This window comes from Aeromicrobium camelliae (assembly GCF_003850045.1).
GTDB classification, from domain to species: domain Bacteria; phylum Actinomycetota; class Actinomycetes; order Propionibacteriales; family Nocardioidaceae; genus Aeromicrobium; species Aeromicrobium camelliae.
Genome location: NZ_RQJX01000011.1, coordinates 57408 through 102069, shown reverse-complemented (window position 1 = coordinate 102069; position 44662 = coordinate 57408). Strand labels below are relative to the sequence as shown.

General features: G+C 69.3%; 53 protein-coding genes and 1 riboswitch (1 of these 54 running past the window's edge). Of the genes, 41 read left to right on the top strand and 12 right to left on the bottom strand.

What is annotated here, in order from left to right; translation table 11 throughout:
- Positions 1 to 256, bottom strand: a 256-nt coding sequence (locus tag EHW97_RS09540) for a manganese catalase family protein (protein ID WP_208001971.1), incomplete at its 3' end; no start/stop codon positions are given.
- Between the two features lie 149 nt (positions 257 to 405).
- On the opposite strand from EHW97_RS09540, the gene EHW97_RS09535 reads away from it, so the two are divergent.
- From EHW97_RS09535 to EHW97_RS09510, 6 genes are all read left to right on the top strand, one after another.
- Complete coding sequence (locus EHW97_RS09535) at positions 406 to 588, top strand: hypothetical protein (RefSeq protein ID WP_124236936.1); 183 nt, start codon at positions 406 to 408, stop codon at positions 586 to 588.
- Positions 589 to 825: 237 nt separating this feature from the next.
- Positions 826 to 1818 carry a BMP family ABC transporter substrate-binding protein gene (locus EHW97_RS09530; RefSeq protein WP_124236935.1) on the top strand — a complete coding sequence of 331 codons (993 nt, stop codon included), beginning with the start codon at positions 826 to 828 and terminating at the stop codon, positions 1816 to 1818.
- Positions 1818 to 3413 carry an ABC transporter ATP-binding protein gene (locus tag EHW97_RS09525; RefSeq protein ID WP_124236934.1) on the top strand — a complete coding sequence of 532 codons (1596 nt, stop codon included), beginning with the start codon at positions 1818 to 1820 and terminating at the stop codon, positions 3411 to 3413. The genes EHW97_RS09530 and EHW97_RS09525 overlap by 1 nt, the downstream gene beginning before the upstream one ends.
- Positions 3406 to 4458: an ABC transporter permease gene (locus tag EHW97_RS09520; protein ID WP_124236933.1), complete on the top strand. Its 1053-nt coding sequence runs from the start codon at positions 3406 to 3408 to the stop codon at positions 4456 to 4458. The genes EHW97_RS09525 and EHW97_RS09520 overlap by 8 nt, the downstream gene beginning before the upstream one ends.
- Positions 4455 to 5387, top strand: coding sequence for an ABC transporter permease (locus EHW97_RS09515; RefSeq protein WP_124236932.1), 933 nt, complete (start codon positions 4455 to 4457; stop codon positions 5385 to 5387). The genes EHW97_RS09520 and EHW97_RS09515 overlap by 4 nt, the downstream gene beginning before the upstream one ends.
- A gap of 87 nt (positions 5388 to 5474) precedes the next feature.
- Entirely contained in the window at positions 5475 to 5822 is a 348-nt protein-coding gene (locus EHW97_RS09510; RefSeq protein WP_124236931.1) for a DUF1622 domain-containing protein, read from the top strand.
- A gap of 12 nt (positions 5823 to 5834) precedes the next feature.
- Here the strand turns inward: EHW97_RS09510 and EHW97_RS09505 are convergent, their stop codons facing one another.
- Complete coding sequence (locus tag EHW97_RS09505; RefSeq protein WP_124236930.1) at positions 5835 to 6611, bottom strand: sulfite exporter TauE/SafE family protein; 777 nt, start codon at positions 6609 to 6611, stop codon at positions 5835 to 5837.
- A 116-nt stretch (positions 6612 to 6727) separates the two neighbouring features.
- On the opposite strand from EHW97_RS09505, the gene putP reads away from it, so the two are divergent.
- Positions 6728 to 8227 (top strand): sodium/proline symporter PutP, encoded by a 1500-nt coding sequence (gene putP / locus EHW97_RS09500; RefSeq protein WP_124236929.1) that lies wholly within the window; start codon positions 6728 to 6730, stop codon positions 8225 to 8227.
- 21 nt (positions 8228 to 8248) lie between these two features.
- On the opposite strand, the gene EHW97_RS09495 is transcribed toward putP, so the two are convergent.
- Positions 8249 to 8617, bottom strand: a complete 369-nt coding sequence (locus EHW97_RS09495; protein ID WP_124236928.1) for an RNA-binding S4 domain-containing protein — start codon at positions 8615 to 8617, stop codon at positions 8249 to 8251.
- Between the two features lie 32 nt (positions 8618 to 8649).
- Here EHW97_RS09495 and EHW97_RS09490 point away from each other — a divergent pair, with 32 nt between their 5' ends.
- Positions 8650 to 8877: an RNA-binding S4 domain-containing protein gene (locus EHW97_RS09490; RefSeq protein ID WP_124236927.1), complete on the top strand. Its 228-nt coding sequence runs from the start codon at positions 8650 to 8652 to the stop codon at positions 8875 to 8877.
- A gap of 99 nt (positions 8878 to 8976) precedes the next feature.
- Here EHW97_RS09490 and EHW97_RS09485 read toward each other — a convergent pair whose 3' ends face one another.
- Positions 8977 to 9399, bottom strand: coding sequence for a hypothetical protein (locus tag EHW97_RS09485; RefSeq protein WP_124236926.1), 423 nt, complete (start codon positions 9397 to 9399; stop codon positions 8977 to 8979).
- 264 nt (positions 9400 to 9663) lie between these two features.
- On the opposite strand from EHW97_RS09485, the gene EHW97_RS09480 reads away from it, so the two are divergent.
- From EHW97_RS09480 to EHW97_RS09430, 11 genes are all read left to right on the top strand, one after another.
- Positions 9664 to 10521 carry a pseudouridine synthase gene (locus EHW97_RS09480; RefSeq protein WP_378079896.1) on the top strand — a complete coding sequence of 286 codons (858 nt, stop codon included), beginning with the start codon at positions 9664 to 9666 and terminating at the stop codon, positions 10519 to 10521.
- A 116-nt stretch (positions 10522 to 10637) separates the two neighbouring features.
- Positions 10638 to 11060: a YciI family protein gene (locus EHW97_RS09475; RefSeq protein WP_124236924.1), complete on the top strand. Its 423-nt coding sequence runs from the start codon at positions 10638 to 10640 to the stop codon at positions 11058 to 11060.
- Positions 11057 to 12286 (top strand): RNA polymerase sigma factor, encoded by a 1230-nt coding sequence (locus tag EHW97_RS09470; RefSeq protein ID WP_124236923.1) that lies wholly within the window; start codon positions 11057 to 11059, stop codon positions 12284 to 12286. Before EHW97_RS09475 ends, EHW97_RS09470 begins: the two co-directional genes overlap by 4 nt.
- Positions 12287 to 12324: 38 nt before the next feature.
- Positions 12325 to 12954 carry a class I SAM-dependent methyltransferase gene (locus EHW97_RS09465; protein ID WP_124236922.1) on the top strand — a complete coding sequence of 210 codons (630 nt, stop codon included), beginning with the start codon at positions 12325 to 12327 and terminating at the stop codon, positions 12952 to 12954.
- Between the two features lie 5 nt (positions 12955 to 12959).
- Positions 12960 to 13796, top strand: coding sequence for a DUF72 domain-containing protein (locus EHW97_RS09460; RefSeq protein WP_243696376.1), 837 nt, complete (start codon positions 12960 to 12962; stop codon positions 13794 to 13796).
- Between the two features lie 45 nt (positions 13797 to 13841).
- Entirely contained in the window at positions 13842 to 14954 is a 1113-nt protein-coding gene (locus tag EHW97_RS09455) for a baeRF2 domain-containing protein (RefSeq protein ID WP_124236920.1), read from the top strand.
- Positions 14951 to 15283, top strand: a complete 333-nt coding sequence (locus EHW97_RS09450; RefSeq protein WP_124236919.1) for a DUF8129 domain-containing protein — start codon at positions 14951 to 14953, stop codon at positions 15281 to 15283. The genes EHW97_RS09455 and EHW97_RS09450 overlap by 4 nt, the downstream gene beginning before the upstream one ends.
- A gap of 121 nt (positions 15284 to 15404) precedes the next feature.
- A complete protein-coding gene (locus EHW97_RS09445) occupies positions 15405 to 15716 on the top strand; it encodes an MTH1187 family thiamine-binding protein (protein WP_124236918.1) in 312 nt (103 codons plus the stop codon).
- The gene (locus EHW97_RS09440) at positions 15713 to 16483 is read left to right on the top strand and encodes an inositol monophosphatase family protein (protein WP_243696375.1); all 771 of its coding nucleotides are present in this window, start codon (positions 15713 to 15715) and stop codon (positions 16481 to 16483) included. Before EHW97_RS09445 ends, EHW97_RS09440 begins: the two co-directional genes overlap by 4 nt.
- A 131-nt stretch (positions 16484 to 16614) precedes the next feature.
- Entirely contained in the window at positions 16615 to 18453 is a 1839-nt protein-coding gene (locus EHW97_RS09435) for a phosphoenolpyruvate carboxykinase (GTP) (RefSeq protein WP_124236917.1), read from the top strand.
- Positions 18454 to 18522: 69 nt separating this feature from the next.
- A complete protein-coding gene (locus EHW97_RS09430; RefSeq protein ID WP_208001970.1) occupies positions 18523 to 18933 on the top strand; it encodes an NUDIX hydrolase in 411 nt (136 codons plus the stop codon).
- 180 nt (positions 18934 to 19113) lie between these two features.
- Here EHW97_RS09430 and rocD read toward each other — a convergent pair whose 3' ends face one another.
- Positions 19114 to 20331 (bottom strand): ornithine--oxo-acid transaminase, encoded by a 1218-nt coding sequence (rocD, locus tag EHW97_RS09425; protein ID WP_124236916.1) that lies wholly within the window; start codon positions 20329 to 20331, stop codon positions 19114 to 19116.
- 87 nt (positions 20332 to 20418) lie between these two features.
- Between rocD and EHW97_RS09420 the strand changes: the two genes are divergently transcribed.
- Positions 20419 to 20955 (top strand): copper resistance CopC family protein, encoded by a 537-nt coding sequence (locus EHW97_RS09420; protein ID WP_124236915.1) that lies wholly within the window; start codon positions 20419 to 20421, stop codon positions 20953 to 20955.
- Positions 20952 to 22889: a bifunctional copper resistance protein CopD/cytochrome c oxidase assembly protein gene (locus tag EHW97_RS09415; protein WP_124236914.1), complete on the top strand. Its 1938-nt coding sequence runs from the start codon at positions 20952 to 20954 to the stop codon at positions 22887 to 22889. Before EHW97_RS09420 ends, EHW97_RS09415 begins: the two co-directional genes overlap by 4 nt.
- 25 nt (positions 22890 to 22914) lie before the next feature.
- On the opposite strand, the gene EHW97_RS09410 is transcribed toward EHW97_RS09415, so the two are convergent.
- A complete protein-coding gene (locus tag EHW97_RS09410) occupies positions 22915 to 23532 on the bottom strand; it encodes a superoxide dismutase (protein WP_124236913.1) in 618 nt (205 codons plus the stop codon).
- A 157-nt stretch (positions 23533 to 23689) separates the two neighbouring features.
- On the opposite strand from EHW97_RS09410, the gene clsA reads away from it, so the two are divergent.
- From clsA to gcvP, 10 genes are all read left to right on the top strand, one after another.
- Complete coding sequence (gene clsA, locus EHW97_RS09405) at positions 23690 to 24298, top strand: cardiolipin synthase ClsA (protein ID WP_124236912.1); 609 nt, start codon at positions 23690 to 23692, stop codon at positions 24296 to 24298.
- Positions 24295 to 25080, top strand: a complete 786-nt coding sequence (locus EHW97_RS09400; RefSeq protein ID WP_166367465.1) for a DUF881 domain-containing protein — start codon at positions 24295 to 24297, stop codon at positions 25078 to 25080. Before clsA ends, EHW97_RS09400 begins: the two co-directional genes overlap by 4 nt.
- The gene (locus tag EHW97_RS09395; RefSeq protein ID WP_124236910.1) at positions 25077 to 25409 is read left to right on the top strand and encodes a small basic family protein; all 333 of its coding nucleotides are present in this window, start codon (positions 25077 to 25079) and stop codon (positions 25407 to 25409) included. The genes EHW97_RS09400 and EHW97_RS09395 overlap by 4 nt, the downstream gene beginning before the upstream one ends.
- Complete coding sequence (locus tag EHW97_RS09390; RefSeq protein ID WP_124236909.1) at positions 25402 to 26094, top strand: DUF881 domain-containing protein; 693 nt, start codon at positions 25402 to 25404, stop codon at positions 26092 to 26094. Before EHW97_RS09395 ends, EHW97_RS09390 begins: the two co-directional genes overlap by 8 nt.
- Positions 26095 to 26114: 20 nt before the next feature.
- A complete protein-coding gene (gene gcvH / locus EHW97_RS09385) occupies positions 26115 to 26489 on the top strand; it encodes a glycine cleavage system protein GcvH (protein WP_124236908.1) in 375 nt (124 codons plus the stop codon).
- Positions 26490 to 26599: 110 nt separating this feature from the next.
- On the top strand, positions 26600 to 27025 hold the full coding sequence (locus EHW97_RS09380; protein ID WP_124236907.1) for an FHA domain-containing protein: 426 nt from the start codon (positions 26600 to 26602) through the stop codon (positions 27023 to 27025).
- Positions 27022 to 27747, top strand: coding sequence for a transcriptional regulator FtsR (gene ftsR / locus EHW97_RS09375; protein ID WP_124236906.1), 726 nt, complete (start codon positions 27022 to 27024; stop codon positions 27745 to 27747). Before EHW97_RS09380 ends, ftsR begins: the two co-directional genes overlap by 4 nt.
- Before the next feature lie 2 nt (positions 27748 to 27749).
- The gene (locus EHW97_RS09370; protein ID WP_124236905.1) at positions 27750 to 28214 is read left to right on the top strand and encodes a bifunctional nuclease family protein; all 465 of its coding nucleotides are present in this window, start codon (positions 27750 to 27752) and stop codon (positions 28212 to 28214) included.
- 129 nt (positions 28215 to 28343) lie between these two features.
- The gene (locus EHW97_RS09365; RefSeq protein ID WP_124236904.1) at positions 28344 to 28919 is read left to right on the top strand and encodes a MerR family transcriptional regulator; all 576 of its coding nucleotides are present in this window, start codon (positions 28344 to 28346) and stop codon (positions 28917 to 28919) included.
- 13 nt (positions 28920 to 28932) lie between these two features.
- Positions 28933 to 29025: riboswitch (glycine riboswitch) on the top strand.
- Between the two features lie 61 nt (positions 29026 to 29086).
- Positions 29087 to 31921 (top strand): aminomethyl-transferring glycine dehydrogenase, encoded by a 2835-nt coding sequence (gene gcvP, locus EHW97_RS09360; protein WP_279432309.1) that lies wholly within the window; start codon positions 29087 to 29089, stop codon positions 31919 to 31921.
- Here gcvP and EHW97_RS09355 read toward each other — a convergent pair.
- Positions 31911 to 32660, bottom strand: a complete 750-nt coding sequence (locus EHW97_RS09355; RefSeq protein ID WP_124236902.1) for an alpha/beta fold hydrolase — start codon at positions 32658 to 32660, stop codon at positions 31911 to 31913. The two genes, gcvP and EHW97_RS09355, sit on opposite strands and share 11 nt — an antisense overlap.
- Positions 32661 to 32764: 104 nt before the next feature.
- On the opposite strand from EHW97_RS09355, the gene EHW97_RS09350 reads away from it, so the two are divergent.
- The 3 genes from EHW97_RS09350 (at position 32765) to EHW97_RS09340 (ending at position 33986) form a co-directional block, all read left to right on the top strand.
- Positions 32765 to 33130, top strand: coding sequence for a hypothetical protein (locus EHW97_RS09350; protein ID WP_124236901.1), 366 nt, complete (start codon positions 32765 to 32767; stop codon positions 33128 to 33130).
- Entirely contained in the window at positions 33123 to 33518 is a 396-nt protein-coding gene (locus EHW97_RS09345; protein WP_124236900.1) for a hypothetical protein, read from the top strand. Before EHW97_RS09350 ends, EHW97_RS09345 begins: the two co-directional genes overlap by 8 nt.
- Before the next feature lie 162 nt (positions 33519 to 33680).
- Positions 33681 to 33986, top strand: a complete 306-nt coding sequence (locus EHW97_RS09340; RefSeq protein WP_124236899.1) for an SRPBCC family protein — start codon at positions 33681 to 33683, stop codon at positions 33984 to 33986.
- Positions 33987 to 34206: 220 nt separating this feature from the next.
- Here EHW97_RS09340 and cobA read toward each other — a convergent pair whose 3' ends face one another.
- Genes cobA through EHW97_RS09320 form a run of 4 tightly spaced genes read right to left on the bottom strand, consistent with a single transcriptional unit; the run spans position 34207 to position 38396 of the window.
- Positions 34207 to 35394 carry a uroporphyrinogen-III C-methyltransferase gene (gene cobA, locus EHW97_RS09335; RefSeq protein ID WP_124236898.1) on the bottom strand — a complete coding sequence of 396 codons (1188 nt, stop codon included), beginning with the start codon at positions 35392 to 35394 and terminating at the stop codon, positions 34207 to 34209.
- A 3-nt stretch (positions 35395 to 35397) separates the two neighbouring features.
- On the bottom strand, positions 35398 to 36675 hold the full coding sequence (locus EHW97_RS09330; RefSeq protein WP_124236897.1) for a sulfate adenylyltransferase subunit 1: 1278 nt from the start codon (positions 36673 to 36675) through the stop codon (positions 35398 to 35400).
- Positions 36675 to 37586, bottom strand: a complete 912-nt coding sequence (gene cysD, locus EHW97_RS09325) for a sulfate adenylyltransferase subunit CysD (RefSeq protein WP_124236896.1) — start codon at positions 37584 to 37586, stop codon at positions 36675 to 36677. The genes EHW97_RS09330 and cysD overlap by 1 nt, the downstream gene beginning before the upstream one ends.
- Positions 37587 to 37598: 12 nt before the next feature.
- Positions 37599 to 38396 (bottom strand): phosphoadenylyl-sulfate reductase, encoded by a 798-nt coding sequence (locus EHW97_RS09320; protein ID WP_124236895.1) that lies wholly within the window; start codon positions 38394 to 38396, stop codon positions 37599 to 37601.
- 140 nt (positions 38397 to 38536) lie between these two features.
- Here EHW97_RS09320 and EHW97_RS15325 point away from each other — a divergent pair, with 140 nt between their 5' ends.
- Genes EHW97_RS15325 through EHW97_RS09300 form a run of 5 tightly spaced genes read left to right on the top strand, consistent with a single transcriptional unit; the run spans position 38537 to position 42254 of the window.
- Positions 38537 to 38683 (top strand): GPGG-motif small membrane protein, encoded by a 147-nt coding sequence (locus tag EHW97_RS15325; RefSeq protein ID WP_166367464.1) that lies wholly within the window; start codon positions 38537 to 38539, stop codon positions 38681 to 38683.
- Positions 38684 to 38722: 39 nt separating this feature from the next.
- Positions 38723 to 39346, top strand: a complete 624-nt coding sequence (locus EHW97_RS09315; RefSeq protein WP_124236894.1) for an L-threonylcarbamoyladenylate synthase — start codon at positions 38723 to 38725, stop codon at positions 39344 to 39346.
- A gap of 43 nt (positions 39347 to 39389) precedes the next feature.
- Positions 39390 to 39803, top strand: a complete 414-nt coding sequence (locus tag EHW97_RS09310; RefSeq protein ID WP_124236893.1) for a MarR family winged helix-turn-helix transcriptional regulator — start codon at positions 39390 to 39392, stop codon at positions 39801 to 39803.
- A complete protein-coding gene (locus EHW97_RS09305; RefSeq protein ID WP_124236892.1) occupies positions 39800 to 41041 on the top strand; it encodes an MFS transporter in 1242 nt (413 codons plus the stop codon). The genes EHW97_RS09310 and EHW97_RS09305 overlap by 4 nt, the downstream gene beginning before the upstream one ends.
- A 34-nt stretch (positions 41042 to 41075) precedes the next feature.
- Positions 41076 to 42254 carry an amidohydrolase gene (locus tag EHW97_RS09300; RefSeq protein ID WP_124236891.1) on the top strand — a complete coding sequence of 393 codons (1179 nt, stop codon included), beginning with the start codon at positions 41076 to 41078 and terminating at the stop codon, positions 42252 to 42254.
- 20 nt (positions 42255 to 42274) lie between these two features.
- Here EHW97_RS09300 and EHW97_RS09295 read toward each other — a convergent pair whose 3' ends face one another.
- On the bottom strand, positions 42275 to 42757 hold the full coding sequence (locus EHW97_RS09295; protein ID WP_124236890.1) for a universal stress protein: 483 nt from the start codon (positions 42755 to 42757) through the stop codon (positions 42275 to 42277).
- 173 nt (positions 42758 to 42930) lie between these two features.
- On the opposite strand from EHW97_RS09295, the gene EHW97_RS09290 reads away from it, so the two are divergent.
- Positions 42931 to 44007 carry a BMP family lipoprotein gene (locus tag EHW97_RS09290; RefSeq protein WP_243696374.1) on the top strand — a complete coding sequence of 359 codons (1077 nt, stop codon included), beginning with the start codon at positions 42931 to 42933 and terminating at the stop codon, positions 44005 to 44007.
- 84 nt (positions 44008 to 44091) lie between these two features.
- Positions 44092 to 44662: the 5' portion of an ABC transporter ATP-binding protein gene (locus EHW97_RS09285; protein ID WP_124236888.1), read on the top strand. 923 nt of this gene lie beyond the right edge of the window; the window shows 571 of its 1494 coding nt (coding positions 1-571); the start codon lies at positions 44092 to 44094; the stop codon falls past the right edge of the window.

The window sequence follows — 44662 nt, the reverse complement described above, 5'->3', positions numbered from 1 at the left end:
CCACCGACGACGACGCCAGCAACGACTCGGCCGATTGACCCCCATCGAATTCGAAACCATCATGAGCCACGTCGCCCCTCAGACGGCATGACCCACTGTCACAAAATCCTGCAGCAGCCCCCTGGTACAGGTACTGCATCGCCACCGTCATCTCGCCCCACTTGCCGCCGAGCACCTCTTGGAAGCGCCGCGCGAACGCGGGATCGGGCGCCTGCACCTTGACGTCGAACTGGGAGGCTTTCTGGTGAGTGAACATCTGGATCCTCTTCCGTGTCGGGTGTGCGAGGGTCCTCGGTGCCGAGGACCTGCCTCGTGCTTGTTGGGACGCCTGTACCCGATCGGGCGAGCAGCTAATCACCTGGTGTCGGCCGATTCAGGAGGGCCGGATGCGGGTAGTGATCAGTCATGACTTCTGCACCGCATGAGCGTGACGACGACACCACCGACACCACCGACGACGGCCGTCAGCCCGCCAATCAGGGCCCGGTGCCGCCGGAGCCCGAGGAGATGCCCGACACCGGTGAGGGGACGCTCGCCCCGGAGATGGGTGACGAGGACATCGAGGAAGAGCGAGGCCGACACGCCTGAGGTCGATCGACCGCGCTGCTCGAAGCGGCAGGGGATCTCCGGATTCCTGCCCGGGAAACCCGGCTGAAACGCTCGGAAGCACACCAGAAACCGCCCGTCGTGAGACGGGCGGTTTTCTCTATCTCGCGTCCGGAAACCTTGGCAGACGTTGACACTGTAAGCGAGGTCACACCTCTTCTATGGTCAGGGAAACCCGCTGCCGTCCTGGCGGCGGAACGACCTGGGTGAGGAGAGACCATGGGTCTGAGACGCTGCCTGGCCGCCGTCACGGCGTTGCTCACAGCGTGTGTCCTGGCGAGTTGCGGCGCGATCGAGGAGGGCGACCACGAGGTGTCGATCGCCGGAGTCTTCTCCGGGCCGACGACCGATGCCGACTACAACGCCCTCGGGGCGAAGGCGCTGCTCGACATGGAGAGCGACGAGGTCAAGGTCGCCTACTCCGAGAGCGTCGAGGTCCCCGACGTGGAGCGAGTGATCGAGGAGTACGTCTCCGACGGCTACGACATCGTGTGGACGCACGGCTCGCAGTTCTACGCGGCGACGGCCAAGGTCGCCGCGCGTCACCCCGACGTCACGTTCATCGGGGAGTTCGACGGCAAGCCGAAGGACCAGCCGGAGAACGTGTGGGTCATCGACCGGAACTTCCACACCGTCTTCTACCCCCTGGGCACGCTCGCCGCGCACCTCTCTCAGACCGGGCGCGTCGCCTATCTCGGAGGTCTGTCGCTCCCGTTCTCCTACTCGGAGGTCCACGCACTGGAACAGGCGATCGCCGACAGCGGCGAGGACGTCCAGCTCAGCCGGGTCTGGACCGGCGACTTCAACGACACCGTCCGAGCCCAGCAGGCAGCGGCACAACTGATGTCCGACGGCAATGACATCGTCATCACATCGCTCAACCTCGGCGTCGTCGGCGCCTTCCAGGCGGTCAAGCAGGAGGACGTCGGCGACGCGTGGATCACGGTGAAGTACACCGACAAGTCGGCCAACGGACCCGAGCACTACGCCGCCTCGGTGATCTACGACTTCTCCGAGCCGCTCCAGAAGATCGTCGACCAGATCCAGGCCGGTGAGCGCAGCGGCTACTTCGCCCTGACGTTCGGCGACGGTACGAGCGTCGACGTCGGTGACGAGGTCCCCGCGGAGGCCAAAGCTGCGGTCGACGACGCCGTGCAGCGGATCGAGAGCGGCGAACTCACGGTCGAGCTCGACCAGTCGGAGGTGAAGTGATGACCGAGGCACCACGTCTGCAGATGACGGGGATCGTCAAGACCTTCGGGCCCGTACGGGCGCTGAACTCCGTCGACTTCGAGGTCGCGCCCCGGGAGGTGCACGGACTGCTCGGCGGTAACGGCGCCGGCAAGACGACGTTGATGAACGTCCTCTACGGGCTGTACCGCGCCGACGCCGGAACGATCGAGCTCGACGGAGCGCCGGTGACGGTCGCGTCGCCCGGTGACGCGATCGCCGCTCGCATCGGCATGGTGCACCAGACGTTCTTGCAGATCGAGCCCTACACCGTGCTCGAGAACATCGTCCTGGGCACGAAGGCCGCACGCGGCGAACGCTTCGACGGGCCGAAGGCACGCGCGGAGATCACCGAGCTGAGCGAGCGTTTCGGCCTCGAAGTCGACCTCGACGCAGTCGTCGAGGATCTGCCGGTCGGCGTGCGCCAGCGCGTCGAGATCCTCAAGGCGCTGTACCGGCGCTCGCGCGTGCTCATCCTCGACGAGCCGACGACCAACCTGGCTCCGCAAGAGGTCGACGCGCTGTTCGCCTCGATCCGCGCGATGGTCGACGAGGACCTGAGCGTCATCCTCATCACGCACAAGATCCGCGAGACGCTCGGCGTCTGCGACCGCATGACGGTGATGCGCGAGGGTCAGCGCGTGGCGACCGTGACGCGGGCAGAGGCCACGGCGGAGTCGCTCGCCGCCACCATGATCGGCGAGACGCCGGTGACCGATCCGACCGACGGGGAGGAGGTGGCCGCCGCGGTCGTCGCGACCGGCCTGGCCTCGGCGGACGAGGTCGCGGCGGCGGACGCGGGCGCCGTGAGCACCGCCCCCGTCGCCGTGCGCGTGACAGGCCTGCGCGTCGACAACGACCAGCGGGTGGAGCAGCTGCACGGACTGGACCTGGAACTGCGCGAAGGTGAGGTCCTCGGCATCGCCGGTGTCTCGGGCAACGGCCAGGTCGAGCTCGCGGAGGCAGTCTCCGGCGTGCGGCCGATCACCGGCGGTTCGGTGCGGCTGGGCGATCGCGAACTCGCCGGGGCAGCGACGTCCGCCTGGCTCGGCGCCGGTGTCGTGTATGTGCCGGAGGACCGGCACCGCGACGGCATCCTCCCGACCAGTTCGATCACCGAGAACCTGCTGCTCGGGTCGCAGCGCAGTACCCGCGTGAAGTCGCGCGGGCTCATCGATTGGAAGGCCGCGCGCCAGCGCGCGGTCGACACCATCAGTGACTTCTCGATTCGGGCGAACGGCCCGGGAGCGCTGGCGGGTGACCTCTCGGGCGGCAACATCCAGCGCGTCATCCTGGCGCGCGCGTTCGCTCACCACCCGCGCTTCCTCGTCCTGCACAACCCGACCCGCGGCCTCGACCTGAAGTCCACCGAGTTCGTCTACGAACAGGTCGACGCCGCCACGCGTGAGGGGGCGTGCGTGCTGCTGCTCTCCGAGGACCTCGACGAGGTCATCACCCTGTCTGACCGCGTGGCGGCGCTGTACTCCGGACGGCTCATCGGCGAATGGACGCGCGGACAGACCGATCACTACGCGATCGGCCGCGCCATGATCGGATTGGAGGCCCAGGATGTCTGAGGTCGCTGCACCGCCGTCGACCACCACGGCCCGAGTGAACCGCGCCGCCTGGTACGCCGGCTCCGTGCTCGCCGCGTTCCTCGTCGGCGGCATCGTCATCGTGCTGCTCGGGCTGAACCCGGTCGTGGCGTTCGAGTCGGTCATCACGACGTCGTTCTCGACCGGCTTCGGCTTCGTCGAGACGTTGCACAAATGGGTGCCGATCGTGCTCTGCGCCTACGCCTTCACGATCCCGCTCGCGTCGGGCAAGTTCAACATCGGCGCCGAGGGACAGTTGCTGGTCGGGGCCACCGCCGGCGTCGCCCTCGGCATCACGGGCTCGGACCTTCCGCCGCTGCTGCTCGTACCGGCCGTGCTCATCGCCGGCGTGCTCGGCGGTGCGGTGTGGTCGGGGATCGCCGCGTTCCTCATGGTGCGGTTCGGCGTGAACGAGATCCTCAGCACCGTGCTGTTGAACTTCGTGGCGTTCGAGCTCATCGACTACGTCGCCTCGTACGTCTGGCCCGACCGCGGTGCCGGACACCCGGCCACGATCCCGGTCGGCGAGAACGCGATGCTGCCCGGCTTCGGGGAGCCGGCCGTCCACGCCGGCGTCCTCATCACGCTGCTGCTCAGCGTGGCGATCGGCCTGGCGATGCGCAGCACCGCCGCCGGCTTCGAGTTGCGGGCGACGGGCGCCAACCCCCGCGCCGCATCGGTGCACGGCATCCGGACGTCGCGGCTGACCGCGGGCGGCATGCTCGTGGGTGGCGCGGTCGCCGGGCTCGGCGGCGCGATCGAGGTCGCCGGAGTCCACGGGAACATGCTCGAGGGGATGCAGTCGAACTTCCTCATCCTCGGCATCATCGTCGGCCTCATGGCCCGCGGGAACGCCGTCGCGGTGCCCTTCGTGGCCTTCGGCATCGCGGTCCTCGAGGTGGGAGCGAGCGCGATGCAGCGCAGCGCTCAAGTGCCGATCGAGGTCGTGCTGATCGTCGAGGCGCTCATCCTTCTCTTCCTCATGCTCAGCGACGTGCTGCGCAGCAAGCTTGGGAGTCGCTCATGAACGAGGTCGTGGGCTTTCTGGCCCTGGTCATTCCGGCGATGGTGCCGTTCGTACTCGCCGCTCAGGGCACGATCCTGAGCGGGCGGGCTGGAGTCTTCAACGTCTCCCAGGAAGGCGTCATGGTGCTCGGCGCGTCTGTCGGGTTCCTCGCCAGCTTCACCCTCGGCGGCAACACGATCGGTCTGCTGGTCGCCGCGGCGGCGGGCGGGCTCGTGGGACTCATCCTGGCGCTGGCGACCACGGCGCTGCGGATGGACCAGTTCGTGGTCGGCCTCGCGCTGTACTTCGCCACCCTGGGACTCGCGTCCCTGCTCTACCGGGTGATCGTCGGCGTGACCCTCGAGCCGCCGCTGATCGAACTGCTCGAGACGTACCCCATCCCGTTGCTGTCCGACATCCCGATCGTGGGTGAGGTGCTGTTCGATCAGGACCTCGTCGTCTACTTCGCGTTCGCGCTGTCCTTCGGTCTCTGGTGGTTCATGTACCGGACCTCGGCCGGGCTGCGGTTCCGGTCGGTCGGTGAGAATCCCAAGGCGGCCGACAGCCTCGGCGTCAACGTGTTCCGCACCCGTGTGTGGGCGACCGTCGCCGGGAGCGCGCTCGTCGCGATGGGCGGCGCGTACCTGCCCATGGTCTACACGGGCACGTTCACCGAGGGCATGGTCGCGGGGCGCGGCTGGCTCGTCATCGCGTTGGCGTTCCTCGGCGGCTGGCGACCGCACTACGTGGTGGCCGGAGCGGCGTTCTTTGCCGGCATGGACGTGCTCGCGCTGCGCGCCCAGGTCGCCGACATCGCGATCCCGCACCAGTTCGTCATGATGCTGCCGTACGTCGCCACGCTCATCGTGATGATCTTCGCGTTCCGGTGGGCCCGACAGCCCGGGTTCCTCGGCAACAACTACGACCGGGAGAGCCGACTGAGCGGCTGACCGGTCCGCCTGGCGATTGGTCATGGCTCCATCGGGGTACGTCACGGAAGGCAGGGAGACCGCCGACCGCGAAGGAGACGTACCCCGATGGAGTTTCAGGACCTGGTGGAGACGATCGGCCGGACAGTCGATCTGGCGGGCGTCGCCGCCGTCGTCGGAGGCGTCATCCTCGCCACCGGGATCGCGATCTCGCGCCTCGCCCGTCGCGAGGAGGGCACGTATCGCCGGTTCCGGCGGTTCCTCGGCCGCTCGATCCTGCTCGGCCTCGAACTGCTCGTCGCGGCGGACATCATCCGCACCGTCGCCGTCACGCCGACCCTGGAGAGCGTCGCCGTGCTGGCGGGCATCGTGCTCATCCGGACGTTCCTGAGCTGGTCGCTCGAACTGGAGATCACCGGTCGCTGGCCGTGGCAGAAGGCTGAGGCCGTCGACTGAGGCTCTGCGCCGTCAGGAGAAGAACACCATGTTGACCACGGCCGCCGTGCCGACCGCCACGATGATCGCCCGCAGTGCCGCGGGGGAGAGGCGTCGGCCGAAGCGGGCCCCGAGCACGCCTCCGGCGGCGGACCCCAAAGCGATCAGCGCGACGACGATCCAGTCGATGGAGTCCCACGCCACGACGACGAACACCACGGCCGCGATGCCGTTGACTCCGGTGACCAGCAGGTTCTTCATGGCGTTGATGGACTGCAGCGACTCCGCGGTGAGGATGCCGAGCATGCCGACCAGCAAGATGCCCTGCGCCGCGCCGAAGTAGCCACCGTAGATCCCGACCGCGAACGTGGCCGCCGTGACCGCCGCGGTCCGACGTGCTGTCGCGTTCGTCGAGAGCTCACCAGCGTGGCGACGCGCCGCCCGCCGTTGCACGGCCGGGCCGGCCACCACCATGATGAGGCCCAGCACGACCAGCGCGGGGACGATCGCGGTGAAGGCCTCCGCGGGCAGGGCCAGCAGCAGCACCGCGCCGGTGAGGCCGCCCGCGATCGACGCGGGCAGCAGCCGACGCAGCAGCGGGGGATTGGCGCCGAGTTCGCGGCGGTAACCGAAGGTGCCTGAGAGATTGCCGCCGAGCAGCCCGATGCTGTTCGAGACGTTGGCCGCGAGCGGCGGATATCCCAGCAACAGCAGCACCGGGAACGTGACCAGCGTCCCCGAGCCGACGATGACGTTGATCATGCCCGCCCAGACGCCGGCCCCGGCGATCGCGATCCACTCGGTCCACATACGTCCCCCTGACCCGCCGACCCTACCGGCCCTTCGTGGCAAGCCACCGCTTGGCCGTCACCACCCGGTGTGGGATTCTGTCGAGGTTTGTCCTGGAGTCGAGGAAAGGCGATCCCTTGTCCGACCAGACCTACCAGCTCGCGGCGCTGGCCATCTACTTCGCCGCGATGCTGGCCATCGGTTTCTACGCGTACCGGCGCACCGACAGCCACGAGGACTACATGCTCGCGGGCCGCGACCTGCCACCCTGGGCCGCCGCGCTCAGCGCCGGCGCCTCGGACATGTCCGGCTGGCTCATGATGGGCCTCCCCGGCGCGATCTACGTCGCCGGCCTCATCGAGGCGTGGATCGCCATCGGTCTGAGCATCGGCGCATACCTGAACTGGCGCTTCGTCGCTCCGCGCCTGCGCGCCTACACCGAGGTCTCACGCAACTCCATCACCATCCCGAGCTTCCTGGAGAACCGCCTGCGGGACACGTCCCGGCTGCTGCGGGTCGCCTCGGGCGTCATCATCCTCGTGTTCTTCACGTTCTACGTGTCCTCGGGCATGGTCGCCGGCGGCGTCTTCTTCGAGAGCTCCTTCGATTCGGACTACCTGCTCGGCATGGCGCTCGTCGCCGGAGTCACCCTGCTCTACACGCTCTTCGGCGGTTTCCTGGGCGCGTCGCTCACCGACGTCGTCCAGGGCCTCATGATGATGATCGCGCTGCTGATCGTCCCGGTGATGGCGATCGTCGCGGTCGGCGGACCGGTCGAGGCGTTCGACGCGGTGCGCGATCTCGAACCGGGCCACCTGTCGCTCTTCGGCGGCACGGCCCTCACCGCCACGGCCGTCGTCGGCATCATCTCCGCGCTCGGGTGGGGCCTGGGCTACTTCGGGCAGCCGCACATCATCGTGCGCTTCATGGCGCTGCGCGACCCGTCCTCGGCGACCGCGGCACGTCGCATCGGGATGGGGTGGATGATCCTGTCGCTCCTGGGCGCCGTCGTGGGCGGCCTCGTGGGCGTCGCGTACTTCGCGCAGGCCGAGACCGAGGTCGGTGACCCGGAGACGGTCATGCTGACGATGTCGCAGATCCTGCTGCACCCGATCGTGGCGGGCTTCGTGCTCGCGGCGGTGCTCGCCGCCGTGATGAGCACCGTGTCGAGCCAGCTCATCGTGTGTTCCTCGGCGCTCGTCGAGGACCTCTACAAGGTCGTGGCGAAGTCCGACCCGTCGTCGCGCACGCTCGTGACCCTCGGTCGGGCATGCGTGCTGGCCGTCGCGGTCATCGCCGCGCTCCTCGCGCTCAACCCCGACGGCACGATCCTCAGCCTCGTCGGCTTCGCGTGGGCCGGCTTCGGCGCGTCGTTCGGCCCGGTCATCCTGCTCAGCCTGTTCTGGCGCAAGCTCACCAACTGGGGCGCGCTCACCGGCATGGTCGCGGGTGCGGTCACCGTGTTCGCGTGGGACGCCTGGGGCACCGACCTGTACGAGATCGTGCCCGGCTTCCTGGTCAACCTCGTGGTGGCCGTGGTCGTCAGCCGGCTCACGTACCAGCGTGACGAGGAGATCGAGCAGGAGTTCGACGCCACGGTCAAGCTCGTCCAGGTGCGCGAGGCGACGGCGTCTTGACCTGCGACGCCCTCGGCCGGCTCAGTAGCCGCGGAGCCGGCCGAGGGCGCGGCGGTCCTTCTTCGTCGGCCTGCCCGCGCCACGATCGCGTTGCGGCATCGCGATGCGGTACTCACGCGGCGGGGGCGGCGGCGAATGATCCTCGTAGCACTCGCGGGCGACGGCCGCCCCGACGCGGCGGTTCAGCAGCTTGGTCACGACGGCCACGCGTTCGCCGGACGGTGCGGTGACCTCGATCTTGTCGCCGACGTGCACGGGTTGGGCGGGCTTGGCGCGACGCCCGTTGACATGCACCTTGCCGCCCTTGCAGGCGGTCGCGGCGGCGTTGCGGCTGGGAAAGAGCCGTACGGCCCACACCCAGACGTCCACGCGCACACTGCTCGCCTCCACACGTCGAGGCTACCGCTGGCACAGTGGGTTTCATGCCTGACATCGAAGACGTCGCCATCAGCTCCGACGTCATCCGCCTCGGCCAGCTGTTGAAGTTCGTCGGGGTCGCGGAGTCCGGTGCGCACGCCGCTTCGCTCATCGCCGCGGGCGACGTCCGAGTGAACGACGAGGTCGAGTTGCGACGGGGGCGCCAGCTCGTCCGCGGCGATGTCATCGCCGTCGCGGTCCCGTCCGGAACCGCCACCTTCCGCATCTCCTGACCCGGGGCGGTGACTTAGCGTCCATTCCTCCCGCCGGGCGGTGGGTATGCGTCCGTTCGGCGAGGTCGAACGGACGCTAAGTCACCGCCCCGCGGCAGGTCAGGACAGCCGGTCGCGCCAGGCAGCGAGGTCGTTGACGACGAACGCGGCCGCGTCGCCCATGCCGTTGTCGTCCCACGTCACCACGAGCAGCTCGCGGTTCGACGTGCGGCCCATGAAGTGGCGAGCGGTGGTGACCGAGGTGATCGCAGACCGGTCGACGCGCACCTCGCGTTCCGGCATGAGCTGGACGAAGACGAGCGCGTCGGGCCCGAGGCCGAGCATCCCCGGCCCGGGTCGTTGATCGCGGCGGTCCGCGGCCCATCCGAACAACGTGGCCGGGCCCGACTCCCGGGCGTCGACCGCACTGAGGCGCGACCGCAGCCGTCGGCGCATCCGCAGCACTCGGGCGACCCCGACGAGGATGGCGAGCGCCACGAGGGCGCCCAGCACGGCGAGCACGATCAGCACGATGTCGAGCATGCAGACATCCTTTCGCACCGCCTGACGCCATCCCGCGAGTGGCGCAACATGGGGCCGTTCGGCGGGCGAAACGCCCCATTCTGCGCCACTCGGTCATCACTTTGCGCCACTCGCGGAGGACGGCGGGCCGGGGCGGGGGCGCAGGGGCTCGCGTACGATGCCGGGGTGCCGCCGCGTTCTCCGCTTCCGCCGCGTCACGGGCTCGGTGCCGCGTGGGTCCGCACGCCCGATCGCGACAAGAACCGCGTCGCTCCCTGGCCGACGATGGGGGCGTGGCTGCGTGAGAAACTCCCGGCGCAGGTCGACGTGACGGCCATGCTCGCCGGGCGGCGGTTCGTGTACGACAGCGGCCGCCCGGTGCGCGAGGACGATGCCTACCTTCCGCACACGTTCGTATGGTTCCATCGCGAGTTGCGCGAGGAGCCCGAGGTGCCGGGCGCGATTCACGTCGTGCACCGCGACGACCGCATCGTGGTGGTCGACAAGCCGCCGTTCCTGTCCTCCATTCCGCGCGGCCGGCACGTGCGCCAGAGCGTCGTGGTCCGCCTGCGTGAGGAACTCGGACTGCCCGAACTGTCGCCGGTGCATCGTCTGGACCGGGTCACTTCAGGACTGTTGATGCTCGCGGTCGAGCGGCGGTGGCGTGGGCCGTACCAGTCGCTGTTCCACGCCCGGCAGGTGAGCAAGGTGTACCGCGCGCTCGCCCCGGTGCGTGAGGACCTCGCATTGCCGGTGACGGTGCGCAATCACGTGCGCAAGGAGCGAGGCCGCTGGCAGGCGGAGGTGGTCGAGGGCGCACCGGTCAATGCTGAGACCGTGGTCGAGCTCGAGTCGCGACAGGGGCGTCACGGGGTCTACCGGCTCACTCCGTCGACCGGCCGGACGCACCAGTTGCGGCTCCACCTGCACGGTCTCGGCATCCCGATCGTGGGAGATCCCTTGTACCCGGAGGTTCTGGACGTCGCCATCGACGACTTCACGACGCCGCTGCAACTCCTCGCCAGTGAGCTGGCGTTCGACGATCCGATCGACGGTACTCGCCGGCACTTCCGTGCCCTCCGGTCGTTGCCGCTAGCGGCAGAATCCGGCGCCGTTAACCCTGGCCGATCCGTCGGCTCGTGACATAGGTTCGGCCCACCGGGAAAAAAGTTCTGGCCCGGTGTCGATCTCGGGCCTCACCGTTCGACGTCCAGATACGAGGACGCAGTGGGCGGCCTCCCACCCGAAGGGACAACACCATGAAGCACATGCTGATCATGCGGGCCACCGATGCCGCGGTCGACGCCAGCCAGGAGGTCGACTTCGAGGAGATCATCAACGCCATGGGCCGCTACAACGAGTCGATGATCAACGCCGGTGTTCTTCTGGCCGGCGAGGGTCTGAGCGATGCCTCCGAGGGAGCGGTGGTCGACTTCTCCGGCGACCAGCCGATCGTCACGGACGGCCCGTACGGCGAGACCCACGAGCTCTTCAACGGCTTCTGGATCCTCCAGGTCGCGAGCAAGGAAGAGGCTGTCGAGTGGGCCTCGCGGGCGCCGCTGGGCCCGGGCACCAAGATCGAGGTGCGCCGCGTGACCGACGAGAGCGACTTCGAGGACTTCGCCGACAACGAGTACCTGGAGAAGGAGAAGGGCTGGCGCGAGCAGCTCGGCACGCAGTGAGCACCGACGTCCGACGCTCGGTCGACGCGATCTGGCGGATCGAGGGTGCGCGCGTCGTGGCGACCCTCGCCCGCATGGTCGGCGACGTCGGCCTTGCCGAGGATCTCGCGCAGGACGCGGTGGCCGATGCCTTGGCCCAGTGGCCCGAGTCGGGTGTCCCGCAGAACGCGGGCGCCTGGCTCACGGCCGTGGCCAAGCACAAGGCGATCGACGGATGGCGGCGCCGCGAACGCCTCGACGAGCGGTACCGCGCCATCGCGCACGACCTCGAGACCGTCGCCGACGACGCGTGGGAGCCCATCGCCGACGACGTGCTCAAGCTGGTCTTCGCCGCCTGCCATCCGGTCCTGAGCCGGGAAGCGCAGGTGGCGTTGACCTTGCGGGTGGTCGGCGGACTGACCAGCGAGGAGATCGCGCGGATGTTCCTCGTGCCCGTGCCGACCATGCAGCAGCGGTTGGTCCGGGCGAAGAAGACGCTGACGGCCGCGCGCGTACCGTTCGAGATTCCCGAGCCGCGCGAGTGGCCTGAGCGGATGAGCGGGGTGCTGAGCGTCATCTATCTCGTGTTCACCGAGGGGTACGCCGCCACGTCCGGCGATCAGTGGGTGCGCCGCGACCTCGCCGCGGAGGCGCTCCGTCTCGGCCGCATCGTCGCCGCGCTGGCCCCGCGGGAGCCCGAAAGCCACGCCTTGGTGGCACTCATGGAGTTGCAGGCGTCCCGGTTCCCGGCTCGTGTCGACGCGCAGGGGCATCCCGTGCTGCTCGACGACCAGGATCGGACCCAGTGGGACCGTTCCCAGATCACCCGCGGGCTCGACGCCCTCCGGCGGGCCGATGCGCTCGGCCGCGGCCGGGGACCGTACGCGCTGCAGGCAGCGATCGCCGCCTGTCACGCCACCGCTGCGAGCGTCGAGTCCACGGACTGGGACGAGGTCGTGACGCTGTACGAAGCACTGGACCGGCTCTCGCGCAACCCCATCGTGACGCTCAACCGCGCTGTGGCCGTGTCGATGGCCTCGGGCCCGTCCGCCGCCCTCGCAATAGTCGACGAGATCGCCGGGGACGACAGGTTGGCCAGGTCCCATCTGGTGCCGAGCGTCCGCGGCGAGTTGCTCGCCCAACTCGGACGCCGCGACCAGGCGCGCGACGAGCTACGCCGGGCGGCGGAGCTGGCGACGAACGAGCGCCAACGTGCCGTGCTGCTCGAGAAGCTCGACCGGCTGTGAGCCCCGCGCGAGCCGCGGACTGCTGGCAGACTGAGGTCATGAACGAACCCGGCGACGCGCGCGAGTTCTGGGAGTCCCGCTATCGCGAGCAGGACCGAGCGTGGTCGGGCCGCCCCAACCAGGCGCTCGTCGACGTCGTCGAGGACATGCTGCCCGGCCGCGCCCTCGACTTGGGCTGCGGAGAGGGCGGCGACAGCATCTGGCTCGCCGCCCAGGGCTGGACCGTCACCGCCGTCGACGTCTCCGCAACCGCTCTCGACCGGGCCCGCCGCGCGGCCGTCGAGGCGGGGCTCGGCGACAGCATCAGCTGGCGTGAGCATGACCTGGCCAGCTGGGTACCGGACGGCGAGTTCGACCTGGTGTCCGCGTGCTTCCTGCAATCGCCCCTGGAGTTCCCGCGATACGAGGTGTTGCGGGCCGCCGCCGCGCACCTCGCCCCGAACGGCCACCTGCTCGTCGTTGCGCACGCAAGCACGCCTCCGTGGGCACGTCATCGCGACGGACACGGACCCCAGCTTCTGAGCGCCGAGGAGGACGTCGCCGCGTTGGGCCTCTCGGTCGACCACTGGGAGGTCGTCGTGGCCGAAGACCGCCACCGGACCGTGACCGGACCCGAGGGGCAACAGGCCGACATCCTCGACTCCGTCGTCCTGGTGCGCCGACGCTGATGCACGTGCGGATCGGCGTCTCCGGGTGGAGTTATCGATCCTGGCACGGCGACTACTACCCGTCGTCCGTGCGGCAGAAGGACGAGCTCGCCTACCTCTCTTCGCGGCTGTGCACGGCCGAGGTCAACGCGAGCTTCTACCGGCTGCAGCGACCGACGACCTACCAGCGATGGTACGACACCGTCGGGCCCGGCTTCCGCTTCGCCGTCAAGGGTGGGCGCTACCTCACGCACTTGCGCCGGATGCGCGAGCCGCGCGAGCCGCTCGCCAACTTCCTCGCGTCGGGGGTGCTCGCCCTGCGCGACCGGCTCGGTCCGCTGCTGTGGCAACTGCCCGCTGACTTCGACCTCACGTCGCCGGAGCTCCCGGCCTTCCTCGAGCTGCTGCCGCGGACCTACGCCGAGGCGCGCGCGATCGCTCGGGACCACGGACAGACGCTGGCAGCTCCCGATCGGCACTGGCTCGGCGACGACGAGCACGACGCGCTGCGGCTGCAGCACGCGCTGGAGGTGCGGTCCGACGTCGGCCTCGACGACCTCCTGCCCCTGCTCGCCGAGCACGACGTCGCCTTGGTCACGTCCGACGGCGCCGGAACGTGGCCCATGTTCGCCACACCCACGGCGTCCTTCGCCTACGTCCGCCTGCACGGACCCGAGATCCTCTATCACGGCGGATACGGCGACGACCTGCTCGAGGAATGGGCCGAGCGCATCGTCGCGTGGGGCCGTGACACGTGGGTCTACTTCGACAACGACGCCGACCGGCGAGCCCCGCACGATGCGGAGCGGCTGATGGCGATGCTGCGTGCTCGGTCGGAATGCGTGGTGCCCGGAGCCGTGTGAGGCTGGAATCTCCGAGAACCTCACGACTCAGGAGGTATCGACTCCGTGAAAACCGATGGACTTGCTCCGCTGTTCGAGGACCCCGGGCCGTTCGCGACGGCCTACGTGGACGTCAGTCGCGACGTGGAGAATCCCAGCAGCGTGGCGGACTTGAGCGTACGTGCGGCGACGGACCGATTGAGCGACGAGGGCGCGCCCGAGGGGGTGCAGCAGTCGATCACCGAGCGGCTCGCGCAGCCGACCGGATTGCCCGCTCCGACGAGCCGTTGCGTCGTCGCCACCGAGAACGGCGGCATCCTGCTCGACGAGGTGACGCGCACCGACCGGACCGCGCCTCATGGCTCGTGGGGCGCTTTGCCGGATCTGCTGCCGTGGATCGCCGACGCTGATGCCACCGTGCCATTCGTCTTGGCGCTGGTCGATCACGAGGGCGGTGACGTTTCCGTGCATCGATCGGGCGTGCACCGTGCGCCCGAGACCACCGAAGCCGGCGGTGAGACCGCCTACGAGAACAAGGTGGCCGGTGGCGGCTGGGCGCATCTGCGGTGGCAGCACTCCACTGAGAACGTCTGGGAGCGCAACGCACAGGACGTGGCCAAGGAGATCCGTCAGTACGTTTCCGGCGAGGGCATCGACCTCGTGCTGCTGGCCGGTGAAGGAGACAGCCGTGCGCAGGTGCGAGACGCGCTCAGCGACATCCAGGGCGTCACCATCACCGAACTCGAGGCCGGCGGACGCAACGCCGACGGCGGGGATGCCGCGCTCGCCGCGGCCGTGGAGCGGGCCCTCGACGAGGTGCTCGGCACCCGCGCCGTCGACCGCAACGAGGAACTCGCCGAACGGCTCGGCCGCGACGACGCCGTCGCGACGGGCCTGAACGACGTCCTCAACGCCTTCGTGACCGGACAGGTCGAACGGCTCCTGGTAGACCCCGACGGTGTTGCCGATCTTGAAGTCGAACCGAGCCACTACCCGGGCCTCGCGTTCGGTGCCATCACCGAGGTGCCCGAGCGACTGCCCGCCGGGCCGGTCCTCGTCGCCGCCGCGACCTTGACTGGCGCGGCGATCGAGGTCGTGCCGCGCGCGATGCAGTTCGATGCCCCGGTCAGTGCGCTGCTGCGCTGGAACGCCCCGCCTGCGGAAGGAGTCAACCCGTGAGCCACGATGCACCGTTGCCCGATTACGACCAACTGACGACATCAGCGATCCAGTCACAGATCCGCACGCTCGAGTCCGGACCGCTGGAGGAGCTGCTGGGCTATGAGCGCGAGCACGCCAACCGTCCGCTCGCGATCCAGACCATCGAGCACCGGCTCGAGGCGTTGCGGTCGGGAGAGTCGCCCAGCGGCGGTCACGCCGCCGGCGCCGCTCCGGGCAGTGGGGGCGGCGTGGACGTGCCCCAGCAGACCGACGGCCACACCGACGCCCCGCCGATCAATCCGCCGTCGCACGGCGATCCGACGAATCCGGCCCAGCCACGCGACTGAGGACCGGTGTGACAGCGGCCGGTGGAATGCGCGAGCAGCGCGTCCCACCGGCCGTGTCACGGTCACGTGACGTTCCTCCGCCGTCCGCTGCCGCGTCGGCCGAACGTGATGAGATGGAGCCATGATCGCCGCCTTCAGCATCTCGCCCCTGACTCCCGACGACTCCGGCAGCGTCTCCGCGGCCGTCGCCGAGGCCGTGCGCATCGTCCGCGACTCCGGACTTCCGCACGAGACGAACGCGATGTTCACCAACATCGAGGGCGAATGGGACGAGGTCATGGACGTGGTCAAGCGGTGCGTCGACGCGCTGACGGCGTCGTATCCCCGGGTGAGCCTGGTGCTGAAGGCCGACATCCGGCCCGGCTACACGGGGCAGCTGAGCGCGAAGGTCGACCGGGTCAACCGCCTGGTGGCGGGGGAGGGCGACGCGTGAACCAGGACGACGTCGACCTTGCCGGACGCCTCGTACGCGAAGCGGCCGAACTCGCCGCACGGATGCGCGCGGACACCCAGCTGACGATCGCACAGAAGACGTCGATCTCGGACATCGTGACGTCCGCGGACACCGCCGCGGAGCGCCACATCGTCGAAACCTTGGCCGCGGAACGACCCGACGACGGCATCCTCGGCGAAGAAGGAGCCCGGCACGAGGGGACGAGCGGCCGCCGCTGGATCATCGATCCGGTCGACGGCACGTACAACTTCGCCTCCGGTTCCGACTACTGGTGCTCCGCGCTCGCACTCGTCGACGGACGTGAACTGGTGCTCGGCGCGGTGGCTCATGCGCGCAGCGGCGACGTCTTCGTCGGCGGCCCCCGCCACCCCTCGACCTGCAACGGCGCGCCCCTCGGACCGATCCCGGATCTGCCGCTCGCCGGCATCAGCGCCGCCACGTATCTCCACCCGCCGCGCATGCGTGAGGCGGTCGTCGCGGAGCCGTTCCGGCGCGCCGCGCAGCTCCCGGCGACCATCCGGATGCTCGGATCGGGTTCGATGGACCTCGTCGGCGTGGCGACCGGCCTGCTGGGCTGCTGGTTCCAGCACACGGTGGCTGATTGGGACTGGTTGCCCGGCGCGGCGATCGTCGCCGGCGTCGGCGGCGCGACCCGCCAACTGGACGTCGACGGCGTGACGTGGTCCGTCGCGGGACCGCCCACCGCCGTCGAGGAGTTGGCGTCCGCACTGACGGCAGAGGGCTGAGTCCCCGGTCACACGGCCCGCCACGTCCGGACCCGCATGGTCAGGTAGTGTGCCCACCAATGGAACGCCGATCACAGTCCGTACTGGAGGGGCTGCGGCGGCGCGTTCGTACGAGAGGACAGAACAGACCGATGGTGGATGTGGACAAGGTCCTGGACGAGGCCGGCCTGACGAACCCCCACGTGCGCGAGTACGTCAAGGAGTGGGCCGCGATCACGACCCCCGACCGGATCGAGGTCGTCAGCGCGGCCGACGATGCCCGGTTGATTCAGGAGTCGCTCGACGCGGGCGAGATCGAGCCCGCCGGCGAGGGTCTGTACTACTCGCGCTCCTACTACAAGGACACCGCGCGCTCCGAGGAGCGCACGATCGTGGCGACGAACAAACCCTCCGACAAGGGCGCCTACAACAACTGGCGCCCCGCCGACGAGATGAAGCCGATCATGCTCGAGCGCATGAAGGGCGCGTCCGCGGGCAAGACGATGTACGTGGTGCCCTACCTCATGGCACCTCCCGGCTCGCCACTCGAGGCGTACGCGGCCGGTGTCGAGCTGACCGACCACCGCACGGTCGTGCTCCACATGATCCGCATGGCGCGCGTCGGCATCGACCTCATCGACAACCTCGCCGACCCCGACAGCTTCGTGCGGGCCGTGCACGTCACCGGTGACCTGCCCAACCTGGGCCAGGGCACGCCAGAGGACGAGCGCTACTTCGTGACGGTCGCTGACGAGCGCACCATCTTGCACTACGGCTCCTCTTACGGCGGCAACGCGCTGCTCGGCAAGATCGCCCACGGCCTGCGCCAGGCCTCGTACGACGGCTGGGCCTCGGGCAAGTTCCTCGCCGAGCAGTTCATGCTGCTGGGCATCACGGACAAGCAGACCGGCAAGAAGTACCACATCTGCGGCGGTTTCCCGAGTGCCTCGGGCAAGACCAACCTCGCCATGACGCTCGCGCCGGACGCTCTCGGCGACCGGTACTACGTCGAGTTCTACGGCGACGACATCGCGTGGCTGTGGGTCGGCGAGGACGGCAAGCTCTACGGCATGAACCCGGAGAACGGCGTCTTCGGCGTGGCCAAGGACACCAACGAGCTGACCAACCCCACCGCGCTCGACTCCATCCAGCCCGGCACGCAGGCGCTGTTCACCAACGTCGCCTACAACGAGAAGACCCACGAGGTGTGGTGGGAGGGCAAGACCAAGAACCCGCCTGCAGACCTCGACGGCTGGCGCGACTGGAAGGGCAGCCTCATCGCCGAGCGCACGCCCGAGGACCAGAACGAGCCGTGGGCGCACCCGAACAGCCGCTTCACGACGGCGCTGTCCAACGTCCCCAACGTCGCGAGCGACTACGACGACCCGAAGGGCGTGCCGATCGACGGCATCATCTTCGGCGGTCGTACCCGTGACCGCGAGCCGCTGATCCGCGCGATCGACGACATCGCCGAGGGTGTCTACGACGGCCTCACCCTGGGCGCCGAGGCGACCTTCGCCGCCGAAGGTGTCGAGGGCCAGCTCCGGTACGACCCCATGTCGATGCGTCCGTTCATGTCGTACGCCGAGGGTGCCTACGCCGCGCACTGGCTGAAGATCATCGGTCAGGCGACCGAGAAGCCGGTCTTCGCGCACGTCAACTGGTTCCAGCGCGACGCCGAGGACGGTCACTTCCTGTGGCCCGGCTACCGCGAGAACCTGCGTCCGCTGCTGTGGCTCATGCAGTACAAGAACGGCGAGGTCACCGGCCGCAAGACGCCGGTCGGCGTCCTTCCGACCGAGGAGGAGCTCGACCTCTCCGGGCTCGATCTCCCGCAGGAGGACCTCGACCGCATCCTGACGATCGACGTCGAGCGTTGGCGTCAGGAGATGGGCTTCCGCGAGGAGCACCTCAAGCAGTTCGACGGTCTGCCCGAGGAGATCTGGGAGGCTCACCGCCGGGTCGCCAAAGCGCTCGAGGACGAGGCCTGATCCACCAGTTCCGAAGGGGCGGTTCCTGCGACAGCAGGGGCCGCCCCTTCGTCGTCCTAGGATGATCCGGTGAGTTCCTCGCCGGTCGTCCACGTCGCCGCCGCGATCATTCTCGATGCCAAGGGCCGCGCGCTCATGGTGCGCAAGCACGGGACGCGGACCTTCATGCAGCCCGGAGGCAAGCCCGAGCCGGGGGAGCGGGCTGTCGACACGATCCGTCGTGAGCTGGCCGAGGAACTCGAACTCGACCTGGCCGAGGAGGACGTCGAGTATCTCGGTGCGTTCGAGTCCGCCGCCGCCAACGAGCCTGGCCATCGGGTACGTGCCGATGCGTTCCGCGTGCGCGTCATCGACCCGGCCGTGACGTGCGCCGCCGAGATCGCCGAGCTGCGCTGGATCGGCCCCGCCGACCTCGACACCGTTCCGATCGCGCCCCTGAGCACCGAATTCCTCCTCCCCATGGCCTGGAACCCCGCGTAACCAGGTGGTCGAGTAGCGGCCAGGGACGAGCGAGCATGGAGCCCTGGCAATGAGGGCGTAGCCGCCACGGAGCGCGACCAGTCGACGGGACGTGGTCTCGCTGCATCGCGGCTACGCCCCTCCTGCGATGGCTCCATGGCCTGCGCTGAGCGACCTCCTACTCGACCACCTATGGGGTTTTCAGGCGGTGAGAGCGTCGGCGAGGGCGTCGACGGCTTGGTCGATCTCGTCGCGTTCGATCACCAACGGGGGAGCGATGCGCAGTGTGCGCTCGTGCGTCTCCTTGCACAGCACCCCACGGTCACGCAGGAACATCGAGACCTCCCGGCCGGTCTTGGCGAGCGGATCGATGTCGACGCCCGCCCACAGCCCGCGCCCTCGCACGGCCGCGACTCCCTTGCCCTCGAGCTCGGCCAACCGACCGTGCAGATGCTCACCGAGCTCGGTCGCTCGCGCCTGAAACTCGCCGGTCTCCAGCAGGCCGACGACCGCACGGCCCACCGCGCACGCGACCGGGTATCCGCCGAAGGTCGAGCCGTGCTGGCCGGGTTTCAACACCCCGAGCACGTCCGCCCGCCCCACGACCGCGGAGACGGGGACGATCCCACCGCCCAGCGCCTTGCCGAGTGTGTAGAGGTCGGCGCGCACGTCCTCGTGGTCGAGCGCGAACAGCTTGCCCGTACGCGCGAGCCCCGACTGGATCTCGTCGGCGATCATCAGCACGTTGTGCTCGTCGCACAGATCGCGTACGGAGCGCCAGAACCCGGCCGGCGGCACGATCACGCCGGCCTCGCCCTGAATCGGTTCCATGAGCACGGCCGCGGTGTTCGGACCGATAGCCGCCTCGACCGCGTCGGCGTCGCCGTAGGGCACCGTGATGAAGCCGGGCGTGAACGGGCCGTAGTTGTCGTGAGCGACAGGGTCGTCGGAGAAGGACACGATCGTCGTGGTCCGGCCGTGGAAGTTGTTGGTCGCGACGATGATCTCCGCGGCGTCGGTCTGCACGCCCTTGACCTCGTACGCCCACTTGCGCGCGACCTTGATCGCCGACTCGACGGCCTCGGCACCGGTGTTCATCGTCAGGACCATCTCGGTGCCGGTGACGTGCGCGAGTTCCTCGCAGAACAGCCCGAACTGGTCGTTGTGGAAGGCTCGCGAGGTCAGCGTCAGCCGATCCAGTTGCTCGTGGGCGGCGCGGACGAGGGCCGGATGCCGATGCCCGAAGTTGAGCGCCGAGTACCCCGAGAGGAAGTCGAGATAGCGGCGGCCGTCGACGTCGGTCACCCACGCGCCCTCGCCGCGAGCGATGACGACCGGCAGCGGGTGGTAGTTGTGCGCGCCCCACCGTTCGTCGCGGGCGATGTACTCGGCGGTCTCCTGCAGCTCTCCCTGATCCATGCGCCCACGGTAAGCAGAGCGACGGCTGAGGCCAAGGGCTTCGCAGGTATTCTCGAGACGTCCCCGTCACCGTCCTTGGGAGTCGTCATGTCCGCGGCCTGCCGCCGGTTCCTGTCCGTCCTCGCGCTCGCATCGGCGATGGTGTTGATGCTTGCTCCGGGCGCGAACGCCCACGCGGCGCTCGTCGGCGTGGACCCCGAGGAGGGTGCGCAGCTCGACGCCATGCCCGAGCAGGTCACGTTCACGTTCAGTGAGGACATGCGCGAGCCGGCGTTCGCCAGTGTCGTCGTCGACGGGCGACCCGTTTCGCTGCCGGCCGGCGATCCCACCATCGACGGAGCCGACGTCATCGTCGATCTGGCCGGCGTCACGACGGAAGGACGGGACTGGACCGTGTCCTACCGCGTCGTCTCCGCCGACGGTCATACCGTCGAGGGCAGCACCAACTTCACGATCCCGTCCGCCGACGTCAACGACGAACCGATCGCGTCCGCGGAGGATGAGGGGAGCGGCAGCATCTGGTCCTCCCCGTGGCTCTGGGTCGCCGCGGTGGTGGTGCTGGCCGTCCTGGCACTGCTGCTCGTCCGCGGCCGGCGGGCGCCGTCGTCCAACGATGCGGCATGAGGGCACCGGCCCGTCTGGCCGCGGCCGGACTGCTCATCGGACTCGCCGTGGTGGTCGCGGCGATGACCTTGGCCGGCACCACGCCGCAGGCAGCCCCTCCCGGCATCCCTGACCCTGGACCCTTGGTGGGGTGGGCGCTGCCGATCGCCCGGTTGTTGACCGATCTCGGCGCGGTGGCCACGGTCGGGTTCCTGCTCGTCGCCGTCCTCCTCCTGCCGTCGGGAGCGCAGCTGCAGGGATTGTCGGTCCAGGCGGTCCGCGTCGCCTCCTGGACGGCGATCGGGTGGGCGGCCGCGGGTCTGGTGCTCCTCGTGCTGAACGTGTCGGACATCTTCGCGCGGCCGGTCACGGGGTTGAACATCGACCTCCTCGGTTCCTTCATCATCGACTTCGCGCCCGGCCGGGCGTTCGCGTTGCAGGTGCTCGGCGCCCTCATCGTGGCCGTGGTCTGTCGGTGGACGCTCGCCCCCCGTCCGCTTGCGGTGACGCTCGGCATCGCGCTCGCCACCGTCGTGCCCGTGGCGTTCGCCGGCCACGCGGCCAACGCGGGATCGCACACCCTCGCCGTATTCAGCCTCATGCTGCACCTCGTCGGCATCGTCGTCTGGGTGGGCGGGCTGCTCGCGCTCGCGTGGGTCGCGCTGCGTGGCAGCAAGCGGCTTCCCGAGGCGATCGCGCGGTACTCGCCGATCGCGCTCTGGGCGTTCGTCACCGTCGGCGCCTCCGGACTCATCAACGCCGCCCTCCGCCTGGGGAGCTGGTCGCAGATCACGAGCCCGTACGGGTTGCTCGTGGTCGCCAAGACCGCCGCGCTCGTGGCGCTCGGAGTCTTCGGTGTGTTGCAGCGCCGCCGGATCGTCAGGGAGGACAAGGGCTTCGCCCGGCTCGTCGTGACCGAACTGTTCGTCATGGTCTCGGCGATGGCGCTCGCCGTCGTGCTGGCCCGTACGCCCACGCCGGTCGGCGAGGACGTCCTCCAGACGCCCGCTGAACGCCTGCTGGGCGCGCCGATGCCCGAGGCGCCGAGCGTGGCGCGGGTGTTCCTGGGCTGGAGCGCCAACGGCTTCGGACTCGCCTTCACCGTCTTCGCGATCGCGCTCTACGTCACCGGCGTCGTGATGCTGCACCGGCGCGGCGACCACTGGCCCGTCGGCCGCACGGTCTCGTGGCTGGTCGGCGTCGTGGTCGTCGCCTGGGCCACGATCGGGGGCATCGGCCAGTACTCCCACGTCATGTTCAGCATGCACATGATCTCGCACATGATGCTGTCGATGATCGCGCCGATCTTCCTCGTCCTGGGCGCACCCATCACGCTCGCGCTGCGGACCCTGCCCGGTGCCCGCCGGCCGGGGGAGAACTCACCGCGCGCGCTGCTCATGGCTGCCGTGCACTCGCGGCTCGCGCGGTTCTTCACCCACCCGGTCGTCGCGGCGATCATCTTCATGGGCAGCCTCTACGCGCTGTACTTCAGCAACCTCTTCGAGGTGCTGATGCGGACCCACTCCGGCCACGTGTTCATGGAGGCGCACTTCCTGCTGGCGGGTGTCTTGTTCTACTACGTCGTGATCGGCGTCGATCCGTCGCCGCGCACGGTGCCGCCGCTCGTGCGGTTCGGTCTGCTGATGATCTCGATCCCGTTCCACGCGTTCTTCTCGGTCGCGGTCATGAGCGCGGACTACGTCATCGCCGAGCGGTTCTACACCGTGCTCGACCGTCCGTACGCGACCGACCTGCTCGCCGATCAGTACCTCGGCGGCGGGATCGCCTGGGCGACCGGCGAGGTGCCGCTCGTGCTGGTGATGGCCGCGATCTTCGTGCAGTGGTTCCGCTCCGACGCGCGCGAAGCCAAGCGTCTGGACCGGAAGGCCGACCGGGACCACGACGCGGAGCTGGAAAAGTACAACGCCTACCTCCAGTCCTTGGACCGGAAGTAGGCGTTGTACGTCGCTGCTCAGCGGCTCAGAAGAGCACCTGACCACCTGAGGTGGCGGCCGTGAAGCGCTCCTGCGCGTCCGCCCAGTTGGCGATGTTCCAGAACGCCTTGACGTAGTCGGCCTTGACGTTCATGTAGTCGAGGTAGAAGGCGTGCTCCCACATGTCCAGCTGCGAGATCGGGATCAGCGTTGCGGGGATGTTGTTCTGCTGATCGTAGAGCTGGACGATGACGAGGCGCTGGCCCAGCGTGTCCCACGCGGTGATGGCCCAGCCGGAGCCCTGGATGCCGAGCGCGGTGGCCTCGAACTGCGCACGGTAGGCGTCGAACGACCCGAAGTTGTCGTCGATGGCCGCGGCCAGCTCGCCGGTCGGCTTGTCGCCGCCCTCGGGCGAGAGGTTCTTCCAGAAGATCGAGTGGTTGATGTGCCCGCCGAGGTTGAACGAGAGGTTCTTCTCCAGCAGGTTGACCGTCTCGAAGGAGCCGGCCGCACGGGCCTCCTCGAGCTTCTCCAGGGCGGTGTTCAGACCGTTGACGTAGGTCTGGTGGTGCTTCGTGTGGTGCAGCTCCATGATCTTGCCCGAGATGTGCGGATCGAGCGCGCCGTAGTCGTACGGCAACTCGGGCAGGGTGTATTCAGCCACGCGTCCTCCTTGAGTGTGGTGGGCCGCTCGGCCCACGGCTGCGACGTAGAGGTGTCTGTCTTCAGTCTGTCAGTCCTGATCACCCACGCAAGACCGGGTCGACCTTCGAGACGTCGTGCGCCAGGCGCAGCCTGTCATGGCCTAGGCTGGTACGGAGATGAGCGAGCGAGGAGGGCGGGTGCCAGAACCGAGGACGGAGCGGTTGTTGACCGTCCCGAACATCTTGAGCCTCGTGCGCATCGCGCTCGTGCCGCTGTTCCTGTGGCTCGTGCTCGGGCCGCAGCTCGATGTCGCCGCGCTCGCGGTCCTCGTGGTCTCGGGGGTGACCGACTATCTCGACGGCAAGATCGCCCGCTCGCTCGGGCAGACCTCCAAGCTCGGCGCGATCCTCGACCCGGTCGCCGACCGTCTGTACATCCTCGCCGTCGTCATCGGCCTCGGCCTGCGCGACATCATCCCGTGGTGGCTGGCGATCATCCTGCCGCTGCGCGACGTCTTCCTCTTCTCGCTCGTCCCGTTCCTGCGCACCCGGGGCTTCAGCGCGCTGCCGGTCCACTTCCTCGGCAAGGCGGCGACGGCGGGCCTGCTGTACGCCTTCCCGCTGCTGCTGCTGGGAGACGGCACCGGCGTCGTCGCTGACCTGGCGAACGTCTTCGGATGGGCCTTCACGATCTGGGGCGTCGGTCTCTACTGGTGGGCTGGCGTCCTGTACGCCTTCCAGTTGCGGCATCTGCTCGCGACGATGCCGCCGGTGCGGTCGACATGACCACACCGCCCTCGGGCGGGCGTCCCGCCGAAGCGCTGCTCGACCAGCTGTGGCAGACCGCGCTCGACGACGACTACTACGCGGTGCGGGAGCGTTCCCCGCGCCGCTCCGCCCGTGTTCTCAGCGGGGTCACGCTGCTGGCTTTCGGTCTGCTCGTCTCCACCGCCGCCGTCCAGACCCGCACCGACGCTCCGGCGGGTGATCTCGAGCGTGCCGCCCTCATCGACGACATCGAAGCGCGCGAGGAGCTGGTCGAGAGCCAGCGCGACCGCGTCCAGGAGCTCACCACCGAGGTCGAAGAGCTACGTGAGGCGGCCGCGGGCGCCGTCGTGGACGACGCCGGCGCCGCGGTCGTCGCCGCCGACGAGCCGGCGGCCGGGCCGGGAATCGTCATCACGGCGCGATCAGGTGATCGTGGTGCGGCGGCGGAGATCTCGGACCTCGATCTGCAGCTGCTGGTCAACGGGCTGTGGTACGCCGGGGCCGAAGCGGTGGCGATCAACGGGCAGCGGATCGGCAGCATGACAGCCATCCGCTGGGCCGGCGAGGCGGTCACCGTGAACTACCGGACGCTCAACGAGCCCTACGAGATCACGGCCATCGGGCCGCCGGAGCTCGAGGAGAACTGGACGGCCAACCCGTCCGGTCGTCACTGGCAGCATCGTTCCGACGCCAGCGGGGTGAGCTGGGATATCGTCGCGGACGACGAGCTCACCGTCCCTGCCGTGCCCCGTGCGCGTCTGAGTCTGACCCACGCCACTTCGACGGAGGAGGCGCCGTGATCCCGATCATCGGCTTGGTCGTCGGCATCGTCGCCGGCTTCATCCTTCAGCCCACGGTTCCCGCGCCCCTGGAACCGTACGTCCCGATTGCCATCATCGCGGCGCTCGACGCCGTCGTGGGCGCGGTCCGCGCGCTGGGGGAGAAGCGTTTCGACGACCGGGTGTTCGTGATCTCGTTCGTCTCCAACGTCTTGATCGCTGCCGCGATGGTGTACCTCGGCGATCAGCTCGGCGTCGGCTCGCAGCTGTCGACCGGCGTCATCGTGGTCCTCGGGATCCGGATCTTCTCCAACGCCGCCGCCATCCGTCGGCAGGTCTTCCATGCGTGAGCGACGCCGCGTGGGCCGACCGCTGCAGCTCCTCGCGGGAGTGCTGGTGGCGGCGTTGGCCTTCGCGATCGTCGCGCAGTGGCGTCAGGACGAACGCGAGGACTTCTCCGGCGTGCGCGGTGCCGAGCTCGGCGAGCTGCTCAAGTCGCTCGACGCCTCGAACCAGCGGCTGGCGCGGCAGATCGAGGAACTGAGCGCCACGCGCGACGAGCTGCGCGACTCCTCGGCGAACTCCGAGCAAGCGGAGGAGGCGGCGCGCAAGCGCGCTGCGGAGCTCGCCATTCTCGCGGGGACGTCGCCGGCCGCGGGGCCCGGTATCGCGGTCGAGCTCTCCGGGCCCGAGGACGCGGTGACCGCGGCGATCCTGCTCGACTCCGTCGAGGAGCTGCGGGACGCCGGAGCCGAGGTCATCGCGATCAACGGCACCGCGCGGGTCGTGGCGCAGACCTACTTCCTCGACGACCGGGACGGGGTGCGGGTCGGCGGGAGTCTGCTCGAACCGCCGTACGTCATCGAGGCGATCGGCGATCCGCACACCATGGCCGAAGCGGTCCGTTTCCGCGGCGGGTTGGCCGACCGGGTGGAGGATCGCGGCGGTACGGTGACTGTCGAGCAACGTGATCGGGTGGCCATCACCGCTCTCGCCGATATCCCCGAGCCGCAGTACGCTCGTCCCGCATCCTGAGCCCTTGACGAGGAGACGCCGTGATCCCTGAGGACCTGTATTACAGCCGTGAGCACGAATGGGTGCGCCTGGACGGTGACGTCGCCGTCATCGGGATCACCGACTTCGCGCAGGATCAGCTCGGCGACATCGTCTTCGTCGATCTGCCTGACTCCGGCGAGGCCGTCCAGGCCGGCGCGGTGGTGGGGGAGCTGGAGTCCACCAAGTCGGTCTCCGACGTGTTCTCGCCGGTCGATGGGGAGGTCGTCGAACGCAACGACGCCCTCGAGACGACTCCCGAGGTCATCAACTCGGACCCGTACGGCGAGGGATGGCTGTTGAAGGTCAAGGTCTCCGGCGACGCCACCGAGGGCCTCCTCGACGCCGCCGCCTACGGCGCGCACACCTCCGGTTGACCATGCGGTGAACTCCTGACGGAAGGGTCTGCCGAACGTCAGGCGTCAATGCTAGGTTGGAACCACCAACCTGAACGTGACCTTGAGACCTTTGGAGGAGTTGGTGATCGATGTCCACGCCGGGTGGAACTGAGGACACGAACATGTTCCCGGCGATCGACGCCGACACCGAGGAGATGTCCGCGACCGATCTGTCGGCCGTGGAGAGTCTCCCCGAAGGCAGCGCCATGCTGCTGGTGCAGCGCGGCCCCGACGCCGGATCGCGGTTCCTGCTGGACGCCGACCACATCTCCGTGGGCCGGCACCCGTCCAGCGACATCTTCCTCGACGACATCAGCGTCTCGCGGCGCCATGCCACCTTCACGCGGCGCGATCGCGGCTTCGTGGTGTCGGACCTGGGCAGCCTCAACGGCACGTACGTCAACCGCGACCGTATCGACGGGGACATCCTGCTCAGCGGCGGTGACGAGGTCCAGATCGGCAAGTATCGCTTGATCTACTTCCCGGGCGCGTCCGCCCAGGACGGGTCGCAGTGAGCCAAGCGCTCCCGGAGCCGAGCGCGCGTCTGGGGATCGGCAAGGTCCTCGACGAACTGCGCCCGGACTTCCCCGAGTTGACGCTCAGCAAGCTGCGTTACCTCGAGCAGGAGGGGCTCGTCGAGCCCGAACGCACCCCGTCGGGGTATCGCAAGTACTCCTACGACGACGTCGAGCGGCTCCGTTTCGTGCTGCGCATGCAGAAGGAGCGGTTCTGGCCCCTGGGCCACATCCGCCAAGTGCTCGACGAGATCGACCGCGGCGTGTTGCCGGACCTGGCCGACGACGACGTCGCCTGGTTCGTCCCCGAGGTCACGGTCAGCTCCAGTGACGGCATGCCCACCGCGGCGACGTTCTCCGAGGGCCAAGGCGCCACCCGGCTGTCGCGCGAGGAACTGCTCGAGGCCGCCGACATCGACGCAGCCACGCTCGACGCGATCGAGGAGTTCCAGCTCATCCGCCGCCGTCCGCAGCAGCGGTACTACAGCCGTGACGACCTCCTCGTGGCCGCGCTGGTCGGCAAGATGGCCGGCCTCGGCATCGAGCCGCGCCACTTGCGCGGCTTCCGCGCGGCGGCCGACCGTGAGGTCTCCCTGCTCGAGCAAGCGGTCCCGTCGGCCTCACGTGCCAACCCCAACGCCGCAGCGACCCTGGCCGAACTCGCTGCCACCCTGGTCCGGCTGCACACCGTGCTGGTGCGCAACGAACTCCGGGGGAGTTAACCGTGCGCGAGCTGGAGGTCATCGGGGTCCGGGTCGAGATGCCGAGCAACCAGCCGCTCGTGCTGCTGCACGAGGTCGAGGGCGTACGGTATCTCCCCATCTGGATCGGCGCCGTGGAGGCATCGGCGATCGCGCAGGCGCAGCAGAACATCATGACGCCCCGGCCGCTCACTCATGAGCTGCTCACCTCGGTCATCGCCGAACTCGGCGACGAGATCGAGGAGATCCGCATCGTCGACGTCAGCGAGGGGGTCTTCTACGCCGAGATCGTCTTCGCCTCCGGAGCTGTGGTGGAGTCGCGCCCGAGCGATGCGATCGCGCTGGCGCTCCGGGTCGCCGCGCGCATCGTCTGCGCGGAGGACGTCCTCGACGAGGCCGGGATCGCCTCCACCCAGGACGAAGAGGCCGAGGTCGAGCGGTTCCGTGAGTTCCTCGAGTCGGTCGATCCCGAGGACTTCGAACCCTGAGTCGCGCGACACGCCGCGTCGGTTCTTGGTGAACCCTCAGGTTCAGCTTTACCTTGAGGGAGCACGCGAAGCACACGAGTGTCGTTTCGCGAGGTAGACTTCCCCCTACGGCACGCAGGAAGGCGCACGATGATCGATCCGACCACGGGAGACGACACGGCGGAGGCCCGTTCGCGCGCGGGTGACCAGGGCCTGTTGTTCACCGACGATCTGGCGCCCCTGCCCGAAGACACCGGCTTCCGCGGCCCGACGGCCTGCAACGCCGCCGGCATCACCTACCGCCAGCTCGACTACTGGGCCCGCACCGGGCTCGTCGTCCCGACGATCCGCTCGGCGACGGGGTCCGGCACGGCGCGGTTGTACTCCTTCAAGGACATCCTGCTGCTCAAGATCATCAAGCGTCTGCTGGACGCCGGGGTGTCGCTGCAGCAGATCCGCACGGCGATCGATCATCTGCGCGAGCGCGGCACCGACGACCTCACCCAGGTCACGCTGATGAGCGACGGCGCGAGCGTCTACGAGTGCCGCTCCGCTGACGAGGTCATCGACCTGCTCCAGGGCGGCCAGGGCGTCTTCGGCATCGCCATCGGCGGTGTCTGGAGGGAGATCGAGGGTACGCTGCACGAGCTGCCGACCGAACGGGCCGAGAGCCAGCCGCAGGTCGCCGACGAACTGGCAGCGCGCCGCGCACGCCGTACCAGTTAGACTCGCACTGCTGCTGACACGTGTGGGAGAGTCCGCGCCGAGGGCGCGGCGCCGAAGGGGCAATTCCTCCCCGGAACCTCTCAGGCACCCGGACCACACGATCGAGGCATCTCTGAAGCGCTGCGACAGAGGGGGAGGGGTTGTGACCGTCGACCCTGGAGCCTCCTGTGACCACGCCCTTCGCCGCCCGCCACATCGGCCCTCGCCCTAGCGACCAGTCCGCGATGCTCGAGCGGCTCGGTTACGACTCGCTCGACGCGCTCATGGATGCGGCCGTTCCCGGACGCATCCGCCACAACGAAGCTCTCGCCCTTCCTGATGCACTGGACGAGAGGTCCGCGATCGCCCGGCTCCGCGAACTGGCCTCGCGCAACCGTCCCGGCATCGCGATGATCGGACTCGGTTATCACCCGACGCTCACGCCCGCGGTCATTCGCCGCAACGTGCTGGAAGACCCTGCCTGGTACACGGCGTACACCCCGTACCAGCCGGAGATCTCCCAAGGCCGACTCGAGGCTCTGCTGAACTTCCAGACGATGGTCGCCGACCTCACGGGCCTGCCGACAGCGAACGCCTCGCTGCTGGACGAGGGCACGGCGGCCGGCGAAGCGCTCACGCTGATCCGTCGCGCATCGCGCGGCAAGGACCTGCGCCCGATCGCCGTCGATGCCCGGCTCGCCCCGCAGACGCTGGCGGTGCTCCGGACCCGGGCCGAGGCGGTCGGCATCGAACTCCACGACGTCGACCTCGGGGCGACGGGGCTGGATGCGGACGTCGCCGGCGTCGTCATCGCGTACCCGGCGGCGGACGGTGCCGTCACCGACCCGACGTCCGTCATCGAAGCGGTCCACGCCGGTGGTGGCCTCGCCGTCGTCGTGTCCGATCCGCTGGCGCTCGTCGCGCTGGCCTCGCCGGGCAGCATGGGTGCCGACATCGTCGTCGGATCGACGCAGCGTTTCGGCGTCCCGATGTTCTACGGCGGTCCGCATGCCGCCTACATGGCCGTGCGCGATGGTCTTGAGCGGCACCTGCCGGGGCGCCTCGTAGGCGTCTCCGTCGACGCGGCGGGCGTGCCGGCGTACCGACTGGCGTTGCAGACTCGTGAGCAGCACATTCGGCGTGAGAAGGCGACGTCGAACATCTGCACCGCGCAGGTGCTGCTCGCCGTCGTGGCCGGCATGTACGCGGTGTACCACGGCGCCGAGGGTCTTCGACAGATCGCGCTGACCGTGCACCAGCACGCGGCCACGCTCGCTGACGCCCTGCGCGACGGCGGCGTGGACATCGTGCACGAGGAGTTCTTCGACACCGTCGTGGCGCGGGTGCCGGGCCGGGCCCGCAGCGTCGTGACTGCCGCGCGCACGTCGGGCATCCACCTGTGGCAGGTCGACGGCGACCACGTGCAGGTCGCCTGCTCCGAGGCCACGACGCTGGAGCACCTGGAGCTCGTGCTGCGGGCGTTCGGCGTGGCCGCGCCGACGCTCCTCACCGGGCGCGCCCACCTGCCCGAGCCGCTCCTGCGCCGTGACGAGATCCTGACCCACCCGGTGTTCTCGGAGCACCGCAGCGAGACGCAGTTGCTGCGCTACCTGCGCAAGCTCAGCGACCGCGACTACGCGCTCGACCGCGGCATGATCCCGCTCGGCTCATGCACCATGAAGCTCAACGCCACGACCGAGATGGAACCGATCAGCTGGCCCGAGTTCGCTGAGCTCCATCCGTTCGTCCCGGCCGAGGACGCCGCCGGCATGACCGAGCTGATCGAGACGCTCGAGGGCTGGCTCGCCGAGGTGACCGGATACGCCGCCGTCTCGGTGCAGCCGAACGCCGGCTCGCAGGGCGAGTTCGCCGGGCTTCTGGCGATCCGCGCGTACCACCGCAGTCGCGGTGACGACGCACGCGACATCTGCCTCATCCCGTCATCGGCCCACGGCACCAACGCGGCGTCGGCGGTCATGGCCGGGATGCGTGTCGTGATCGTCGCTGCCGGCGAGTCCGGCGAGGTCGACCTGGACGATCTGCGCGCCAAATGCGAGCAGCACCGCGACGAACTCGCGGCCATCATGGTCACCTACCCCTCGACGCACGGTGTGTACGAGGAGGGCATCGCCGAGCTGTGCGATATCGTCCACGAGGCCGGCGGCCAGGTGTACGTCGACGGTGCGAACCTCAACGCGCTTTTGGGACACGCCCGCCCGGGTGCCTTCGGCGGCGACGTCTCGCATCTCAACCTCCACAAGACGTTCTGCATCCCTCACGGCGGCGGCGGACCCGGGGTCGGTCCGGTCGCCGTCGCCGAGCACCTCGCACCGTTCCTGCCCAGTCACCCGCTGCACCCGCGGTCCGACCGGCGCGAGGGCGTGGGAGCGATCAGCGCTGCACCGTACGGCTCGGCCGGCATCCTGCCGATCCCGTTCGCCTACATCTCGATGATGGGTGGCCAGGGGCTCACCGACGCCACGTCGGTGGCGGTGCTCTCGGCCAACTACGTCGCTGCACGCTTGCGCGACGCGTTCCCGGTGCTCTACGCAGGCGAGCACGGACTCGTCGCGCACGAGTGCATCCTCGATGTCCGTGAGCTGACCAAGCGCACCGGCGTCTCCGTCGAGGACGTCGCCAAGCGGCTCATCGACTACGGGTTCCATGCGCCGACGATGAGTTTCCCGGTGGCCGGCACGCTCATGGTGGAGCCCACGGAATCGGAGGATCTCGCCGAGCTGGACCGGTTCTGCGACGCCATGTTGGCGATTCGCAGTGAGATCGACCGCGTCGCCGACGGTGCCTACGCCGCGGACGACCATCCGCTGGCGAACGCGCCGCACGCCGCGCGTGAGCTGCTGGAGTGGTCGCACGCGTACTCGGTCGCCGAGGGCGTGTTCCCGGCCGGTGTCACGCAAGACAAGTACTGGCCGCCGGTGGGTCGTATCGACCAGGCGTACGGCGATCGCAACCTCGTGTGCTCGTGCCCGCCGGTCGAGGCGTTCGACACCGTCAGCGGCTGACGTCGGCCCACCATGAGACCACCCGGTCCACGACCGGGTCGGGGGTCTTGGCCCAGAACACGTGGTGGGTCGTGCCGCCTTCAGGCGCCGCGTCGCTCCGGTAGTCCCAGCGGGTGAGAGCCGACGGATCGATCAAGGTGCGCTCGAAGTGACGGGAGGCAGCGGGGACGGCGTAGCGATCGCCCTCGAGGTCGATCGCGAGCGTCGGGGTGTCGATGCGCCGCGGGACCGGGAAGGGCGCGCCGCCCGTGCGCGCGACGTGGGCCCACTCGCGCATGAGGGTGCGCGCTCCGGGCGCACCGAAGAGCGGCGGTGGAACGTAGCCGCGCACCGCGGAGACGAGCGGCACGAGCAGACCCATCGCGAGGAGACCCAGGCCGGCGTGCGGGTAGTACCGGAAATGCGGCAGCGAGGCACCGACGAGCACGACACCGTCGGCCGGATCGTGCGCGAGCTGATGCCCCACCGCGACGTGTCCCCCCAGGCTGTGGCCGAACAGCACGACGGGGCGATCGGGGAACTCGGCACGTGCCTTCGCGACCGCCTCGGCGGTGTCGGCGATCTCGTCGGCGTAGGACCAGTCGCGGTCGCGCGAGGCGCGCTGGCCGTCTCGCTCGAAGCCTCGGCGTGGAAGAGCGCGAGCGCTCCAGCCGCGCGCCTCGAACGCGTCGACGACGCGTCCGTAGAAGTGCGAACCGATGGCCATGGCGGGGGAGACGAGGACGACCGGAGTGCTCACCGGCCCATTGTGACAGCAACGCTGTCACGGTCGCTACCGACCCTCAGCCGGTCGATCACCTCCCGCATGGAAGACTTTCCACGGTCGATTCTTCGGAGGTGGCGGTGAGCGCGCTCGTGGTCTACGTGACCTGCGCCTATGCGTTGGCGGTCGGAGCGTACGCGGCATGGCACAGCTGGCGCGGGTACCGCTTCAGCAATCCGTTGTTCTATGCGATCGCCGCGCTCGAAATCGGACTCGTCGCCATCACCATCGGGTCCGCGGTGGCCTACAGCGGGCGCGACCACGAGGTGGACGGCATCCTGTTCTTCTCCTATCTCGCCACGACTCTGGTCATCGCGCCGGCGGCAGTGGTGTGGGGCGTCATCGAGAAGACCCGATGGGGCACGGGCGTCGTCACCATCGCGATGATCACCATCGCCGCACTCATGCTGCGGCTCCACGGCATCTGGGAGGGACCTCGTGGCTGACACGCACACCTCACACGGCTTCGGCCGGCTCCTCGTGGCGGTGTACGCCGTCTTCGCGTTGTCGGCGTCCGCCCGCTCGCTCTACCAACTCGCGACACACGCTGCCGACGCGCCGTTCGCCTACTCCTTGTCCGCGCTGGCGGCGCTCGTGTACCTGGTCGCGACGTACGCGCTGGCGACCAATCGACAGCGGCTGGCGTCCTGGACCATCGGATTCGAACTCGTCGGCGTGCTCGCCGTCGGTCTGCTGACGCTTCTCGACCCGGCGCTGTTCCCCGACGCGACGGTGTGGTCGCTGTTCGGCATTCAGTACGCCTTCGTGCCACTCGTGCTGCCTCTGGTCGGCTTGTGGTGGGTCTACCGCCGTCGGGCCGCAGGCCGGGCCTGATCAATGAGCGCCGCGCCGTACAGGTTCCGCACGCGTTGGGACCTGCCGGTCGAGCGCGGACGATTGTGGGAGGTCGTCCAGGATGCGCTGGCCGCTGATGACCCCCTTCCGTGGTGGGGCAGGGTTCGCGTCGAGGGTCGCGATGACTCAGCACTTCATCTCGTGGCTGAAAGCGGTCTGGGGTACCGACTCCGGTTCTCGATCGACCAGCTGGAGCTGAATCGCCCCGACACGATGACCTTCCGGGCGGCGGGCGACCTCGTCGGGCGGGCGGTCCTGAGGTTCGTGCCGTTCGGGCGCCACCGGACGCTGCTGCTGATCGAGTGGGACGTCGACGTGACCCGACCGTGGATGCGTCGCACGGACCCCGTGCTGCGGCCGGTCTTCGGCGCCGCACACGCCATGGTGATGAGCCAAGGCGAACGCCGCTTCCGCAGGTGGCTGGGCGACTCAAGCCCCGGGCGTTAGGCTCTGTGCCGGCGCAACGGTACGAGGGGTCCTGATGTGGTTGGTCGGCAGTGAGGCACGTTCGCTCGTAGACCGCGCCGTGCCCCCGCCCCGATGACTACCGCGACGAGCCCCTCGTGCTCGGTCGGGCCCTGGCCTCGCCGCTGCGTCTGCTCGTCGGTGGCGCCGCGCCGGTGCTGATCGGTGCGGCGAGCTTCGTCGTCGCGCTCGCGGTTGACGTTCAGTCCTGGAGCGCGGTGACGACGTCGCCGACCACCACGATCGCCGGGGCGGTCGCGCCCACCGCGGCCGCCCGCTCGGCGAGCTCGCCGAGAGTGGCCACGGTGACCCGCTGATCGGGAAGGAAGCCTCGCTCGATGACGGCGGCCGGCGTGGTGGGGCGATGGCCCGCCCGGATGAGCTCGTCCGTGGTCTGCGACAGCCGCTTCACGCCCATCAGCAGCACGAGCGTGTGGTCGCCACCGTGTGGCACATGAGCGAGCTCCTCGTGGCCGGTGACGACCGTGAAGCCCCGCGCGACACCTCGATGGGTGACGGGGATGCCCGCGGCGGCGGCTACGGCGATCGCGCTCGTCACGCCCGGCACGACCTCGACCGGCACGTCCGCGGCCCGGCAGGCGAGCAGCTCCTCGCCGCCGCGGCCGAACACGTAGGGGTCGCCGCCTTTGAGTCGGACCACGATCTTCCCCCCGCGCGCGCGGTCGACCAGAAGGGCGTTGATCTGCTCCTGCGGGACGGGGTGCCGGTCGGGCATCTTGCCGACGTCGATGATCTCGACGTCCTCGTCGAGTTCCTCGAGCACACCCTGCGGCGCGAGTCGGTCGACCACGACCACGTCCGCCTCCGCGAGTAGTCGGCGGCCGCGCGTCGTGATCAGTCCCGGATCACCGGGCCCGGCACCCACGAGGGCGACCCTGCCGCCGGGGTGGTGCGTGCGATGGCGCAACGGAAGATCGCCGGATTCCAGCACGGTGACGAGAGCGTCGCGGAGCGTCGCAGCGCGGCGGGCATCCCCGCCCGCGTTGACGGCCACGGCGATGTCGTCCACGCGACCCGTCGCCGGCATCCACGCCGTCGCCCCTTCGGGGTCCCCGCCCTTGAGGCACCACAACTGAGCCGACTCGGCATCGCGCGCAACCTGGTCGTCCGTCGCGGGATCGGCGGTCGCGGTCTGCACCAGCCACGCCCCGTCGAGGTCCCCGGACTGGTAGGTCCGCGGCACCCAGGTCACCTCGTCGCGTTCGACCCTCGCGACCAGGGCGGGCGAGAGCTGCGGAGCGATGACGACCACCTCGGCCCCCGCCTCGAGGAGGGACGTCGTCCGCCGGGAGGCGACGTGCCCGCCGCCGACGACGACGACGCGGCGCCCGGTCAGGCGCAGCGAGATCGGGAAGAGGGGATCGGTCACGGGTCAGACGGTAGCCGTCGCGAGCAGTGCGTCGCCGACCATGCCCGCGGCGAGCGTGGTCCCGTCATGGGCGTCGATGAGGAGGAACGCACCTGTGCTCCGTGCCCGAACGTAGGGCTCGGCCGGGATCGGAGCGGCGAGCCGCAGTTTCACGTGGCCGATGTCGTTGAGGTCGAGGGTGTCCGCGGGGCGCAGTTCGGTGGCATCGAGGTCGAGCCGCCCGGAGATCGTCCGGACGAGGGCCTGCACGGTCCGCGTGCCGTGCTTCAGCAGGACCTTGGCGCCCGGCCGCAGCGCGTGGTCCGCGAGCCAGGCGATCGTGCCGTCGACGTCCTGAGTGAGCTCGGGGGGCTCCGCGGCCCCGGCGATGAGATCCCCGCGACTGATGTCGATGTCGTCGGCCAGCCGGAGTGTGACCGACTGCGGCGCGAACGCCTCGTCCAACTCCTGGCCGGCCTGGTCGATGCCGACGACCGTGGTGCTGCGGCCGCTCGGCAGGACCGCGATCGGGTCGCCCACCCGGACGACGCCTGAGGCGACCTGCCCGGCGTACCCGCGGTAGTCGCGGAAACGCTCGTCGGCCGCTGACTGCGGACGGATCACGAGTTGTACGGGGAAGCGAAGCGGCTCGGCGTCAGGGTCGCCCTTGGACGAGAGTCCCTCGAGCAGTTCGAGCAGGCTCGGGCCGTCATACCAGGGCGTGTGCTGCGAGCGGGTCACGACGTTGTCGCCCTCGAGCGCCGACACCGGCAGCGTCTGCACGTCGGGCATGCCGAGGCTGCGCGCCGCGGCGGTGACCTCCTCGGACACGCGCGCGTAGGTCGCTTGTTCGTAGTCGACGAGGTCGATCTTGTTGACGACGACCACGACGTGCGGCACACGTAGCAAGGACGCGACGGCGAGGTGCCGGCGTGTCTGTTCCTGCAGCCCCTTGCGGACGTCGACGAGCAGGACGACCACGTCGGCCGTGCTCGCGCCGGTCACGGTGTTGCGGGTGTACTGCACGTGCCCCGGGCAGTCGGCGAGGATGAAGGTGCGGTGGGCGGTCGCGAAGTAGCGGTACGCGACGTCGATGGTGATGCCCTGCTCGCGCTCGGACCGCAGGCCGTCGGTGAGCAACGCGAGGTCGGCCGACGTGAGTCCGCGATCACGGCTGACCCGCTCGACAGCATCGAACTGGTCGGCCAGAACCGACTTCGAGTCGTAGAGCAGCCGGCCGACCAGAGTGGACTTCCCGTCATCGACGGAACCGGCCGTGGCCAGGCGCAGCAGCGTGCTCATCAGAAGTAGCCTTCCTTCTTGCGATCCTCCATGGCCGCCTCCGAGATGCGGTCGTCGGCACGGGTTGCGCCTCGCTCGGTGATGCGAGTGGCGGCGACTTCGGCGATGACGTCTTCGACGGTGGACGCCGAGCTGTCGACGGCGCCGGTGCAGGACATGTCGCCGACGGTGCGGTACCGGACGCGCCGGGTCGTGACGGTCTCACCCTCGCGTGCGGGGGAGTAGGGCCCGACGGCGAGAAGCATCCCGTCGCGCTCGACGACCTCGCGGTCGTGGGCGTAGTACAGCGGCGGGAGTTCGATCTTCTCGGCTCCGATGTACTGCCAGATGTCGAGCTCGGTCCAGTTGCTCAACGGGAACACTCGGACGTGCTGACCCGGGGTGTGCCGGCCGTTGTAGAGGTTCCACAGTTCCGGCCGTTGGTTACGCGGGTCCCACTGGCCGAACTCGTCACGGAGGCTGAACACGCGCTCCTTCGCACGCGCCTTCTCCTCGTCGCGGCGTCCGCCGCCGAAGACGGCGTCGAAACGGTGCTCGGCGATCGCGTCGAGCAGCGGCTGCGTCTGGAGCGGGTTGCGGGTGCCGTCCGCGCGCTCGCGCAGCCGGCCGTCGTCGATGTAGTCCTGCACCGAGGCGACCTCGAGCCGCAGTCCGAGCCGCTCGACCGTGTCGTCACGGAAGCGCAGCACCTCGGGGAAGTTGTGCCCGGTGTCGACGTGGAGCACCGCGAACGGCACCTTGGCCGGCCAGAACGCCTTGACCACCAGGTGCAGCATGACGACGGAGTCCTTACCGCCGGAGAACAGGATCACCGGACGCTCGAACTCCGCGGCCACCTCGCGGATGATGTGGATGGACTCCGACTCCAGCCACTGCAGCTGGGTGAGTTCGCGGGAAGGGGTGAGGGTCATCGCTCAGCTCTCTCAGGTGTGCAGGCCGCACTCGGTCTTGTCCAGCCCCGCCCAGCGACCGGCACGGGGATCCTCGCCAGGGGCCACGCGGCGCGTGCAGGGCGCACAACCGATTGACGGGTAGCCGTCCTGCACGAGCGGGTTGACGATGACGCCGTGCTCGTCGGCGTACGCGAGCAGTTCGTCGAACGTCCACGCGGCCAGCGGGTTGACCTTGACGAGTCCGTACTTGGCGTCCCACGTCACCAGCGGGGTGTCGGCGCGCGTCGGGCTCTCCTCGCGCCGCACGCCGGTGATCCACACCTCGTACTCCTGCAGCGTCCGGTGCAACGGTTCGACCTTGCGGAGCTGGCAGCACAAGCCGGGATCGCGCTCGTACAGGCGCGGCCCGTGGTCGGCGTCCTGCTGCTCGACGCTCTGCGCCGCGGTCACGTCCACGATCGTGAGCTCCATCCCGGCTTCGACGGCATCCCGCGTCCCGATCGTCTCGGCGAAGTGGTAGCCCGTCTCGAGGAACAGGGTGTCGACCCAGGGAAGGTGGCGGGCGACGACGTGGGGGAGGACGGCATCGGCCATCGAACATGCGACGGCGGTGCGGTAGCCGAACTCCTCGGCGACCCAAGCGAGCACGTCGTCGGTGCTCGCATCAGCGAGACGCGTCGACGCCTCGGCGGCGATCGCCTGCAGCTCGGAGCGGTCGCGTCGAGGACGCAGGAGTTCGGGACGACGCGCGTGGTGCTCGTCGCGGGCGCGATCGTGCGCCAACTGGCGCTCGCGCCGTTCGGCAAGGCTCGAGACGGGGGTGCTCATCGCGCTCCACCCTAGGTGCGCGTCTCCCGCTACGGACCGGTGTCCGCATGCCGGACGGCGCTCGATCCACGGCGCTCCGCTCGCCGTGCGGAAGTCGTCGTAGCGCGACATGCTGGAGGGATCAACGAAGGGAGACTCCCATGTGGGCAACCATCTTGTGGATCGCGGCCGTGATCATCGGCCTTCTCGGTGTGGTGCGGCTCGTCCAGCGCGACTTCATCATGGGCATCGTGCTGATCGTCGTGGCGCTCTTGATCGGACCCGGCGGAGTCAGCATCTTCACCTGACGAATCGACGCCATGACCCGTTCGGCCTAGGGTCGAATCATGGCTCGCTTCATCGACATCCACCCGGTCAATCCGCAACAGCGTTCCGTCGACCAGGCCGTCGCGGTCCTCGGTGAAGGCGGTCTCATCGCCTACCCCACGGACTCCGGTTACGCCCTGGGCGCGCAGCTGGGCAACGCCGAGGCGCTGGACCGCATCCGGTCCATCCGCGACCTCGACGCGAAGCACCACTTCACGCTCGTCTGTCGCGACTTCTCGCAGCTCGGGCAGATGGTGCACGTCGACAACACGGTGTTCCGGGCGGTCAAGGCGGCGACTCCCGGCCCGTACACGTTCATCCTTCCCGCCACCCGCGAGGTGCCCAAGCGGCTGCTGCAGGAGAAGAAGAAGACCGTCGGCGTGCGCATTCCCGACCACCGCATCAGTCTGGCGCTGGTCGAGGCGCTCGGGGAGCCGCTGCTGTCGACCACGCTGATCCTCCCCGGTGAGACCGAGGCGATGACGACGGCATGGGAGATCAATGAAGCGCTCGACGGTCGCGTGGAGGCGATCCTGGACTCCGGCGACGACGTACTGGGGACTCCGACGACGGTGGTGGACCTGTCCGAAGGCATCGCCACGGTGGTCCGCGTGGGCGCCGGAGATCCCGCGCCGTTTCAGTGATGATCGGTTTTGATTAGCATAGGTAATGAGCTATGCTTAAGATATGCCCACCGATTCCCAGAGACTCGCCCTGGCGGTGGCCCGACTCAACCGGCGGCTGCGCCAAGAGCGCCAGTCTGATCTGACACCGACGCAGCTCTCCGTCCTCGGCACGCTCGCCAAGATCGGCCCGGCAACGCCGGGTGCGATCGCGGCGCGTGAACGAGTCCGGCCGCCGTCCATCACCCGCACCTTGAACCAACTCGTCGAGTGCGGTTATGCGACCAAGACCCCCAGCCCCGACGACGGGCGTCAGGTGCTCGTCGCGCTCGCCGACCGCGGCGAACGCATCCTCGATGACGAGCGACAGCGCCGGGACGCGTGGCTGGAACACCAGCTCTCCGAGCTCGACCGCGAGGAGCGCGAGCTGCTTCGCCGGGCCGTGCCGATCCTCACGCGACTGGCGGAGGCCGAATGAGCCCGACGTTCAGCGCACTCGCCGTCCGCAACTACCGCATCTACGCGACCGGCGCCCTCGCCTCGAACGTCGGAACCTGGTTGCAGAACACCGCCCAAGCCTGGCTGGTCCTTCAGCTGACCGGCAGTGGCGCGGCGCTCGGTTTCGTCGTGGCGCTCCAGCTGCTTCCCTCACTGCTGTTCTCACCGTTGGCCGGACTCCTCGCCGACCGGGTCGCGAAACGACGGCTGCTCGCCTGGATGCAGCTCGCGATGGCGGTGCCCTCGGCCGTGCTCGGAGTGCTCGCGATCCTCGGGGTCGCGCAACCGTGGCATGCCTACGTGCTCGCGTTCGTGTTCGGTGCCGCGCGAGCCTTCGAGGCGCCAGCACGCCAGTCGTTCGTCAGCGAGATGGTCGACGCCGAGCAGCTGTCCAACGCGGTGGCCTTGAACTCGGCGTCGTTCAACTCCGGACGCCTCATCGGCCCGGGCATCGCCGGCCTGCTGATCGCCGCACTGGGGTCCGGCATCGATGCGACCGGCTGGGTCATCCTCGCCAACGCGCTCAGCTACGGCTTCGTCCTCGGCGCCCTGCTGTTGATGGACTCGAGCCGACTTCATCCGGCTCCGCTCGCCGAGCGGCATCGCGGCGCCGTGCGCGAAGGTGTGCGGTACGTGGCCGGGAGGCCGGACCTGGTGCTCCTGTTCACCTGCGTGTTCTTCCTCGGCGCGTTCGGCATGAACTTCCAGATCACCTCGGCCCTCATGGCCACCGACGTGTTCGACAAGGGCGCGGGGGAGTTCGGCATCCTCGGCTCGATCCTGGCGATCGGGTCCCTCGCGGGTGCGCTGCTCGCCGCCCGCCGGCCGAAACCGCGACTGCGCTTCATCGTCGGTGCGGGCCTGACCTTCGCCTTCGCGCAGATCCTCTCGGGCCTCATGCCGACCTACGGCACGTACGCGGCGGTGCTGCCGCTGGTCGGAGTGAGTGTGCTGACCACGATCACGACGGCCAACGCGTTGATCCAGCTGACGTCGGCGCCCTCGATGCGGGGCCGGGTCGTCTCGCTCTACCTCATGGTCTTCATGGGCAGCTCCCCGTTGGGCGCGCCGTTGATCGGATACATCGGCGAGCACCTCGGGGCGCGCTGGGCGCTGGTGATCAGCGGGCTGATCGCGGGCGCCGGCGTCGGACTCGCGGGGTTCGCCTACGCGCGGATGCGCAAGGTGACATTGCGATCGCTGGTGCTCCGTGCCTGAGCGGGGCTCGCGAGCCGACCGATATCCTGACGCGGTGAGTGTCCAGGACGTCATTGCCCACACGATCGAGGTGATCACCCCCGATCTGATCGAGCTACGTCGCGACCTCCACGCCTTCCCCGAGCTGTCGTGGCAGGAACATCGAACGACCGACGTCGTCGCCGCTCAGCTGGAGAAGTCCGGACTCAACCCCGAGCGGCTCGCTTCGGGCACCGGTCTCACGTGCGACCTCGGACCAGACAAAGGCCCGATCGTGGCACTGCGCGCGGATCTCGACGCCCTCCCCGTGCTGGACACGACGCAGGACCCGTGGCGGTCGCGTCAGCCCGGCATCGCTCACGCCTGCGGTCACGACGTCCACGTCGCCGCGCTCGTCGGAGCCGCCCACGCGCTGGCCCGGGTCGACGAGACCATCGGCCTACGTCACCGCGTCCGGCTGCTCTTCCAGCCGGCCGAGGAGGTCATGCCCGGCGGCGCGTTGCGGGTGCTCCGCGAGGGCGCGCTCCAGGGCGTCAGCCGGATCTACGCGCTGCACTGCGATCCCTCGCTCGACGTGGGACATGTCGGTCTGCGGGAGGGCCCGATCACGGGCGCTTCGGACCACATCCACGTCGTGCTCAGCGGCCGCGGCGGTCACACGTCGCGCCCGCATCTGACCGAGGATCTGACATACGCGCTCGGCAGCCTCATCACGCAGATGCCGGCCGTGCTGTCCCGCCGTTTCGATCCGCGCGCCGGTGCCAGCCTCGTGTGGGGACAGGTGTCGGCTGGCAACGCCGCCAACGTCATCCCGTCGGTCGGCGAGCTCACCGGCACGTTGCGCATGCTCGACGCCGCAGCCTGGCACGAAGCCGAGCGACTCGTGCGCGGGCTCATCGCCGACATCATCGAACCGTTCGGTGTGAGCGCCGAGGTGACCTACACGCGGGGCGTGCCGCCCGTGGTCAACGACTTCGCGGCCACCCAGACGTTCCGTCAGGCCGTCGCGCAGGCGCTCGGTCCGGCCGGCACGGCGACGACGTTGCAGAGCCTCGGCGGCGAGGACTTCGCGTGGTACGTCGAGTCCATCCCCGGGGCGATGGGGCGGCTCGGGACACGAACTCCTGACGGGCCCACCTACGACCTGCACCAGGGCAACCTGCGCGTCGACGAGCGGGCTATCGCGGTCGGTGCCCGCGTTCTCGCGACGGCCGCGTCGCTCGGCGCGAGCTAGCCGTCACGCGGCCAGGACGCTCAGTCCAGGTCGAGGGCGCGCTCGGCGTCAGCAGGGTCGTCGTCGCCGCGAACCACCACCACGGGGCACTTGGCGTGCCGCACGACCGCCTCGCTCACCGACCCGAGCACGAGACCCTTGAAGCCGCCGAGCCCGCGCGGGCCCACTGCGACGAGAGCGGCGTTCTCGGACAGCTCGAGCAGTCCGTTGGCTGCCGGGCCACGCGGGGTCGCGTAGGTGACCTCGACGCCGGAGTGCGCCTTGACGACGCCGGCGACGTCGGCTTCGAGCCGCTCGCGGACGGCTGCGGCGAAGTCCTCGGCGGGCGGGACGTAGCCCGGCTCCCAGGTGCTGGGACGCGGCGCGGTGCGGATCGTCCAGCTGCGGGCGACCGTCACGCTCAGACCGGTCTTCTCGGCCCAGTCCAGCGCCCACTCCAGGGCGGTGTCGGCGAAGCGCGATCCGTCGTGTCCGACGACGATGGTGGAGGCTGCGGTGCTCATGACCTCAGCGTAGTGGCAGCCACCCGTCGCCCCTCGTGATGCGGGCAGGTTACAAATCGGTGTCAGGCAGGCTCAATCGCCCCGATGCTCTCCCCAACCGCACCTGCCCGCCGATAAGGTCTGCTGGGTGCAGTGGACGCGCCAGACCACCTGGCGCGAGACGAGGAGGAGAAGTGCGTCGTTTGACCAGGGCTGCCGCTCTCGCGGGCGCGGCCGCATTGGCGCTGAGTGCGTGTGGCACGGCAGCGGACAACGATGGCGGCGGTGAGGACACCGACGCCCAGGAGTGCGAGGTCACTCAGCTCGAGGGCGACCCGAAGGTCGCGCTCGCCTACGACGTGGGTGGCCGCGGCGACCAGTCGTTCAACGACGCCGCCTACGCCGGTTTCGAGAAGGCCCAGGGCGAGTTCAGCTTCGAAGGCACCGAAGGCGAGGCCAGCTCCGACGAGAGCGAGGAAGTGCGCGAGCAGCGCCTCCGCGGTTTCGCCGACGACGGCTTCAACGTCATCGTCGGCGTCGGCTTCGCGTATAGCGAGTCGGTCGACAAGGTCGCCCCGGACTACCCGAACGTCGCCTTCGCGGTGATCGACGGCTTCGACCCGACCGAGGACGAGCAGAACTGCAACGTCGCGTACCTGACGTTCGCCGAGAACGAGGGCTCCTTCCTCGTCGGCGTCGCGGCCGCGGAGCAGACCGAGAGCAACACCGTCGGCTTCGTCGGCGGCGTCAACAACACGCTCATCCAGAAGTTCGAGGCCGGATTCGCCGCCGGTGTCGAGGCGGTCAACCCCGACATCGAGGTCGTCTCCACGTACATCGAGGAGACCGACCCGCGCGGCTTCGGCGACCCGGCCGGTGGCCAGGCCGCGGCCGAGGGCCTCATCAACGACGGCGCGGACGTGATCTTCCACGCCGCCGGCGCGTCGGGGATCGGTGTCTTCGACGCCGTGACGAGCGCCGACATCTGGGCCATCGGCGTCGACTCCGACCAGTACCTCACGGCGTCGCCGGAGCAGCAGCCGCACATCCTCACGTCGATGCTCAAGCGCGTCGACGTGGCGACCTACGACTTCATCAAGTCGGCGGTCGACGGTGAGCCGCTGTCGAGCTACTCGCTGTTCACCCTCGCCGACGAGGGCGTGGGCTACTCGACGTCCGGTGATTTCCTCTCCGAGGACATCGTCGCGTCGATCGAGGACTACAAGCAGCAGATCATCGACGGGGAGATCGAGGTCCCCGAGCAGCCCTGAGGCTGACCCACGAGGCCCGGGGCCGCACCGCGAGGTGCGGCCCCGGGCCTCGACCAGCGAGACGGAGAGCGAGACAGGCCGAGCATGCACGTGGAGTTGCGGGGGATCGAGAAGCGCTTCCCAGGGGTCGTCGCCAACCACGACGTCGACCTCACCATCCGGCCCGGAGCCGTTCACGCCCTGATCGGGGAGAACGGGGCGGGGAAATCGACCCTCATGAAGATCCTCTACGGCGTGCAGGCGCCCGACGGGGGCACGATCGTCGTCGACGGTGAGGAGCGCCGTTTCGCCTCTCCCACCGATGCGATCGACATCGGCATCGGCATGGTCTTCCAACACTTCATGCTCGCCGACAACCTCACGGTGCTGGAGAACGTGGTCCTCGGGGCCGAGAAGCTCCACGGTATCGGGGAGAAGGCCAGGTCCCAGGTCCGGGAGATCTGCGAGGCGTACGGCTTCGATCTCGATCCCGATGCGCTCGTCGCGACCCTGGGCGTCGCGGCCCGTCAGCGGGTCGAGATCCTCAAGGTGCTCTACCGCGGAGCGACGCTCATCATCCTCGACGAGCCGACCGCCGTGCTGGTCCCGCAAGAGGTGCAGGCGTTGTTCGCCAACCTCCGCGACCTCGTCGCGAGCGGCCGTTCGGTCCTCTTCA

Coding starts and splice junctions, on each gene's coding strand:
- EHW97_RS09535 (WP_124236936.1), top strand. CDS start 406: ATGACTTCTGCACCGCATGAGCGTGACGACGACACCACCGACACCACC.
- EHW97_RS09530 (WP_124236935.1), top strand. CDS start 826: ATGGGTCTGAGACGCTGCCTGGCCGCCGTCACGGCGTTGCTCACAGCG.
- EHW97_RS09525 (WP_124236934.1), top strand. CDS start 1,818: ATGACCGAGGCACCACGTCTGCAGATGACGGGGATCGTCAAGACCTTC.
- EHW97_RS09520 (WP_124236933.1), top strand. CDS start 3,406: ATGTCTGAGGTCGCTGCACCGCCGTCGACCACCACGGCCCGAGTGAAC.
- EHW97_RS09515 (WP_124236932.1), top strand. CDS start 4,455: ATGAACGAGGTCGTGGGCTTTCTGGCCCTGGTCATTCCGGCGATGGTG.
- EHW97_RS09510 (WP_124236931.1), top strand. CDS start 5,475: ATGGAGTTTCAGGACCTGGTGGAGACGATCGGCCGGACAGTCGATCTG.
- EHW97_RS09505 (WP_124236930.1), bottom strand. CDS start 6,611: ATGTGGACCGAGTGGATCGCGATCGCCGGGGCCGGCGTCTGGGCGGGC.
- EHW97_RS09490 (WP_124236927.1), top strand. CDS start 8,650: ATGCCTGACATCGAAGACGTCGCCATCAGCTCCGACGTCATCCGCCTC.
- EHW97_RS09485 (WP_124236926.1), bottom strand. CDS start 9,399: ATGCTCGACATCGTGCTGATCGTGCTCGCCGTGCTGGGCGCCCTCGTG.
- EHW97_RS09480 (WP_378079896.1), top strand. CDS start 9,664: ATGGGGGCGTGGCTGCGTGAGAAACTCCCGGCGCAGGTCGACGTGACG.
- EHW97_RS09475 (WP_124236924.1), top strand. CDS start 10,638: ATGAAGCACATGCTGATCATGCGGGCCACCGATGCCGCGGTCGACGCC.
- EHW97_RS09465 (WP_124236922.1), top strand. CDS start 12,325: ATGAACGAACCCGGCGACGCGCGCGAGTTCTGGGAGTCCCGCTATCGC.
- EHW97_RS09445 (WP_124236918.1), top strand. CDS start 15,405: ATGATCGCCGCCTTCAGCATCTCGCCCCTGACTCCCGACGACTCCGGC.
- EHW97_RS09435 (WP_124236917.1), top strand. CDS start 16,615: ATGGTGGATGTGGACAAGGTCCTGGACGAGGCCGGCCTGACGAACCCC.
- rocD (WP_124236916.1), bottom strand. CDS start 20,331: ATGGATCAGGGAGAGCTGCAGGAGACCGCCGAGTACATCGCCCGCGAC.
- EHW97_RS09420 (WP_124236915.1), top strand. CDS start 20,419: ATGTCCGCGGCCTGCCGCCGGTTCCTGTCCGTCCTCGCGCTCGCATCG.
- EHW97_RS09415 (WP_124236914.1), top strand. CDS start 20,952: ATGAGGGCACCGGCCCGTCTGGCCGCGGCCGGACTGCTCATCGGACTC.
- clsA (WP_124236912.1), top strand. CDS start 23,690: ATGAGCGAGCGAGGAGGGCGGGTGCCAGAACCGAGGACGGAGCGGTTG.
- EHW97_RS09400 (WP_166367465.1), top strand. CDS start 24,295: ATGACCACACCGCCCTCGGGCGGGCGTCCCGCCGAAGCGCTGCTCGAC.
- EHW97_RS09390 (WP_124236909.1), top strand. CDS start 25,402: ATGCGTGAGCGACGCCGCGTGGGCCGACCGCTGCAGCTCCTCGCGGGA.
- EHW97_RS09380 (WP_124236907.1), top strand. CDS start 26,600: ATGTCCACGCCGGGTGGAACTGAGGACACGAACATGTTCCCGGCGATC.
- EHW97_RS09365 (WP_124236904.1), top strand. CDS start 28,344: ATGATCGATCCGACCACGGGAGACGACACGGCGGAGGCCCGTTCGCGC.
- EHW97_RS09330 (WP_124236897.1), bottom strand. CDS start 36,675: ATGAGCACGCTGCTGCGCCTGGCCACGGCCGGTTCCGTCGATGACGGG.
- cysD (WP_124236896.1), bottom strand. CDS start 37,586: ATGACCCTCACCCCTTCCCGCGAACTCACCCAGCTGCAGTGGCTGGAG.
- EHW97_RS09320 (WP_124236895.1), bottom strand. CDS start 38,396: ATGAGCACCCCCGTCTCGAGCCTTGCCGAACGGCGCGAGCGCCAGTTG.
- EHW97_RS15325 (WP_166367464.1), top strand. CDS start 38,537: ATGTGGGCAACCATCTTGTGGATCGCGGCCGTGATCATCGGCCTTCTC.
- EHW97_RS09315 (WP_124236894.1), top strand. CDS start 38,723: ATGGCTCGCTTCATCGACATCCACCCGGTCAATCCGCAACAGCGTTCC.
- EHW97_RS09310 (WP_124236893.1), top strand. CDS start 39,390: ATGCCCACCGATTCCCAGAGACTCGCCCTGGCGGTGGCCCGACTCAAC.
- EHW97_RS09305 (WP_124236892.1), top strand. CDS start 39,800: ATGAGCCCGACGTTCAGCGCACTCGCCGTCCGCAACTACCGCATCTAC.
- EHW97_RS09295 (WP_124236890.1), bottom strand. CDS start 42,757: ATGAGCACCGCAGCCTCCACCATCGTCGTCGGACACGACGGATCGCGC.